The organism is Vreelandella lionensis (assembly GCF_002087295.1).
Lineage (GTDB): Bacteria > Pseudomonadota > Gammaproteobacteria > Pseudomonadales > Halomonadaceae > Vreelandella > Vreelandella lionensis.
Genome location: NZ_MWVI01000076.1, coordinates 57,672 through 105,235, shown reverse-complemented (window position 1 = coordinate 105,235; position 47,564 = coordinate 57,672). Strand labels below are relative to the sequence as shown.

General features: G+C 57.2%; 35 protein-coding genes, 1 tRNA gene and 13 pseudogenes (1 of these 49 only partly in view). 20 read left to right on the top strand and 29 right to left on the bottom strand.

All coding sequences use genetic code 11. From position 1 onward, the window contains the following. Nucleotides 1-213: 213 nt before the first annotated feature. The 3 genes and pseudogenes from B4967_RS11365 to gabT all read left to right on the top strand — a co-directional run bounded on the left by B4967_RS11365 (nt 214) and on the right by gabT (nt 3,280). Nucleotides 214-1,008 (top strand): EAL domain-containing protein, encoded by a 795-nt coding sequence (locus B4967_RS11365; RefSeq protein WP_083025275.1) that lies wholly within the window; start codon nt 214-216, stop codon nt 1,006-1,008. Then, nucleotides 1,009-1,947 (top strand): sensor domain-containing diguanylate cyclase, encoded by a 939-nt coding sequence (locus tag B4967_RS11360; protein ID WP_083025274.1) that lies wholly within the window; start codon nt 1,009-1,011, stop codon nt 1,945-1,947. Between the two features lie 56 nt (nt 1,948-2,003). Further along, nucleotides 2,004-3,280: pseudogene (gabT, locus tag B4967_RS11355) on the top strand (4-aminobutyrate--2-oxoglutarate transaminase). Nucleotides 3,281-3,346: 66 nt separating this feature from the next. On the opposite strand, the gene B4967_RS11350 reads toward gabT, so the two are convergent. Together B4967_RS11350 and ccoG are read right to left on the bottom strand one after the other, a co-directional pair. Beyond that, entirely contained in the window at nt 3,347-3,994 is a 648-nt protein-coding gene (locus B4967_RS11350) for a hypothetical protein (protein WP_083025273.1), read from the bottom strand. A 70-nt stretch (nt 3,995-4,064) separates the two neighbouring features. Next, on the bottom strand, nt 4,065-5,495 hold the full coding sequence (gene ccoG, locus B4967_RS11345) for a cytochrome c oxidase accessory protein CcoG (protein WP_083025272.1): 1,431 nt from the start codon (nt 5,493-5,495) through the stop codon (nt 4,065-4,067). Between the two features lie 206 nt (nt 5,496-5,701). On the opposite strand from ccoG, the gene mapR reads away from it, so the two are divergent. Next, on the top strand, nt 5,702-7,111 hold the full coding sequence (mapR, locus tag B4967_RS11340) for a GntR family transcriptional regulator MpaR (RefSeq protein WP_083025271.1): 1,410 nt from the start codon (nt 5,702-5,704) through the stop codon (nt 7,109-7,111). 35 nt (nt 7,112-7,146) lie between these two features. Here the strand turns inward: mapR and B4967_RS11335 are convergent, their stop codons facing one another. The 4 genes from B4967_RS11335 to B4967_RS11320 all read right to left on the bottom strand — a co-directional run bounded on the left by B4967_RS11335 (nt 7,147) and on the right by B4967_RS11320 (nt 10,938). Continuing rightward, nucleotides 7,147-7,410 carry a YkoF family thiamine/hydroxymethylpyrimidine-binding protein gene (locus B4967_RS11335; RefSeq protein WP_139794473.1) on the bottom strand — a complete coding sequence of 88 codons (264 nt, stop codon included), beginning with the start codon at nt 7,408-7,410 and terminating at the stop codon, nt 7,147-7,149. A 28-nt stretch (nt 7,411-7,438) separates the two neighbouring features. Next, nucleotides 7,439-8,245, bottom strand: a complete 807-nt coding sequence (locus tag B4967_RS11330) for an alpha/beta fold hydrolase (protein ID WP_083025270.1) — start codon at nt 8,243-8,245, stop codon at nt 7,439-7,441. A gap of 104 nt (nt 8,246-8,349) precedes the next feature. Beyond that, nucleotides 8,350-9,396: a DNA polymerase IV gene (dinB, locus tag B4967_RS11325; RefSeq protein WP_083025269.1), complete on the bottom strand. Its 1,047-nt coding sequence runs from the start codon at nt 9,394-9,396 to the stop codon at nt 8,350-8,352. Nucleotides 9,397-9,459: 63 nt separating this feature from the next. Continuing rightward, a complete protein-coding gene (locus B4967_RS11320; RefSeq protein WP_083025268.1) occupies nt 9,460-10,938 on the bottom strand; it encodes a protein adenylyltransferase SelO in 1,479 nt (492 codons plus the stop codon). Nucleotides 10,939-11,008: 70 nt separating this feature from the next. Here B4967_RS11320 and B4967_RS20390 point away from each other — a divergent pair, with 70 nt between their 5' ends. Both B4967_RS20390 and B4967_RS20385 read left to right on the top strand, forming a co-directional pair. Further along, complete coding sequence (locus tag B4967_RS20390; protein ID WP_279384698.1) at nt 11,009-11,425, top strand: DNA-3-methyladenine glycosylase; 417 nt, start codon at nt 11,009-11,011, stop codon at nt 11,423-11,425. Continuing rightward, nucleotides 11,388-11,663 carry a DNA-3-methyladenine glycosylase gene (locus B4967_RS20385; protein ID WP_340638752.1) on the top strand — a complete coding sequence of 92 codons (276 nt, stop codon included), beginning with the start codon at nt 11,388-11,390 and terminating at the stop codon, nt 11,661-11,663. The genes B4967_RS20390 and B4967_RS20385 overlap by 38 nt, the downstream gene beginning before the upstream one ends. Here the strand turns inward: B4967_RS20385 and B4967_RS11310 are convergent. Next, nucleotides 11,660-12,527: pseudogene (locus B4967_RS11310) on the bottom strand (NAD-dependent protein deacetylase). The gene B4967_RS20385 and the pseudogene B4967_RS11310 overlap by 4 nt on opposite strands. A 96-nt stretch (nt 12,528-12,623) precedes the next feature. On the opposite strand from B4967_RS11310, the pseudogene B4967_RS11305 reads away from it, so the two are divergent. Continuing rightward, nucleotides 12,624-13,795: pseudogene (locus tag B4967_RS11305) on the top strand (UbiH/UbiF/VisC/COQ6 family ubiquinone biosynthesis hydroxylase). Between the two features lie 163 nt (nt 13,796-13,958). Continuing rightward, nucleotides 13,959-14,600, top strand: coding sequence for a PD-(D/E)XK nuclease family protein (locus B4967_RS11300; RefSeq protein ID WP_083025267.1), 642 nt, complete (start codon nt 13,959-13,961; stop codon nt 14,598-14,600). 460 nt (nt 14,601-15,060) lie between these two features. Here B4967_RS11300 and B4967_RS11295 read toward each other — a convergent pair whose 3' ends face one another. After that, nucleotides 15,061-16,269 carry a PcfJ domain-containing protein gene (locus tag B4967_RS11295; RefSeq protein WP_083025266.1) on the bottom strand — a complete coding sequence of 403 codons (1,209 nt, stop codon included), beginning with the start codon at nt 16,267-16,269 and terminating at the stop codon, nt 15,061-15,063. Nucleotides 16,270-16,469: 200 nt separating this feature from the next. Here B4967_RS11295 and B4967_RS19490 point away from each other — a divergent pair, with 200 nt between their 5' ends. Next, a complete protein-coding gene (locus B4967_RS19490; protein ID WP_243470530.1) occupies nt 16,470-16,748 on the top strand; it encodes a hypothetical protein in 279 nt (92 codons plus the stop codon). Next, the gene (locus B4967_RS11290) at nt 16,717-17,667 is read left to right on the top strand and encodes an E22 family MetX-like putative esterase (protein WP_243470529.1); all 951 of its coding nucleotides are present in this window, start codon (nt 16,717-16,719) and stop codon (nt 17,665-17,667) included. Before B4967_RS19490 ends, B4967_RS11290 begins: the two co-directional genes overlap by 32 nt. 71 nt (nt 17,668-17,738) lie before the next feature. On the opposite strand, the pseudogene B4967_RS11285 reads toward B4967_RS11290, so the two are convergent. Then, nucleotides 17,739-18,426 (bottom strand): annotated as a pseudogene (locus B4967_RS11285) (aspartate/glutamate racemase family protein). A gap of 80 nt (nt 18,427-18,506) precedes the next feature. After that, entirely contained in the window at nt 18,507-19,160 is a 654-nt protein-coding gene (locus B4967_RS11280; protein ID WP_083025264.1) for a DsbA family oxidoreductase, read from the bottom strand. Between the two features lie 98 nt (nt 19,161-19,258). Between B4967_RS11280 and B4967_RS11275 the strand changes: the two genes are divergently transcribed. Beyond that, nucleotides 19,259-19,675: a hypothetical protein gene (locus B4967_RS11275; RefSeq protein WP_083025263.1), complete on the top strand. Its 417-nt coding sequence runs from the start codon at nt 19,259-19,261 to the stop codon at nt 19,673-19,675. A gap of 41 nt (nt 19,676-19,716) precedes the next feature. Here B4967_RS11275 and B4967_RS11270 read toward each other — a convergent pair. Both B4967_RS11270 and B4967_RS11265 read right to left on the bottom strand, forming a co-directional pair. Next, nucleotides 19,717-20,678, bottom strand: a pseudogene (locus tag B4967_RS11270) (ribonuclease Z). A 244-nt stretch (nt 20,679-20,922) separates the two neighbouring features. Beyond that, nucleotides 20,923-21,954, bottom strand: coding sequence for a restriction endonuclease (locus tag B4967_RS11265; RefSeq protein ID WP_083025261.1), 1,032 nt, complete (start codon nt 21,952-21,954; stop codon nt 20,923-20,925). A 34-nt stretch (nt 21,955-21,988) separates the two neighbouring features. Between B4967_RS11265 and B4967_RS18060 the strand changes: the two genes are divergently transcribed. Beyond that, on the top strand, nt 21,989-22,351 hold the full coding sequence (locus B4967_RS18060; protein WP_161491503.1) for a hypothetical protein: 363 nt from the start codon (nt 21,989-21,991) through the stop codon (nt 22,349-22,351). Between the two features lie 154 nt (nt 22,352-22,505). Here the strand turns inward: B4967_RS18060 and B4967_RS11260 are convergent, their stop codons facing one another. The 9 genes and pseudogenes from B4967_RS11260 to B4967_RS11225 all read right to left on the bottom strand — a co-directional run bounded on the left by B4967_RS11260 (nt 22,506) and on the right by B4967_RS11225 (nt 32,282). Then, entirely contained in the window at nt 22,506-23,018 is a 513-nt protein-coding gene (locus tag B4967_RS11260; RefSeq protein ID WP_207953619.1) for a hypothetical protein, read from the bottom strand. Between the two features lie 54 nt (nt 23,019-23,072). Then, nucleotides 23,073-23,741 carry a DUF5343 domain-containing protein gene (locus B4967_RS11255; RefSeq protein WP_207953618.1) on the bottom strand — a complete coding sequence of 223 codons (669 nt, stop codon included), beginning with the start codon at nt 23,739-23,741 and terminating at the stop codon, nt 23,073-23,075. A gap of 325 nt (nt 23,742-24,066) precedes the next feature. Beyond that, entirely contained in the window at nt 24,067-24,936 is an 870-nt protein-coding gene (locus tag B4967_RS11250; protein ID WP_083025260.1) for a DUF7281 domain-containing protein, read from the bottom strand. Beyond that, nucleotides 24,933-26,174: a hypothetical protein gene (locus B4967_RS11245; RefSeq protein ID WP_083025258.1), complete on the bottom strand. Its 1,242-nt coding sequence runs from the start codon at nt 26,172-26,174 to the stop codon at nt 24,933-24,935. Before B4967_RS11245 ends, B4967_RS11250 begins: the two co-directional genes overlap by 4 nt. Then, nucleotides 26,171-26,806 (bottom strand): condensin complex protein MksE, encoded by a 636-nt coding sequence (locus B4967_RS11240; RefSeq protein WP_083025256.1) that lies wholly within the window; start codon nt 26,804-26,806, stop codon nt 26,171-26,173. The genes B4967_RS11245 and B4967_RS11240 overlap by 4 nt, the downstream gene beginning before the upstream one ends. Further along, nucleotides 26,803-30,466: pseudogene (locus tag B4967_RS20930) on the bottom strand (ATP-binding protein). The gene B4967_RS11240 and the pseudogene B4967_RS20930 overlap by 4 nt, the downstream one beginning before the upstream one ends. A gap of 104 nt (nt 30,467-30,570) precedes the next feature. Beyond that, nucleotides 30,571-30,717, bottom strand: a complete 147-nt coding sequence (locus B4967_RS20925; protein ID WP_340638751.1) for a hypothetical protein — start codon at nt 30,715-30,717, stop codon at nt 30,571-30,573. Continuing rightward, on the bottom strand, nt 30,695-31,594 hold the full coding sequence (locus tag B4967_RS11230) for a histone deacetylase family protein (RefSeq protein WP_340638750.1): 900 nt from the start codon (nt 31,592-31,594) through the stop codon (nt 30,695-30,697). The genes B4967_RS20925 and B4967_RS11230 overlap by 23 nt, the downstream gene beginning before the upstream one ends. Then, nucleotides 31,572-32,282: a GntR family transcriptional regulator gene (locus B4967_RS11225; protein ID WP_083025254.1), complete on the bottom strand. Its 711-nt coding sequence runs from the start codon at nt 32,280-32,282 to the stop codon at nt 31,572-31,574. Before B4967_RS11225 ends, B4967_RS11230 begins: the two co-directional genes overlap by 23 nt. A 214-nt stretch (nt 32,283-32,496) precedes the next feature. On the opposite strand from B4967_RS11225, the pseudogene B4967_RS11220 reads away from it, so the two are divergent. The 6 genes and pseudogenes from B4967_RS11220 to B4967_RS11195 all read left to right on the top strand — a co-directional run bounded on the left by B4967_RS11220 (nt 32,497) and on the right by B4967_RS11195 (nt 40,185). Then, a pseudogene (locus B4967_RS11220) lies at nt 32,497-34,054 on the top strand (ABC transporter substrate-binding protein). Between the two features lie 76 nt (nt 34,055-34,130). Then, nucleotides 34,131-35,112: pseudogene (locus tag B4967_RS11215) on the top strand (ABC transporter permease). Next, a complete protein-coding gene (locus tag B4967_RS11210) occupies nt 35,109-35,942 on the top strand; it encodes an ABC transporter permease (protein WP_083025253.1) in 834 nt (277 codons plus the stop codon). The pseudogene B4967_RS11215 and the gene B4967_RS11210 overlap by 4 nt, the downstream one beginning before the upstream one ends. Nucleotides 35,943-35,969: 27 nt before the next feature. Then, nucleotides 35,970-37,601 (top strand): ABC transporter ATP-binding protein, encoded by a 1,632-nt coding sequence (locus tag B4967_RS11205; RefSeq protein WP_083025251.1) that lies wholly within the window; start codon nt 35,970-35,972, stop codon nt 37,599-37,601. Between the two features lie 49 nt (nt 37,602-37,650). After that, nucleotides 37,651-39,033, top strand: a complete 1,383-nt coding sequence (locus B4967_RS11200) for an FAD-binding oxidoreductase (RefSeq protein ID WP_083025249.1) — start codon at nt 37,651-37,653, stop codon at nt 39,031-39,033. Nucleotides 39,034-39,060: 27 nt separating this feature from the next. Continuing rightward, nucleotides 39,061-40,185 carry a pyridoxal phosphate-dependent aminotransferase gene (locus tag B4967_RS11195; RefSeq protein ID WP_083025247.1) on the top strand — a complete coding sequence of 375 codons (1,125 nt, stop codon included), beginning with the start codon at nt 39,061-39,063 and terminating at the stop codon, nt 40,183-40,185. A 63-nt stretch (nt 40,186-40,248) separates the two neighbouring features. On the opposite strand, the pseudogene B4967_RS11190 reads toward B4967_RS11195, so the two are convergent. From B4967_RS11190 to B4967_RS11155, 8 genes and pseudogenes are all read right to left on the bottom strand, one after another. Continuing rightward, nucleotides 40,249-41,205 (bottom strand): annotated as a pseudogene (locus tag B4967_RS11190) (branched-chain amino acid transaminase). Next, a pseudogene (locus B4967_RS11185) lies at nt 41,202-42,307 on the bottom strand (class II histone deacetylase). Before B4967_RS11185 ends, B4967_RS11190 begins: the two co-directional pseudogenes overlap by 4 nt. Beyond that, complete coding sequence (locus tag B4967_RS11180) at nt 42,304-43,335, bottom strand: histone deacetylase family protein (RefSeq protein WP_083025245.1); 1,032 nt, start codon at nt 43,333-43,335, stop codon at nt 42,304-42,306. The pseudogene B4967_RS11185 and the gene B4967_RS11180 overlap by 4 nt, the downstream one beginning before the upstream one ends. Nucleotides 43,336-43,356: 21 nt before the next feature. Beyond that, nucleotides 43,357-44,304, bottom strand: coding sequence for a bifunctional Delta(1)-pyrroline-2-carboxylate/Delta(1)-piperideine-2-carboxylate reductase (gene lhpI / locus B4967_RS11175; protein ID WP_083025243.1), 948 nt, complete (start codon nt 44,302-44,304; stop codon nt 43,357-43,359). Nucleotide 44,305: 1 nt separating this feature from the next. Continuing rightward, a pseudogene (locus B4967_RS11170) lies at nt 44,306-44,661 on the bottom strand (RidA family protein). A 116-nt stretch (nt 44,662-44,777) separates the two neighbouring features. Beyond that, a complete protein-coding gene (locus B4967_RS11165; RefSeq protein ID WP_083025242.1) occupies nt 44,778-45,545 on the bottom strand; it encodes a helix-turn-helix transcriptional regulator in 768 nt (255 codons plus the stop codon). Between the two features lie 114 nt (nt 45,546-45,659). Next, nucleotides 45,660-46,016, bottom strand: coding sequence for a RidA family protein (locus B4967_RS11160; RefSeq protein WP_054641705.1), 357 nt, complete (start codon nt 46,014-46,016; stop codon nt 45,660-45,662). A 209-nt stretch (nt 46,017-46,225) separates the two neighbouring features. Further along, nucleotides 46,226-46,312 (bottom strand) — tRNA-Leu (locus tag B4967_RS11155). A 114-nt stretch (nt 46,313-46,426) separates the two neighbouring features. Here B4967_RS11155 and queA point away from each other — a divergent pair. Together queA and tgt are read left to right on the top strand one after the other, a co-directional pair. Continuing rightward, nucleotides 46,427-47,390 (top strand): annotated as a pseudogene (queA, locus tag B4967_RS11150) (tRNA preQ1(34) S-adenosylmethionine ribosyltransferase-isomerase QueA); the annotation flags it as partial. Between the two features lie 103 nt (nt 47,391-47,493). Beyond that, nucleotides 47,494-47,564 (top strand): annotated as a pseudogene (gene tgt / locus B4967_RS11145) (tRNA guanosine(34) transglycosylase Tgt) (it continues 1,056 nt past the right edge of the window).

Genomic DNA, 47,564 nt, shown 5'->3' with positions numbered 1-47,564 from the left:
AGGCGACTCCCCTTCCTACTTGATGCTGCAAACAGCCTGCTTAAACAGCGCCCCATTTTGTACAAAACCTATACACAAATTCTCCAAAGCGCTAGACTACGACTACCTTCAAACGTGAAATTTGTTTAGAAAACACTAACGTACTCACACTTTTTCATTAAACAGTGCAATATAACTCCGCCAAACAAGCGAACGAACACTTCAGGAGACGTTATGGGTAACTGCGCACGGGTGAACGGGACGTGTAAACGCTGTGAAGGAGAGCTCCCCTTTGAGTTCACGATGGCGTTTCAACCCATTGTGGATGTCGCGCAGGCCCGCGTAGTCACCCATGAAGCGCTAGTGAGGGGAGTAAATGGCGAGTCTGCCTGGTGTGTGATTTCCCAAGTCACAGACGACCTGCTCTACCGTTTTGATCAAGCCTGCCGGGTTAAAGCGATTGAGCTTGCCAGCGAACTGGGCATGGAGAGTGATCTGTCGATCAACTTCCTGCCCAATGCGGTTTACGAGCCGGAAGCGTGCATTCAAGCGACGCTCGAAGTCTCTCAGCGGGTGGGCTGGCCGACGGACAAGCTTATTTTTGAGATTACCGAAACCGAGCGGGTTCGCGATCGACAGCACCTGTGCAATATCATCGACGCCTACCGTACCATGGGCTTTAAAACCGCCCTCGACGACTTTGGTAACGGCTACGCTAACCTGGATCTACTCACCGATCTCGCCCCCGATAAGTTGAAAATCGACCGAGAATTGGTCATGAACTGCGACCACGACACCCGCCGCCAAGCTCTGATAAATGCCATTATTCTGCTCGCCGCCGAACTCGACATGATGCTGATTGCCGAAGGGGTAGAAACTCGCGCCGAAGCCCTATGGCTTGCCCGTGCGGGCATTACCCGGCAGCAAGGCTTTTTCTACGCCAAGCCCGCCATTGGCGCATTGGGCACTGAATTAACGCCACTGTTGGAAGCATTACGCAAGGAAGCCCAACTAAGCTCGGAGAGCTGAATGACAGATATGAATACAGATCATCTTTACCAACTGGTAAACCGTTCCAAGCGCAATACAGAAAACGTGATCAAGACAGCGCCTTTGGGGATCTGTATTACCGACCCTCACGGGCATTTTGAGATGGTCAACCCTGCCTACTGCCAATTCTACGGCTATCAGGAAGAGGATCTGATTGGCCAACACTTTACCCTGGTAGTGCCAGAAGCGTATCGCCCCCAGATGCGCCAGCTGCATGATGAGTTTATCCAAGGTGATGAAACCCGGGAGCTGCGCCAAGAGTGGGAAGTGCGCTGTAAAAACGGCGAAACTCGCACCATTTTAGCCGAAGCGGCCCGCATTGAAGGTGACGACGGTGCCTCTCGCAAGGTCACCTTTATTGTTGATATCACTGACCGCAAACGGCTTGAAGAGCGCTTAAAGCAGGCCAACGAGCGCTTGGAGTATCTAGCCCACCACGATGAGCTGACTGGACTTCTCAACCGCCGCCAGGGGCTGGCCAAGCTGGATGAAGCGCTTGAGCGCTGCCGACGTTACGGTAACCAGCTCAGTATTGTGCTGTTTGATTTAGATGACTTTAAGGGCATCAACGATACCTACGGCCACAGCACTGGTGACAGCGTGCTACAAGAGCTGACGCGAGTGGTCAATCAACAGCTGCGGGAAACCGACTTCCAAGTGCGCTTGGGGGGCGAAGAATTTTTGATCATTATGCCGGAGGTAGATGCCGACTCGGCGCATACGGCCATGGAGCGCATCCGCCAAAAGGTCGAGCAAACGCCCTACACTCAGCATCAGCTAACCGTGACGCTTTCAGCAGGCATCGCGTGTTACATTGAAACGTCGAGTACTCGAATGCTTGATCGCGCGGATAAAGCGATGTATCAGGCGAAACAGGCAGGGCGCAATCGAATTGTCATCGCATCGTCATCAGTGTGATCAACGCTATTGCGCACTATGCTAGAGCTACACCCTATCCTTTAAGGAGCTGAGTCATGAGCAATGCCGAGCTAAACGAACTAAAGCAGAAATACGTCGCGGCGGGCGCTGCAAGCCCCGCCACCGCTTTTGCGGACCGCGCCGAAAACGCTGAGATCTGGGACGCCGACGGCAACCGCTTTATCGACTTCGCTGGCGGTATCTCGGCGTCTTGAACGTGGGGCATCGTCACCCCAAAGTCGTGGCCGCTGTGAAAGCCCAGTTGGATAAGGTGATGCACACCTGCCAAACGGTTATGCCCTACGAGGGCTACGTTAAAGTCGCCGAGAAGCTGAGCCACATCGTCCCTGTACGTGGTCACGCCAAAGTCATGCTGGCGAATTCCGGTGCTGAAGCGCTGGAAAACGCGGTGAAGATCGCCCGCGCCGCTACCGGTCGCTCTAACGTCATCTGTTTCGATGGCGGCTACCACGGCCGTACTTTCTACACCATGGCGATGAACGGCAAGGTTGCCCCTTACCAAACCGATTTCGGCCCGATGCCGGGCACCGTCTTCCGTGCGCCCTACCCCGTGCCTTACCACGGCGTCAGCGAAGACGAAGCGATTCGCGGCCTGAAAATGACGCTGAAAACTGACGCCAACCCGAAAGACACAGCGGCGATCATTCTTGAACCAGTATTGGGTGAAGGCGGTTTTTACCCGGCGCCGACCAGCTTCCTAAAGAAGATTCGCGAAATTTGCGATGAGCACGGCATGCTGATGATCATCGACGAAGTGCAGTCCGGCTTTGGCCGTACCGGCAAGATGTTTGCCATTGAGCACAGCGGCGTCGAGCCGGACATGATGACCATGGCCAAGAGTATGGCCGACGGCATGCCGATCTCTGCCATCGTGGGCACCGACAAAGTGATGGACGCCTCTGGCCCGAACTCCCTGGGCGGCACCTACACCGGTAGCCCCACCGCCTGCGCAGCCGCGCTGGCGGTGATGGAAGTCTTCGAAGAGGAAAATATCCTTGAGAAGAGCCAGGCGCTGGGCGACAAACTGGCCGCGCGCTTCAACGAGTGGCAAGGCAAGTTTGATTGCATCGACCACGTGCGCAACATGGGCGAAATGGCAGCATTTGAGCTGGTCAACAACAAAACCGACCGCACGCCGAACCCGGAATTGGCGGCAGCGCTGTGCAAGAAAGCCCGCGAAGAGGGCCTGATCCTGCTGTCCTGCGGTATGTACGGCAACACCATTCGCTTTTTGATGCCGGTCACCATCGAAGACGACGTGCTGAACGAAGGCCTGGATATCATCGAATCCTGCCTGGAATCGCTGATCTAAGCGCTCTGCACCACCCACAACGCCGCCCCATGGGGCGGCGTTGTCGTTTTTATGCATCATATTTTGTCAGTTGAATAGGGGCGTTCGCTGGTTCAACTGTCTGATCTGATAAAGATCATGCGTGTAAGCATCCCATCTAAATATCAGAGCATTCAGGATTACCACTCCCCAAATGGCCGATAGAATCATCAACGGCTGGTTAACCCACGCTAAGACCGACACGTCTACTGAGTAGTGAATGGTATACACACTCATCGCCGCCAGTAGCTGAACCAACCCACAGTTTGCGATCACCGCCAGGATGAACGCATTCCTGACGTTGATAGACGGCAAGCGCGTCTTGAACAACCGCAGATGACGCACGCGAACACCGCCCTCTCCTGCCTGATGCGACGAAGGACGAGTGAGTTTTCTCTGACGGCGCAGAAGCGGCAGCCCATAGGCCTCTCGCCCCTCCTGAGAGAACGCAATGCGAAGGGCGTCTATGTTAAATCCACGCCCAAAGATGCGCGTTGCTGCCTCTTCAAAGCGTGACGCATCGGCTTCATCCGACGACGTTTCCTGAGCAGCTGTGAGCGTATCCAGCTGCCTACTTTTATTACCCGAAAGCTTCGCAACGTTAGGCGTATTGATATTAAAGTGCATTTGGTAAATCTGGTACCAAGCGGCTGTTACGCCCACGAATATCATCAAGAAAATTAGCACGGTTATCATTTATCTATCCTCATTCCTACTTATCCTCACATCTACTTAGCCTCACACTCACACCCACTTAGCCTCCCTCTTACTGACGGGTCGATCCCAAAAACCGCGTTTCGATGTTAGAGGAGATCGAAGGCTCATCTAACGCAACAATGTGCAGCACCACCGGGTGGCTCGGCTGGGTCAGCGCTGACGCATCAGCATTGAGCGCCACGCGTAACTGCCTCGTTTCATTAGCGGCCAAGACGAATGTGTCAGCCCCTTGTAAACGCAGGCCGGGCAAGCCGGTGGCGGACAACGCGTACTGGTGCTCCTTCGTATCTTGATTGCGCAGCGTCACGGTGTAGTAGTTGATAATGCGCCCCTCGGCCGTGCTTTCAAACAGCGCCTGACGATCTCGGGCGACCTCTACATCAATAGGCACTCGGGCGTTCAAGAAAACGATCAACAAAACCACCATAGAAAGCAGTGCCGCCGTATAAGCCAACAGCTGAGGTCGCCAAAACCGCGTAGGTTTGCCCTCTAGCGCGCGCTCGGTGGTGTAGCGAATCAGGCCCAGCGGCTTATCGATACGCGCCATCACGCTATCGCAGGCATCGATACACGCCGCGCAGCCAATACACTCATACTGCAGGCCATCACGAATATCGATCCCCGTGGGGCACACCTGAACGCACAGTTCGCAATCAATACAGTCCCCAGCAGCCGCTTCCGCGACCTCTTTGCGATGACCACGACGGGGCTCACAACGGGCGGGATCGTAAGAAACAATCAGCGTATGGCTATCAAACATGGCCGACTGAAAGCGTGCATAGGGGCACATGTGCAGGCACACCTGATGGCGCAACCAGCCAGCGTTCAGGTAGGTAAACAGAGTAAAAAAACCGATCCAAAAAAGCGCCCAAGGGTGCGCCTCTAAGCTGAATAGATCCCTTACGAGCCCACCCACCGGCGTAAAATATCCCACGAAGGTGACGCCCGTTACCAACGCAATCAGTAGCCAAGCGGTATGTTTAGCGCCTTTTCGCCATAACGACCCCAGCGTGTTAGATGCGTTGTCGCGACGTATCCGCGGGTGCCTTGGCCCGTCCAGGCGGTGCTCAAACCAAATAAACAGAAACGTCCATACGCTTTGGGGGCAGCTATAGCCACACCACCCTCGCCCCGCCGCCACTGTGATCAAAAACAGACCAAACGCGCACAGCACCAAAATCCAGGTCAGTAGAATAAAGTCTTGGGGATAAAACGTCGCAGCAAAGAGATGAAACTCCTGGGCAGAGAGGTCAAACCACACCATGGGGCGGTCCCCCCACTGAAGCCATGGCAAGCCCACATAGAGCGCTATCAGCAGCCAGTTGGAATAACGCCTTATGCGCTGAAAAAAGCCCTGTATCTCTCGCACATAGATATGCCCAGACGTGGATGGCGAGCGACCCGTAGTTTTCGCCTGAGGCGAATGGTGTTCAACGGCTGCATCGCTGGTTAGGTCTTGCAGTGGAATGCGTTGCGTCATACCGATATCCAGAAAAGAGGGAGTGGCGATCTATACGGTCGAGGGGCGTCACCGAATGAACCGCTACTATGCTCACCCAGCCAACCACTAAAACAGATGCAGTTTTAGAGAAAAAAGCCGTATCAGTTTTGATATGCTTTTGATTGAGAGTATCGATTCTGTTGATCCCACTAAGCACCCGCGCCAAGCACCAGCGAGTTTATGCCATGAAACGCTATGAACAGTTTGCCGATGAAATAGCCACGCTGATTCGCCAAGGCGTACTGGGCCCAGGCGAGCGCATTCCGTCAGTGCGCCAAGCGAGCCGCCATCACGGCATTAGCCCCTCGACAGTGTTTCAGGCGTACTACTTACTGGAAAACCAGGGGCTTATCAGCGCTCGGGCGCGCTCGGGCTACTTTGTTCGTGAACACGCACGGCGCTTGATCAACGAACCCCGCGTCACGCTACAACCCGCCGACCCAGCGGAAGTGCAGGTCAGCGAGCTGGTGTTCTCGGTGCTGGACTCACTGCAGGATGATCAAACGGTGCCCTTTGGCTCGGCTTTCCCTAGCCCAGAGCTGTTTCCACTCTCTCGCTTGAGTATCAGCATGACACGTGGCTTGCGGGCGCTTTCGCCCCAACAGGTGGTGGCCGCTATGACCACCGGACATACCGACCTGTGTCGGCAGATTGCTCTGCGCTACATGCTGGGTGGCATTCAGTTGCCGATGGACGAACTGGTGATTACCAATGGCGCAATGGAGGCGCTCAATCTAGCCCTACAGTGCGTGACTCAGCCAGGGGATCTGGTCGCGGTTGAGTCACCTGCTTTTTATGCCAGCCTACAAGTGTTGGAGCGGCTCAAACTGCGCGCGGTGGAAATTCCGGTTCACCCGCGGGAAGGGGTTGACCTAGACGTGCTGGCAAAGCGATTAGCGACGCTGCCCATCAAAGCCTGCTGGTTTATGAGCCACCTGCAGAACCCCATCGGCGCCAGCCTAAGCAACGAGCGCAAACAGGTGCTTTACCAGTTATTAAAGCAGCACCAAGTGCCCATGCTAGAGGATGACGTGTATGCCGAGCTCTATTTTGGCAGAACGCCGCCCGCTCCCGTTAAGGCCTTTGATGATGAGGGCTTGGTGATTCACTGCAGCTCTTTCTCGAAGTGCTTGGCACCCGGCTATCGGGTGGGCTGGGTAGCGGGCGGCCGTTATGCCCAAGAGATCTCGCGGCTAAAACTAATGACCACCATTTCCCCCTCAATACCCGCCCAGGCCGCCATTGCTGACTACTTACAACACGGAGGCTACGACCGCCATTTGCGCAAGCTGCGCCATGCCTTAGAAGCCCAACAAACCAGTATGCTGGCGGCGGCAGATCGCTACTTCCCAGCGCATACGCGCATTACGCGCCCTGCGGGCGGTTATTTCCTTTGGGTGGAGTTTCCCGAACACGTGGATTCGCTGCAGCTATTTCGCACAGCGCTCGACCATGGCGTTAGCCTCGCGCCAGGCCCCATTTTCTCCGCGACCCAACAGTTTCGCCACTGCATTCGCTTAAGCTATGGCCACCCCTGGACCCAGCGCAGCGAACGGGGGATGGAAACGCTGGGCACATTATTGAGCCTTTTTTAGCGCGATAAAGCACATCACACGCGCGATGGCGTTATTTACCGAGGCCGCCGGTCACCTTCTAAAAAGTTAGCCGTAAACACGGCTTTGCCGTGGGTTTCGAACGACCACTTCATCACCTCGCTCAGTGCCGCCATCACCTCATCGAACTCGCCAAATACCTGGGTGCTCATTCGCTTGGGGTGAACTTCCAGCCCGGTGGCCTCTAAACGTTTGACCACCTCTTTGACTACTGGCTTGAAATCATCGGCCAGCGGGTAGTAGCTCAGCTTGGACGGAAAGGTACATATCGTCTCCTTCATCGCCTCTATGGCTGCATCGCCTCTAAGGCTACGCTGTTTGAAACTGCTGCCACGCGGCCAGTATCGCCGTGCGCGTCTCTTCCGGGTGCTCCATCGGGAACATGTGTGTGCCGGGCACCATACTCACCGGCAGCCCGCGACGAGCGATGCGCTTGAGCCGTGAAGGCGTCATCAAGTGCGACTGCTGCCCCGCCACCAGTTGAATGGGTACGCCTACGCGCTGCGGCAAGTTGGAAAGGTGATCCGGCAGGTGGCGGAAAATCTCCAGCGCGATGCGCGGGTCAAAGGTCAGCTCGGCGCTACCGTCATCTAAAAGCCGCGTGCCTGCTTCAATGTAGTCGTTGAGCGCCTCAGGGGTAAAGCCACGAAACAAACCACGCCGCCGTAACGAGTTCGCCATCGCCTCCCGACTGGGCCACACGCTGCGCCGCCCTTTGGTTTTACCCGCCGGCGTAATGCGATCCATCAGCCCAAAACGCTTGGCCGCTTTCATGGCCCAGGCATCTGGCCCCAGCATCAGCGGCGGGTCTAGCATAATCACGCCACAAAAACGCTCCGGCTGCTTATCCGCAGCCATGGCCATCAGCGTGCCGCCCAGCGAATGCCCCACGCCCAGCAACGGCGCGTCAGTATCGGGGAGGTAGCTAAGCAGCTCCTCTACCAAGTTGCCCCAGTTGTGATTCACCGGGTAATCCGGGTGGTGGCCTAGCCTATCTAGCGGGTGTAAATCAAACGAATCTGCCAGCGGGTCTAACAGGCTGCGGTAGCTCAAACCGGGAAAGCCGTTGGCATGGGCAAACACTAAGCGGGGGCGTTGGGTGGCATCGGCAGGCATGGCAGGCTCGCAGTTAGGCTAACGGGAAGAAGCGCTATCTATCATACGTCTGTTTTAACGCGAGCACTGAAACCCGTCAATCCACCCAAGGGTTAACAGGCTAATTAAAACAGCGAGAGCTGCTGGGCAGCGGTCTCTTCCGCCAAGCGGTAGCCCACCCCCAACAGACGCACGGGGCGCTCGCCCCTTGCCCACCCCACGTTCAGCAAGGTTTCGAACTGTTCCAAGTTGGGTGCGGGGTCGGCGTGTTCGACGGTGGTTTGTGTGAAGTCGTTGAATTTGATCTTCACCATTACTCCGCGCACGGCGGGTGCCGGGTCTAGGCGGGCGTAGCGGCGCTCTAAATCGCTAATCAGCTCGGGGAGCTGGCGGCGGCAGGCTTCCAGGGTGGGTAGGTCTTGGGAGTAGGTTAGCTCGGTGCTGATCGACTTGCGCTCGCGGTGGGTTTTAACCGGGCGCTCATCGCGCCCGTGGCTGAGTTCATGCAGCCGATGGCCAAAGCGGCCAAAGCGCTCTACCAGCTCGGTAAGCGGCCGGGCGCGCAGGTCCGCGCCGGTCTGAATGCCCAACTCCGCCAGCTTTTCGGCGGTGCGCGGCCCTACCCCGTGGATTTTTTTCACCGGAAGCTGCTGCACAAAGGCGTCGATATCGTCTGGCGTAATGACAAACAGCCCATCGGGCTTGCGCCAGTCACTAGCAATCTTGGCGAGAAACTTGTTGCGTGCCACGCCCGCCGAGACGGTAATGCCCACTTCCTGCTTCACCCGATGGCGGATGGCTTCGGCCATACGGGTGGCGCTGCCGTGGTGGAGCGTGACCTCCGAGACATCCAGAAATGCTTCATCCAGCGAGAGCGGCTCGATCAGTTCGGTGACATCCCCGTAGATAGCAAATACTTTGCGGGCAACATCTTTGTACTTCGCCATATCGCCACGAATCACCGTGAGGTGGGGGCAGCGTTTGAGCGCCTGAGCCATGGGCATGGCGGAGTGGATGCCGAACTTACGCGCCGGATAGTTGCATGTGGCGCCCACCCCGCGCTGCTCCACACAGCCGCCAATGGCAATGGGGTTATCGGTTAACGCGGGGTTATCGCGCATCTCTACCGCCGCATAGAAGCAGTCACAGTCGCAGTGGATAATTTTGCGCACAGGCCGACCTTGCCTCCACCCTTACCTGTAAAAAAGCACAGTTTATCACAGGGTGTGCAGCATTCACGTACCACAAAAGGTGCGCAACACCTGCTCGCTTTCCGTGGCCGGGGCGGCCAAGCGGCGCGCTTCTTCGGATTCATCAAAGGGCTGTGTGACCGCCGCGAGCAGCGTGTGGAAGGGCTCGACATCGCCTTCTACCGCCGCATCGATGACCTCTTGGATGCGGTGGTTGCGGGGAATCACCACCGGGTTGGCGCGGCGCATGGCCTCCAGGCGCTCACGCTGCTGGCTCGCTTGCTGGGCGTTTTCCCACTCAGCCAGCCAAGCGGTCAGGCCATCGGGCTGAGTGGTCAGCGCTAGCAGCGCCTCTTTTTGGGAATGGGCTGACGAGTTCTTTCTCAGCGCTTGCGCATAGTGCGTTAGCGCGTCGAACGTCGCGGTCATATCCATGCGGCCTTGATGCATCTGGATTTCCAGCGCTTCCATCAGCGGCGCGGCGTGATCGCTTTCTGGAGCGAGGCCTAGCTTATTAGCGTGCAGGCGGCGCTGTTCGGCGCTAAAGCGCTGGGTAAAGCCGCGCAGCACCTCGGGGGCTTGCTCTACCACGGCATCGCCCTCTTCCCGCATGAGCGGCAGCAAGGTTTCGGCAAAGCGGGCCAGGTTCCATTGAGCAATGCCCGGCTGATTGTTGAAAGCATAGCGCCTGCCCTGGTCAATGGAGCTGTACACCTTCTGCGGGTCGAACTGTTCCATAAACGCGCAGGGACCGTAATCGATGGTTTCACCGGCAATGCTGCAGTTGTCGGTGTTCATCACGCCGTGAATAAAGCCCAAGCTCATCCAACGCGCCACCAGCGCCGCTTGGCGGGCGGTAACGGCTTCTAACAGCGCAAGGTACGGGTCTTCAGCGTTGGCCGCTTCTGGGTAGTGGCGGGTAATCACATGGTCGGCCAGCGCTTTTAGCGCGCTTTCATCGCGGCGAACGGCGGCAAACTGGAACGTGCCCACGCGAATATGGCTGCTGGCCACGCGGGTCGGCACGGCCCCCGGCTCGGCCATTTGACGCACCACGCGCTCACCGGTGGCAACGGCAGCCAAGGCGCGAGTGGTGGGCACGCCCACGGCGGCCATAAATTCACTCACCAGATATTCCCGCAGCACCCGGCCCAGAGGAGAGCGGCCATCGCCACCGCGAGAGAACGGCGTGCGGCCGCTGCCTTTTAGCTGCACATCACGGCGTATTCCTTGCTGATCCACCACTTCGCCTAACAGCAGCGCGCGGCCATCGCCTAGCTGCGGCACGAAGTTGCCGAACTGGTGCCCGGCGTAGCCCAGCGCTTTAGGCTCGGCACCCGGCGGCAGCTGGTTACCGCTGAACCACTGGGCCAGCGTGGCGTCGTCGGGCCGGGTTTGCATACCTAGCTGCGCGGCCAGGGCATCGTTAAACGCGATCAGGCTGGGCTGTGCCACGGGCGTAGGCTGGCAGGCCACCCATAGGGGCTCTGGCAGCGTGGCAAACTGGTGTTCAAAGGTCAGCACGGGCAACTCCGCTTTTCAATTAAAGGCCTGCAGAATACCCTAGCAGCTTACTCAAGTAATTGGCGATAGCATGCCGCAGAGAGACACGTTAACCCCTGTTAAGTTACCGATAGAGCAAGAGGCGCTCACGCCCCTGCCCCAGGCCTTCTACAACCGCGATACGTTGGAAGTCGCCCGAGACCTGCTGGGCTGCTGGCTAGTGCGCCAGCTCGATGGTGAGCTAATGGCCGCGCGCATTGTGGAAACCGAGGCCTACCGAGGCTCAGAGGATTCCGCCTGCCATGCCCACCGGCGCAGAACGCCACGCACCGAGGCGATGTTTGGCCCGCCCGGCCACGCCTACGTCTATTTGGTGTACGGCATGCACTGGCTGCTGAACGTGGTGACCCAGCCGGAAGGCAACCCCTGCGCGGTATTGATTCGAGCGGTAGAGCCGGTGATCGGCGAGCCTGCCATGCGCGCATGGGCGCAGCGTTGCGGGGCGTAATCTAAGCAACGGCCCCGGCAAACTTACCCGTGCGCTACGTATCGATAACGCCCTCTACGGCCACGATATGACGCAGAACGGCGATCAAGCGAACGGGCTGTGGATTACCTCTGGCGAGCCGCCCAGCGCGATTGCCAGCGGCCCACGGGTAGGCATCGATTACGCCCAACCCGCCGACCGCGACGCCCCCTGGCGGTTATGGAGCGAGGGCAACCCGGGGGTGTCGAAAGCGCGTTAAGCGCTCTTCAAGCACGCCACCGCCTGTTCCAGTACCGGCGTTAGCGGCGCGCGCCATTGGTGAGTCAAAAACTCATCGGCGCGAGTCACACCCAGCGAGAGCGATGCCACGGGCAGGCCCATAGCGTGGGCATCGCGGCAGAAGCGGTAGCCGGAATAGACCATCAACGACGTCCCCACTGCCAGCACCGCATCAGCTTGCTGCAGCGCCGCTTGGGCCGCCAACCGACGCGCCGGGGGCACCACATCGCCGTAGTAGACCACCTGCGGTTTGAGGATGCCTCGGCAGCGGGGGCAGTCCAATACTTTAAAGGTGGAGAAATCGGTTTCCAGATCCGCATCGCCATCCGGCGCGTGGCGGGCATCCAGCGCGGCAAAGGCAGGGTTCATGCGCGCCATTTCACTGTGCATGGCGTGGCGCATCATTTGATAGCCGCACGCCATACAGGCCACCACGTCCCGCCCTGCCGTGAAGATCAATCACCTTTTTTGAGCCCGCCCGCTGGTGCAAGCGATCCACGTTTTGCGTGACCAGCAACTCCACATGCCCCATGGCCTCAAGCTCTGCCAGCACCCGATGCGCCCCGCTCACCTGGGCTTCGCGCATGGCTTTAAAGCCCACCAGCGCCCGCGCCCAGTAGCGCTGGCGTACGGCGAAGGAGCTCATAAAATCACCGTGCTGCACCGGCGGCGGGCGCTTCCACTGGCCATCGGCATCGCGGTAATCGGGAATCCCGCTGTCGGTACTCACCCCCGCCCCGGTAATCACCCAGAGTTTGGGGTGGCGTTTGATGAAAGCGGCCAGCGCTTCCCCGGCCACCTGGCTGCTCTCGCGTTTTTCTGTACTTTCCACGGCCTGCGTCAATGGATCACCCTAGGCAATACTGCGACAAGTCAACGATACTGTATGACAATATAAGCACATGCAATGTGCCCTCGATAGCGGAGTAAGGAGCCTCTCATGCAGTGGGATCACGAGATTATTATTGTCGGTGGCGGCATGGTGGGCGCGGCCCTGGCGGCAAGGCTCGGCCAGGCGGGCATTTCCGTGGGGCTCGTCGAGCGCGGCAGCGCCCCGAAACCCGCCAGCGGCGACTACGACCTGCGTATTTCATCGCTCAACGCCCGGTCACTCGCGTTTGTGAAAGCCAGCGGCGCGATACTGCCCGGCGAGCGCTGCTGCCCGTTCCGGCATATTGATGTGGCGAATCAGGATGGCACCGGCCACTCCGTGTTCTCCGCCGAAGAGAGCGGCATGAACGACTTCGGTATTTTTATCGAAAACCGCGCTTTGCAGTACGCCCTGTGGCAACGCCTGGAAGAGCTGCCCAGCGTGACCTGCTACACCCAGTGTGCCCCGCTGAGCACCATGGCGGCCACCACCGCCCGCATGCTAGAGCTGGATAACGGCAAAACCCTAAGTGCCCGGCTGATTGTGGGGGCCGACGGCGCGCGCTCTACGCTGCGCGAGCTGGCGGGCATTGGCGTGACCAGCCACGACTACCACCAGCGGGCGATGATCATTAACGTCGAGACCGAGCTGCCCCAGCAGGACGTTAGCTGGCAGTGTTTTACCCCTAAAGGGCCGATTGCCATGCTGCCGCTGCCCGGCCAGCGCGCCTCGCTGGTGTGGTACGACAGCAATGAAGCCACCAAAGCCCGCGAACAGCTCTCCGACAACGCGCTCCAGCACGCCATCGAAACCACCTTCCCCCAACGCCTGGGCAAGCTCACCCGTATTGTGGCGAGGGCCAGCTTCCCCATTAAGCGCCAGCACGCCAAGCGCTACATCGGCAAACGCCTCGCGCTGATTGGCGATGCGCCCACGTAGTGCACCCGCTGGCCGGGCAAGGGTTGAACATCGGCCTACACGACGCCGACACCCTGGCCGAGCTGATCATCAAAGGCCGCGACCCCGGCGACCACATCAGCCTGCACCGCTTCGAATGCCAGCGCCGCCTCGCCAACCAAGCGATGATCGCGGCCACCGACAGCTTCCACCACCTGTTCACCGGCGCAAAACCGCTGCGCCAACTGGGCGATCTCAGCCTGCATTTGGCCGAGCGAGTGCCGTTTGCCAAGCGTATGATGATGCAGCAGGCCAATGGGTTGAATCCGTTCAGAATGTTTTAGGGGTACTTGATGTCTTCAGAATCAGCTAATTTGGCAGCGTTGGAGCGGTTTTTCGAGAAGTTGGCACTACTGCCCAAGCCGGAACCCCCTACCCCCAATTTGTTCTCCGTTGCAGGCCCTGGTCAGCATGAAAACCGTTTATCAGACTTAATGGCCTTTCTTCATGGGCGGCTACCCCGGTGCGCCCCGCTGGTTAGCCAAGGCGTTGCTACACGCACTCGTGCGTAAAGGCCACTTCGATGACGAACACCTACAGCAAGTCGACTGGGAAGCAGTTACCACTGAGCGAGAAGCAGGGAGTTGGAGCGCCGAAAGCGCATCGACGAAGCGCTTGGATCTAGTGGTGTCGGGAAACGACTTCGTCGTGGGTATCGAGCATAAAGTATGGGCTTCAGCAGAGCATAACCCGTTTGATGCCTACGACAGCTTGCTGAACAGCTATGCGGTTAAAGCTTACCGATGCGTTTTATGCCCGGATGACTCCAAGGAAAGCGTTTGGGTTCCCGCTAAAGAGGCAGGCTGGCCGACGCTATCCTACTCAGAACTATTAGCTTCGGCTTATGCGCTGTATGGGCAAGATGTAGCGCCCTCTGATCAGACGAAATGGCAAATCTTTTATCAGGAATTGCTGCAGCACATCACCTCTATTGCCCAGCCCACGGAAGAGAAGACCATGACGAAAAAGGAACTAGAGTTTTCGTTAAAGCATTTTCATGACTTATACGAAGCATCTCAGCGCCTGGAACAACTCGACCAAGAGTTGATGCGGAAGGAAAAAGCCACATCGCTGCTGCGTTACAGATAGCGGTCACCGATATCAACACCAAGAATAAACCGGATATTTGGAATGAGCAGACGAGAGTATGGCGTTTTTTTCCAAGCGCTTGGAGTAAGGCTGGTGCCTCTCAAATATGCCTTGTTTATTACCCTTCATCGGAATCGGAAGGCGATGAAAGTATCGGTTTCGAGATTCGAGCATATCTGGAAAATCAGAAAAGCAGTGGCCCTTGGCTGCAAGAAATTGAACAGTCATTTCTGAGAGTAACGCCTATCACCAAACAACCGGACTGCACTTGGTACAGAGATGGTGGATACAAAGATGGCAATGGTCATGATACTTGGTACGAAGCCAAGGGCCGCTGGTTAGTGTTAAGTGCCTGGCCCTATGAATACACCAAGGCAGGTGCTATGAAGGCACTGGGTGATTTGGCGGCATGGGTGGATGAACACGCTTTTCAGACAGCAACGCTTCCCGCAGAGCAAGCCTAAGAGCCAGCTGACAACCATCGCTGTATTGCCTCTAATGACGCTTCGCTAGGCAGCGCATTGCAATAACCACGTGCTTCTTGCAGCCCCCATTTACCGCCTTGCGGGGCAAGCGCAATGGTTAGTACCTCAGGCGATTGCATGTGGTAAACGAATACTTGGCGGGCAGCGATTTGTGCCGCATAACTGCCTATACAGTGATGCATTTGGGTGCCTTCAGCCAGCAGGGCATCCCAACTCTCCAGCGCAACGATATCGGTATGGCTGGGTATGGGCGCTTCAGGGTAATCCCCATACTTCAGAGTCAGCACAGCAGCACGCTTCCCTCGGCTTAAGGCATTAAAACGCTCCACTAAAGCATCATGCAGTTGCTGCAACGCCTGGATATCGCTTACACGGTAGAGCTGGGTGCCGTTAGGCGCGAGGCGTTGGATGTCTTCCACCATGCGCTGTAGCCAGACGATTGTATGCAACGATGCATTCTGCTCAATCATCTCCAGCAGCTTTGGCCAAGAAGCGGGGAAGCGGTTCAGGAACCACACATGGTTAAGGTTAGGATGGGTGAGATGCCGCAGTAGCCCCAGGGCGTCGGGCTGTTGCAAGCATTTCCGCAAAGCGTCCAACTGCCAGCTTGCGATTGACGTTAATGGAATACGGCGTAACAGCCTAGCAAGAGAAGCAGAACCCGGTAAGCCAATTATTTCCAACAGCCTAGCACGCTTGTCGGACAGCCAAACTGCCAATTCAGCTTGTTCAATATTTAACCTCTGTGCCCAATCAAGCGTGAGAACCAGCAGCAACGGGGAGTCTTCGGCTAATTGTTTGGCAGAAGGTAAGCAGGCACAGGCTTGGTAGACAGCATAACGCATAAAAGGGGCGTGATCGCCCAACGCTACAAGCTCGGAAGGGGCCCCCTGCTCAAGGGTATTATTCTGAGTGCATAAAATATCCAAAGGAAGACCAGGCGACTGGAGAAAGCGGCTTTCCGCAACAACAGCGCCGTCGCTAACGCTTCTCCAAGAAAAGGGCTGGCTGCCATACCAGCCTTGAATCTCAAGCACTAGCGGATACCCAAGTTGCCCAGAAAGATCTAATGACCACCAGCCAGAACTCTCACCGCCGTGTTTAGTTTGTAGGGAAGCACTCTTATTATTTTGACGCTTGGCTCGAGCAAATAGCTGCTTCATCAGGGCGGCGCAAAGCTGCATATGACAGTGTCTCCGGCGGTAAGCATTATTACCCACTAGTTCTTCTTAAGAATTGAAATGCTAACCGTTGCTACCTACTAATGCAGCAGGCCAATGGGCTAAATCCGTTCAAAATCCTCTAACGCTGTCTATGCTGAGGGAGTGGCTGCCATCAACAGCCCTAAAAACAATCACAATAACCCCTCAAAAAAGGAAAGCGCATGCGACGCAAGCAACCATTCGCGCTAGTGACGGTCGCCTCGTTCACCAGCCTTGGCCTGCTGTTGGCCACGCCCTTATGGGCTTGGGATGGCGTGGTCGAGAAGCAGACGTTCGAGATGGAGAGTTTTACCACTCAGGGCGGCGAGACAATCCCTAACGTGACGGTAGGCTGGGAAGCCTACGGCGAGCTTAACGAAGCCCGCGATAACGCTATTTTGATTACCCACTTCTTCTCCGGCACTAGCCATGCGGCCAGGCCGCTACAACGCCGATGGTGAGCCCACTGGCTATTGGGATGCCATTATTGGCCCCGGCAAGCCGCTGGATACGGATGAGTACTACATCATCTCCTCCGATACGCTGGTCAACCTAGGGGCGAATGACCCTAACGTCACTACTACCGGCCCCGCTACCATCAACCCCGATACCGGCGAGCCCTGGGGCATGGATTTCCCCGTCGTGACCATCCGTGATTTTGTCGAGGTGCAGCGTGCTCTGCTGGAGAGCCAGGGCATTGAATCGCTGCATGCGGTGATGGGCGCTTCCATGGGAGCCCTGCAAGCCATTGAGTGGGCCAGCGCTTACCCTGAACGCGTTGAGCGGTTGATTCCCGTGATTGGTGGCGGTGTGGCCGACCCATGGCTGCTCGCCACGCTCAGCGCCTGGGCAGCGCCGATTCGCCTGGATGCTAACTGGAACGAAGGCGACTACTACGACGGAGAGCCGCCCACCGAGGGGCTAAAAGAGGCGCTGAAACTGGTCACGCTCAATGCCAACCACTGGCAGTGGGCCAACGAAGCCTTCAACCGCGACTGGGCCGATGAAACCCGCGACCCCGCCCAGGATATCAACGCCCGCTACGCCATCGAGCAAACCCTGGATGACATCGCCGGCGCACGGGCGAAGCTCTCCGATGCCAACCACCTGCTCTACCTAGTGCGCGCCAATCAAGCCTTTATGGCAGGCCACGGCGACTCCTTAGAAGCAGGCCTAGCCGCCATCGAAGCCCCCACGCTGATGCTGTATAGCGAGAACGACCTGGTCTTCGCCCCCGAAGGCGTGCGCCGCACCGCCGAGCTGATTGAAGCAGACGGCACCGAGGTAACCTTGGAAACGCTGGAAGGCAACCGAGGCCACCTGGATGGCGTCGTTTCCATCGAGCAAGCCAGCGAAACGTTGCGGGAATTTTTACAGTAAGGGAGAAAGCGCTGGCTGCTTTGGGAGCCAGCGCTTGGCAATCGCGTTACGGACTAGTCTGACTAACCACGTCACAACGCCCGCTGAACCGCCTGCTCCGCGTGGATCTCAGTGGTATCGAACAGCGGCACGCTCGTATCCGCTTGCTGAATCAACAGGCCAATCTCAGTACAGCCTAAAATCACGCCCTGCGCGCCGCGCTCAGCCAGCGAAGCAACGATATTTAGGTAGTCAGCTTTGGCATCTGCTTTTACCACGCCCAAGCACAGCTCTTGGTAAATCACCGAGTGCACGCGCTCGCGCTGTGGCTCAGTGGGCACCACCACCTCGATGCCATGGCTCTGAAGGCGCTCGATATAAAACCGCCTGCTCCATGGTAAACCGCGTACCTAGCAAACTCACGCAGGTAATGCCCTGCTGTTGCAGCACCTGGGCCGAGGCATCGGCGATATGAAGCAGCGGAATGGAGACCGCCGCTTCCAGCGGCTCGGCCACCTTGTGCATGGTGTTGGTACACAGCACCAGAAAATCGGCCCCTGCCGCCTCGACCGCTTTGCCCGCTGCTGCCAGTATCTCAGCGGTGGCCTGCCAGTTGCCCTGGTGCTGCAGCGTCTCTATCTCGGCAAAATCGACGCGGTACAGCACCACCTTGGCCGAATGCAGCCCGCCCAACGCCGTACGCACATGCTGGTTGATGAGGCGATAGTAGGTCTGCGTGGATTCCCAGCCCATACCGCCGATTAAGCCGATGGTTTTCATAGAGTCGCGTTCACAAGTTGGTGCTTGGAAAAGGATATGCTGAGAGTGCTACCCCACCTTCAGGCAGGGCTTCTCACACATTAGCTATTAGCGTTCTCTTCGGCCACCTGACGCAGCGCATCCACCAGCACGTCGGCGGGCTGAGCACCGGAAATCAGGTAGCGACCATCCAGAATAAATGCCGGAACGGCGTTTACTCCCGCATCCATAAAGCGCTGCTCGGCTTCACGTACTTCCTCCGTGTACTGATCGGAGCGGGCGATGGCCTCGGCGGTGTCGCCGTCCAGCCCAACCTCAATGGCCTTCTCACGCAGCACCGCTGGGTCGGCGGGGTTTTTCCCTTCCCCAAAATAGGCCTCGAACAAGGCCAACTGAAGCGCCGTCTCTTGATGTTGGGTTCCAGCCCACGCCAGCACGCGGTGGGCAGCGAAGGTATTGTTCGCCCGGCGCTCCAGCGCGCCACGGAAATTCAGCCCAAGCTCTTCAGCGGCGGCCATAATCTCGCGCTGGGACTGCTCCATGGTGGCCGCGTCTTTGCCGTACTTGCGGCGCAAGTGCTCCAGAATCGGCTCGCCTTCAGGCGGCATATCGCGGTTTAGCTCAAAAGGCTGCCAGACCAACTCAACGTCGATCTCGCCCTTGAGTGTCTCTAACGCTTGCTCCAAGCGCCGGTAGCCGATGGCGCACCACGGGCAGGCCACATCAGATACTAGGTCGATTCTTACCTTTTGCATTTCGCTTACCTCTTCGACATATACCAAAATTCGATCAAACTAAAAAAGCATGGTACGTGTATATAGTGAGTAACGGCAGTACTGATAAGGAGATCGCCATGGATAAAGCAGCGATAGCACTCATCACCGTGTTGCTAATAAGCGGGTGCAGCAGCAACACCGCTTCATCTAGCGCGCCTGCTCCGGATACGGCAACCGAGCAACTCCAGCCCCACCATCAGCTAGCCGACCAATGGATTGGCCGATGGACAGGCGTAGAAGGATTATTTCTGGACATCAGCAAAAACGAACCTGCAGGCCCCGGCCACTATCTACTTGAAATGCAGTATGGCCTGGATGCTGATCAACGCGGCACCTTCGAAGGCCAAGCAACCGTCGAGGGCATCCGCTTCAACCGCGAGGACGGCCAACACTTGCTCCGAGCTGGCGATGGCGACGCCACCGGTATGACATGGCTATTGGAAAAGGAAGACTGCCTAATAGTTAAAACAGGTGAAGGCTATTGCCGCGACTGATCTACCCGTTGGGCTATCAAGAAGTGGCACGGTGACATCGGCTATTCGTACGACAGTTCAGTCAACTGGCCCGGCTTATCCAAGCTGTATTCGCTAAAATCCCGCGCCAAGTAGAGCGCGCCTGAATAGACGCTTTGCGCCTCTTTACGGATATCCTCAATGGAGGGAGAAGTATGGGAGATAAGCGGATAACGAGGGCTGAAGTGGGTTAGCACTAGATTGGGCAGCGTGACCCGCTCGGCAAACGCCGCCACCTGCTTGCCGTAGCTATGCCCTACCTCACCGGCCTTCTCTGCCATCTCTTCGGTGTAGGTGGCTTCGTGCACCAACACCTGCGCCCCGGCGCACGCCTGCGCCAACAGCTCAGGCTGGTCGTTGTCGCCGGCAATCACCACTTTTCTAGGGGCGTGTTTGAATAGCAGATAATCCCGGCTGCGCAGCGGCTTGCCTTCAAACGCCACATCCCTACCCTGCTTCAGCTGCCCCCACAACGGCCCTCTGGGAATGCCTTGCTGATCCATTTGTCCACATCCAGAGCAGCATCCACATTGCGCTCGGTGAACGCATAGGCATAGCACGGCACGCGATGGGAAAGCGCAAACGTCTCCACCGCCATGTTCTCAAACTCAACGCTGGGCAGTTCGTCCGAGCAGATGAATTCCAGCGCGAAAGGCAAGCTGAGCTGCGTCACCTCACACGTCGCTTCCAACCAAGTTTGGATACCGGCAGGGGCCACAATGGTCAGCGGCGTTTTCCGGCCGCCCATTCCCGCACTCGCCAGTATGCCCGGCAGCCCATAACAGTGGTCGCCGTGCACGTGGGTAATCAAGATGGCTTTCAGTGAATGGAACGACAGTTTCGTATGCAAAACCTGATGCTGGGTGCCCTCACCGCAATCGATTAGGTACCAGCCCTTTCCCTTGCTCTCGCGTAAAGCGACGCCGGAGACATTTCTGCTTTTTGTTGGTACTCCGGCGGAGGTTCCAAGAAACAATAAGTTCATAGATTGATCATGATCTCGCTTATTCACTCGCTTTAGGACTAAGGCACCGGATTGTAAGTTATTTAAACTTAAACAGTAGTGCTTTTACAATGAACATCCGGCGTACATTAATGCAATTGAAGATTATGTGCATACTGCAAGCTTGGCGGATGCAGCTTACGATTATAACGTTTAGCACTTAACCCATAATGCCCCAAGATGCGGCTCGAAACGTCCGACAGTCTTGGTTTGTTATGTACGATGTTCATCGGGGTAATGACATTAAAAATGAGTCGACCTTTTCAAACATATAGTCATTGGGATCATCTCCCTTCTCTTTCATGTCGAGCATATTACATAGATCTTCATCTGTCAGATTAATTATTAATTTACCATGCTCTCTCATAGCGCCTTGAGAAAACTTCAATGCATTATCGCTAATCCCTTTTCTTGAAATTATAAAAGCTACTGATCGAAGGGCCCTTTTATGTAGATATTTTTCAGTAGTTAATACCTGTCCCTGGCTTATCTTGAGCTTATAATTCTTGAACTCAAACACCACGTATCTACTGTCCAACTCATTGCATATAAACATCCAAAAATCTGAAACTGTTCTTATTCTAGTAACAAGGTCAAATCTATTAATCCCATCATCAGTGCGTTGCTGATTTTGCCAGCCGGTTAGATCCAAATCGAATAGGTATTTTAATATTTCGGTGCATTTCTTCTCATAATCTGACCACCCTTTCTTGCCACCGGGTATACTTTTTAATTCTGTGCATAAACATAGCTTACTCGAAACAAAACCAATAAACCCCTCTGATTTTGGCCTATCAATCGGTTCTGAGGACTTAATTTTGTTCAGCTTATTTTCTTTCGAAGAAGACTCGCCATCATCTTCAAGTAAGGATGATAGCTTTTCAGATAGTTCTATTGACCCTAACGCCATATTAAACAAATCAGATCTGGAGATAACTACAATCCCCAACTTCTCTAACTCTTCAATATACTCAGGTCTAACATTGCTAGAGACAACCAATATTCCATTAGGTATATCAATTATATCCATTAACCTGAGAAGTTGTTTGGTTGATTTTTTGAGAAGAGATGTGTTTTGAGAGCTTTGACGATAAAACTTAACTTCTACCACATACCTTTTGTTTTGAAGGATTGCTGAGAAATCTAATTCCTCCATACCTCTATCAGTTCGGTACATCCTATTCTCATCATCAATTTTAAATCCCTGATGACGGAAAATATCTTTTACCAAAGCTTCAAACTCAAAAAACTCTCTCATTCTCTATGTATCCTTAACACATGACGACCGCAGCATGCGCGGCTTTGAAATGGATGCGAAACCGCAGCGTAAAAGACGTCGCCATGCCTGCGGTTGTTATGTTTTCTTACGCTTCATTTTTATTCCGTCGATTCCGATTTCGACATACTCCCAGTCGGAGAACAGGCTAATAGCAATCGATCCCCCACCCGCCACTATCAAAGCCACGATTGTTGATGTTGCTACACCAGCCGACGGTGCAAATGCTGCGACTGCTCCCGCGCCAACTGGGCCAGATGTAACCACCAGAGGAATTGCGGCGATAATCCCTCCTACCGCTGCAGGCCCCCAGGATTTTGCCAGCTTTACAGCCTTTAGCTTTTTAACCAGAGCATCGTTATGTGTGACTATCTCGTGAGCATCAGACGGTCATTGCCGCTTTTAATTCACTGATACTGGAAAGCTTCTTTGATCATCTTCTTGACTCTCCGATAGAAACATAGTGCCCGCAACAGAGGAAAATTACTCGCTGACGCTCCCAATTTTCCCGGCTACTTTTCTTTTTAGGCTTTTCACTTTAACCCCGCTAAATAGACTAACTCTTGAACCACAACTCTGATTTCTGGATTTATTTTATCAATGTCGTTTCTGACCGCATTGAATCTTCGACTATGCGCTGATTTATCACCAATATCTTTTAATTTTGGAAGTGCCTGCCGCGCATTCCGACTTAGGTTCCATGACGACTCAGATAGCGTTTTAGAAATTAGGTCAGAGAGATAAAAAAAATCACCGGCTTGATTCTTGATATTCTGAGCTATATTTTTATATTCAAATGATTCAATAATTAGTGTTTCTACTAGTCTTCTTATCATCACTGCACAAGAGTCGTACCAACCATTTGTGTATGTTCCATTTATTTGGTGAGTAATACGCTCCAAGTACCCTCGGGTTCCTCTGATAAGTGTGAATGGTATGACTGGCTGACCTATAGCCTCCAACCCTCCCTCTGGGGGTAATAATGTATCTTCACAGTCTTTTTCGATAGCTGTGATTAGACTTTTGATATCATTGGATGAAATCATAGTATTACTTATTAAAATCCTTTAAATGCTTCGCCATACTTTCAAATATTTTGTCTATCTGCTCTGCGGATGACTCGGGCGATATGTAAGATGTACGTTAATATGATGTTCTGGAGTATTGTTCAGAACTGTTGGAACAGTTTGATTTTGAGTATGAGCTGGAACCGTAGGAGGTTGGGTGGCAGGATTTTCTTCGACAAACTCAAGTTCCGGCTTTTCGGTCACTTTTGCTTGTTTTTTATTATCTTTCGGTGATGACTTTTTTGTGCCTTCTTTCTTCGCTACAGCCACATCGGCTTCTTTTGGGTCAGCCTTCAATAACAGGATGTAGAAACGGGCAAACATTTTTGCTGCTGGCTCACCACATCGTGCATGACTCATAAACCAATTTGTCACCTGTTGCAGGTCTGAATCAGCTGAATGAAATAAGTCCTTTAATTCCTGTGGATAATATTCTTCTATCAGGGCTTCACATACGGTCTTGTATTTATGATCATCTCTCCAGTCGTATGCCCGATCGGTAGGCTTACCATCTTCATCAATTATTCCAATTTTCTTAAAGGGCCCAATCAGGTTTGATCTCGCCGACGCTTCTCCCATGGAGAGAGCCGTTGCCAAATAAGTAGGAGTGACTATAGCTGGCACTTTCCTTTTGAACAGATCTCTAAGTTTCCACCAGCTACTACCAGCTATCTTTGGAAACGATGCATCTCCATTTGCCATATTATTTTTCTCCTAGTTATTAAAATATATCTGAACTGAGCCTAACAGTGATTATACGAAAAGCTATATATCCTCAATAAATGTGTCCGCTCATTCATTGAGGTTATGTAGCCAGATCATTTGACTTTATCCACTGATTCGCCAGTAAGCAAAGAAAAAATAGGTGGCATATCCCAAAGTCGTGTGTGGCTCGCTTTGCACTGCATAATAATGCCGCATAGAAAACCACTACTCTGCGGCCTTTGAAGCTGATCAGGCCTCTAGCGGCCAACCAAGGCAAAGCGCGAACTAGCGATTTTGAGTGGCAACCCAACCAAGACTGCTCCTAACTGAGTGCAATGCAAACCATCTCCCTACCAAACCACTGCTGCTTAAGCCCCCGCTGCTTTTCCAACAGCAATGTGAGGTAGTCGCGCAACGGATGGACAGATGACAGCGCAGCAAGGTGCTTACGAAGCCGCCGTTGGTAAGGAAACTGCTCGGCAGGCACATGCAACGGCGTGGCGTTTTGAGTAAGCCATTCAATGCCGGGCAGGAGTATATGCGTGGCGTTGCTGTCGAGCGCTAGCGTGACGCCTTTAACATCGAAGTCCCCGGCGTAGATGTGTGTTCGGCGGGTTTTGTGCCAAGCATCAACCAGTAACGCAAAGCCACCACCGTAGTGGCTGTCACCGCGGTAGACGATCAGCGGGTTTATGTAGCCGCTTAGTGATGGTATTTCTGGTGAGAACTCATAGAAGCTGTCGAGGTTTTCGACCTGAATCAAGGCGCTAAACGCGCTCAGCTTTAGGCCGAGTACATCCACATCGCGAATAGCCCGTGGCTCGTTGGCAAGCCCCGCTATTGGCTGCGGCGGAAAGCTGACGAGTACCCTTCTTGCACGGGGGCTTTCGCGGGTGGCTTTGTCTTCCTCTACGCCTTCTTTTGCCTGGGCGCTGCTGGTCAGGCCGCTGAGTGAGCGGCCTAGCGGCGCTATGCGGGCGCTTTCTAACACGTCATTGATCTGCGCCAGCAAGGCGGTGTCAAAGCGCAGCGCTTTACTGTTAATTCGCGTGGCCAGGTCAATGTCGTGCTGGTGGCACCAGGCCACTACGTCGTCTACCCACTGGCGGCGCGGCTTCTCCACCGCGGGTTGGCGGAGAAGTTCGCGGGCGACGCCGTTTAGGCCATTGCGTGCACGGCTGGGTAGGTTCATACGGCCAGCTGCAGTTCTACATCGTGGATGAGGCGCAGGTGATTGAATTGGCTGGCCTGGCTCTCCTGCTGTTTGAGTCGAAACGCCTTCTGGTCGCTGCGTGGCAGGCCCTGGTATTCGGAAATCACCTGGAAGAGCCATATCTCATCCGGCCATTCCAGCGGGCTTGCGTGCAGGTAATCAAGGGCGCTGACCGGCTTCGCCTGGGGCTGGTCGATCACACTTAAATAGAAGTGTTCCACATCCTGCTTGAGCGCCTGCTGGCGGGCAGCGGCGAGGCTGCTTTCTTGCGCTTGGGCAGGGGCCGCCGCTTCTACGGTTTGCGTGGTGTGGCGCGGCTGGGGTAGCCGGTGCAGGAGGTCGGCGAGCAACCGGCACTCCAGGTTGCGATCCAGCGCCGGGGCGGCAGCAGCGCTTAGCGGGGCGGCCTGATTGACCAGCCCTGGCACCTCGCTGCGCCGGGCGTAGTTACCCGGCACAAAGCCGGGGTGTTCGCGCATAAAGGCGACCATGCCGCTGATCAGGCGGCTGCGCGCCTGTTGCTTGCGAAAGCGCGCCATCAGTTCAATCAAGCGCCGCTGCACTTCGCGCAGGCTGGTGTAGTGGTGGCTTAGCTGCTGTTGTAGCTGGCTGATCAATAGTTTGCGCAGGCCGCCGTCGCTGCCCACAAGTTCGATCAGCTCGTCGAAGTCGATCAGCGCCAGGCCGTCCAGCAGCCTCGCGATCTGCTTCTGGGCGCGGTCGTTTTCGCGGATCTTGTCGTTGAGCTGGCTGACAAAGCCGAAATCGCTATTCAGCCGCTGCCATAAGCTGTCGATGGCATCGGCAAAGCGCCCGTTCAGGTCATCGACCTCCTGGCGCAGGCGCATCAACTGCTGCTCCAGCCGCCCGTGTTCGCCGCGGCTGCGCGCCTCCCGGTAGCTGTGTACCAAGGCGCGAATCAGCTCCAGGGTTTCCGCTACATCGGCGTTCACATGACGGCGGGTCTCGTCGGCGAGCATCTCGGCGATCAGTTCACGCACCTTGGGCGCCAGCTTCACGCCGCTCTGCTCATCCGGTCGCCATAGAATGCGCGCCGCCAGCAGCTTGCGCAGCGCGCTGTCGCTAAGAGATTCCAGCGGCACTTCATCGCGGGTGTAGGCCTGCATCAGCACATCGGCGTGTTTGCCGAGCAGCGCCAGCCGTTCACTGCCGGTTTTGAGCAGCCGGCTTTCGAGTGCATGCTCACCGCCACTCACAGAAGGGCCTCCTGAGCGCCAGAGCCCTCCTCGCTACCCTCTTCGATGGGCAGGTTCTCTTCATCGCGAATAAAGCGCACCATATCCACCAGGTAGTCGATCTTGCCGGTGACCACAAACACCTGCCGCTCTGAATGGGGCTGGAGCAGGTAGCCATGCTCTTTCAGGCGCTTGAAGACCTGCTTTACCTGGGCGTCGAGCTGATCACTTTGCGAGCCAAAAAAGCTGTCGGTGGCCAGGCGTTCCAGGCGCTCGCGTAGGCTTTGGTTGTCTTCGCACTTGGCGCTGAACTCGGCGGGTTTGAGTACGTCGCCGGGGGCGGCCAGGGTATCCCGGCCCAGCGCCTCTTGAACCAGTTGCAGCCACTCCAGCAGCGGCAGCAGGCTATTGAGGGTATCGCCGAGCTGACGGGAGAGCTGATCCCGTGCGCTGTCGTTAAGCTGACGCCAAGCCAGAAAATAGACGCTGCCGTCTTCGTTGCTGGCCAGCCGCCGGTTAAGCGGCCGCAGGTAGGTATCGATCTCTTCGCGGGTCTCTTCATTGGTGAGATGACGATAGCCGCTCTCATCGCTGATCGGGCAGACAAACTCACCGGCCAGCAGGCGCTCTAGCAGTGGGCCATGTTCGATCATACCGTCACCTCCTGCTGACGTTCCTGGAGCCGCTCGGCCAGGCGGCTTAGCCGTGGCTCGATGCGTTTTAACACCCGCTTGTTGGGGTTGTCCTCATCGCGGTCGATCAGATAGCGGTTGGCGAACAGCAGCAGCACATCGGACTCAGGGTTGGGGAAGGCGCCGACGATATGAATGCGGTTGCTGTCGCAGGCGTCGAACAGTTTTTCGACGTTGTGGTACGCCAGGGTGCCGATCTCATCGATGGGCCAGTGGATGGCGATCTCCGCATCGCCGCGCAGCAGGCGGGTAAAGGCGAGCAGGAACTTGCACAGAATCAGGTACGCCATGCCGTGGCTAGAGGACTCCAGCAGCTGGCGGTCGTTTTTGATCACCAGATCGGTGCCGCCTTCGTTCAGGTGCAGCTCCAGGCGCAGCAGGCTTTCAAAGCTGTACTGCTGGTCGCTGCGCAGCAAATCGACCACGTCCGCCAGGGCGTTGAGGTAGTCGTCGCTCGGCAGCGTCTGGCCGGATTCCCGCCACTCTTTATAGCGCTGGGCGAACAGCTTCAGCGGCTCCCAGAAGGCCAGTTCATCGATGGTGGACTGGATGCGCACTTCGGCCTTGGTGATGCCTTCCAAACGCAGGTCATCGGCGACCTCTTCAGAGAGTCGGCGGCTTTGGGCGCTAATGCGACGGTTCAAATCGCGGAATACGGTGAAGAACTTATCCAGGTCGTCGCTTAGGTTGCGCCCTTCCTGAATCAGCTGCTGCTGTTGATCTTCGAGCAGTTTGAGCATGTCGCGCAGTAGCGGCAGCTGTAGGCGCGGATTGTCGCTCTGCAGTTTGCTGCGCTCGCTCTCCAGCGCTTCGGCGAAGCCGCTGCTGGCGTCCTTGATCAGTTGGCTTTCTACTTCCAGGCAGCCACGGCGCAGCTGCTCGATAAGCTGGTGGCGATTGCCCAGTGCCTGGCGGGCGCGCTCAATGCGCTCGTCCACATCGCCCAGTGGCGCGCTGGGCGCTTGGCCGTCGGGTTCAATGGCAAGGCTTTCCAGCTGGGTGAGCAGCGGCTTCAAGGCTTCCAGGCAGGCGTACTCACTCTCCCGCTGGGTTTTCAGCGTGCTGACCGTGCTTTGGTGGGCTTTGCGCGCCGCCTGAAAGTCGTTTTTTAGACGCTCTTTATCACGCTGAAGCTGCTGTTCGGCCTGCTCCAATTCGGCTTCTTGCGCGACCAGCTGCGGCTTGTGCTGGCCCCACTCGACGCGCATAAAGCGGGTGTACTCGGTGAGTTCATCCTGACGAGCGGCGGTGACGCGAATGCGTTCCTCCTGGCTGGCCAGCCGCTCCTTGGTATCTTTTAGCTTGGCGGGGTCGACGCCCTGGTCGGCCAGTTCCTGGCTAAAGGCCTCTTCAAGTTCCCCACGCTGGCGCTGGTGCTCGGTGTTGGCGTCGCTCAACTGCTGCTTATACTGGCGCAGTTGGGCATCCAGGCTATCCACCTGGCTTTGGCCGTCGGCTTTTAGCTCTAATAACTGGCTTTGATGGGTCTCGCTAAGGGCCGCAAGCGCCTGTTGCTTCTCTTCGCGCAGCTCCTTTTGCGCCTGCTCTTGGCGGGCTAACGCGGTTTGATGGGCGGCGCGGCGCTCCTGCTGGCGCTTGGAGTGGCGCTCGTGCTGCTGGCGGCGGGCCTCTATCGCAAACTCGACTTCCTGCTCGGCGCGCTTGGGGGCCATGCGGCCCTGATCCTGGGCTTCATCGGCCTGCTGCACTCGCTCGTTATGCTGTTTGAGCGATTTTTCGGCGGCTTGGCTCTCGGTCTGCACCCGGCGCTTGGCGGTGTCCGCTTCTTCGATGGCGGCCAGCAGGCTGGCTTCATCCTGGGCGTAATCTGGCAGGGCAATGGCGGAAAGATCCAGCGCCAGCCCGAACAGATCAACGCTCGCGCCTTCTGCCAGTTGCGGGGCGAGGGCACGCCGCTCCAGCAGCCCGGCGCAATCACCTTGCCTAACTGCTGCTCCCAGCCGGGGCGATGGTAGCGCAGGAAGTGTCGCAGGCTGCCCTGCTCCGGGTCGCGCTGCTGATAGAGCGCAAAGCAGCGCTGCTCGGCGCGCTCTAACTGCTGTCGAAGTTGCACCAACTGCTGTTCGGCGCTGTCCCGCTCGCGTTTGCGGCTTTCAAACTCCCGGCGCAGGCCATCCAGAGTAGCGGCCGAGGCGTTGCGCTCCTGCTGGGCCTGATCCAGGCGCGCCTGGGCAAGCTCCGCCTCGGAAGCCTCTTCGGCGGTCTGGGTCGAGAGCGAGAGGTGCGCTTTCAGTTCGGCGAGTTGCTCAACGCCGAGTTCCAACTGCGCCTGATACTCGCCTTCCAGGCGTTGGCGCTCCTGCTGGTAGCGTTCGTTGAGCTGCTGTTCGGATTCCCACTGCTGCTCCCGGCGCAAGGCTTTCTCTTCGACCAGGGCGTCGATCAGTTCCTGGGATTCACGGGTCTGGCGGGCCAGCGCCTCAGACAATTCGCGCAGCCGACCATCCAGGCGAGCTTGGCTCTCTTTTACCGCGTCCTGCATCACGTTTGGGTGGGTGCGCAGCTGGTCACGCTGTTCCCGCCACTGGGGCAGCGCGTTGATGTCGCGCTCCAGGGCGGGCATATCCGCCTCGGCGTATTGCTCGTACTGGGTTTGTAGATCATTCAGGCGGCGCTGGGTCTGCTGCAAATCGCTGACCACTTCGCTGTGGCGGTCGTTTAGCGCGTCCCGCGCCTCATTATAGTCGCTCTCCCGCTGCTGGAGCTCGCGGTGATGGCGGGCAAGCTCGGCATTTACATCGGCCATTTGCCGCTCTGCTTTCCGGCGGTCTTCTTCTAGCTGGGGCTTCAGTTGCCACAGCGTGGCATCCAGGTCGGCGCGTTCAGGATCAATACCGGCGGCCGGGCGAGAGAGGCCTGCAGCGGTTCCAGACGCATGGATTGGCGCATCTGGGCGATCCACTCCCGCGCCTTGGTGTTGCGAATTCGAGTTACCGGCAGCTCGACGCCATCCTCTTCGAAATTCGCCGCCAGCATGGTTTTGAGGGTGTCCATCTTGCCCTCTTTGGCATGCACCGCCGGAGACCAGCTTTTCGATATGGCGGATGCGCCACTCGGGCTTCACTAGGCTGAACTGCGACGCGATCTGACGCAGCTTGAGGCCGTCGCGGCTGTTGCCGTGCCGTTGGGTAAAGTCGTTTTTGATCACCGAGCGAAATTCAGAGGTAGCGCCCAGTTTGGGCGACACCGGCGTGCCGTTGCGTCGCAGGCCGCTGGCCCCTGGGTGTAGTCCAGCGCCGCTCCGCCCGCCTCGCTCTCTACCAGATAGTCTTCCGGCTGATAGGGCGCGCCAACGAATCGGTACTCCACCCCGCCTTCTGCTTTGCGGGTCAGCACCGCCTGGCAGATATTGCCCGCTTCGCGGCGGTATTCGTACACCAGGTAGCTGTTGCGGTTGGGCAGGTAGAACGCATCGAACTTCATGCGCGTTTTGGGCACGACCTTGTTAGGTAATTCGCCGTAAAACACCGGCACCAGCCGCTGCAGCGTGGTTTTACCGGAGGCGTTGGTGCCGCAAATATTGGTGTGGCCATCCACACTGAGTTCGACCACCCCGTTTAAGTGGCCGTGAATCATCACGATGCGTAGCAGGTGGGCCATGCCGTGTCCTTGATCGTTTAACGTCCGAAAACGCTATCTTGCCAGACACCTCCAGCGCTTGTCTTACTCTTCTCGGTGCAGCAGTGGGAATCACACGACCACGATCATTCGCGCATGAGTAGCCCCTCAAAGAAGCTCACCGCATTGGCTTCCAGCCCTTCCAGGTAGTAGCCGCCTTCCTGTACTACCAGCGTGGGTACGTTCAGGCCCGCTACCCGGCGGCCAAGTTCAGCAAACCCTGGCGTCGACACGGCGACCTTGGCTTGGGGGTTCGCGCTCGTAAATATAGAAACCCAGTGCCAGAACAATGGCATCCGGCTCGAACAGGCGAATAGCTTGGCAAGCCTCCTCCAAGCGGTCAAAGAACCCTGCTTCTTCTGAACCGTGGGGCATCGGTAGGTTGAGGTTGTAGCCCAGCCCCGCGCCTTGCCCACGCTCCTCTTCAAAGCCGGATACTGCCGGGTAGAAGTTGGTGGTATCGCCGTGAATCGAGATATACAGCACATCATCGCGCTGGTAGAAGATTTCTTGAATGCCTTGGCCGTGGTGCATATCCGGGTCGAGCACGACGATACGCGGGGAGCGCGAGGTGAGATGCTGTGCAGCAATGGCAGCATTGTTGAGAAAGCAGAAGCCACCGGCAGAATCGATGCCCGCGTGATGGCCCGGCGGGCGCGATAACGCGTAGGAAAGCCGTTCCCCAGCCAGCAACGCCTCTGCCCCAGCCACGGCACTCTGCGCCAGCCAATAAGCCGACTGCCAGGTCTGCTGCCCCACTGGTGCCCTGCCATCCGCTAAGTAGCGCCCGGCTTCCGCCAATATCCCGCGCAGGGCGTTGGGTGAGCGCACAAAGATATTAGAGATTACCTCTTCACCCCAATCTTCGCCCAGGGCATGCCAGCGCCGGTGGGCACTTTCCAGAAACCGGAGATAGGCCAGCGAATGCACCGCCCTTAGCGGCCCCACGCCATGATCAACAGGTGCCTGGAGCTCAAACCCAAGCCTTTTGGCGGCGGCTAGCAGGTGCATGGCGCGTTCGGGCACTTCCTGAGGCGTGCGCATTTTGCCGCGGGAGAAGTAGGTTTGCGGCTGATGAAGCGCCAGGTCAGCGTGGAAGAACGTCTTCATGGGTATGGTCTCCAGTGTCCCCCACTCCCTTCACCACAAAATCGCGGGCCACCCCGATATGGTAATCAATCGCCTCACGGCAAGCGTCTGGGCGGCCACTGCCGAGCGCGTCCAACAGCTTGTAATGGCTGGTCGCGATGGTGTCGGGGGCTTCATGGGTCTTGGTGATAAGTGTGATACACAGGCGCAGCTCGTGGGTCAGGTTGTCGAAGGCACGCAGCAGCCGCTCGTTGCCCGCGTAGTGCAGCATCAGGCGGTGAAACTGTAAGTCTTCCCCAATGCGGCTCGTGCCATCGTTGCTGGCCGCTGCCTCACACAGTACCTCTACCTGCTGCTTTAGGGCACGCTCAACCTCAGCACTGTAATGCTCGGATAAACGCTGAATCGCGTGCCGCTCCAAACATAAACGCAGGTCAAAGACGTCCTCTAATTCAACGGCATTCAACGCCCGAACGAAAAACCCTCGCCGGGGTTTTGAGATCAACAAACCTCTGCTTTCCAGCAAGCGCGCCGCCTCACGAACCGGTGCCCGGCTGACTCCTAGCTCACGGGAGAGCTGTACTTCAGAAAGCCGTTCGCCGGGTAAAAAGTGTTGCTGAATAATCGCTTGGGTTAAGTAGTCGGCCACCTGTTCAACGAGATTATGTTGCTGAATAAAGGCGCTTGGCGCCGCTAACGGTGGTGCCATAATTTACACTCATATTAAGTATTACGTACTTTTAGTATGACGCAAAAACTATCTTTGTCGACGGCCGACTGACGACTGTCGACAGTTTTATAAACCACTGCTATGGTCAAAACAGGTCCCTAATAAACATCACAATCGGGCCTGAACCGTCACGCCTCGCTAGCCTAACGACTACGTAAGCCTATTACGTGCTAATAACTGAGGAGCAGGAAACATGAAGACCCCATTGGCTTTGGCCATTTCCGCTGCAGCACTCGCCGTTTCAACCACCACCCTGGCAGAAGACCCCAAACAGGGCGGTACCGTAAATACGATTATTCAGCCAGAGCCACCGGGCCTAGTGCTGGGTATGATTCAGAACGCGCCCACCCGCACCGTCGCGGGCAATATTTATGAGGGCTTACTCCGTTACACCACCGACCTAGAGCCCATGCCGCAATTGGCGGAGTCGTGTGAGGTCAGCGACGATGGTAGCACCTACACCTTCCACCTGAGAGAGAACGTTACCTGGCACGATGGAGAGCCCTTCAACGCTGAAGATGTGGTGTTCTCCGCCGATGTTTTCCACCGTGAGTTGAACCCCAGCGCCCGCGCCGTGCTGCAGCACGTGGAGAGTATCGAAGCCACCGACGATCACACCGTCGTATTTACGCTGAAGCAGCCCTTCGGCCCGTTCCTGATCTCCTTCGAAGCAGGCACCTTTACCATGGTGCCTGAGCATCTTTATGCAGGTACCGATTTCCGTAATAACGAGCACAACGATCACCCCATCGGCACCGGCCCGTTCCAAGTTCTCCAACTGGGAGCTCGGCACGGTGATTGAATTGGTCAAGAACGATGAGTATTACGAAGAGGGGCTGCCCTACCTGGATGGCGTGAACTGGCACATCATTCCTGACGGTGCTTCCCGTGCGGTGGCGTTTGAGAACGAGACCATTGACGTGCTGCCCAGCGGCACTGTCGAGAACTTCGACATTCCTCGCCTAGCCGAGATGGATAACGTCTGCATGACCGAAGAGGGCCACGAATATTTCAGCCCCTTTGCCATGCTGTGGATGAACAACCGCGAAGGTCCCACCGCTGACAAGCGCTTCCGTCAAGCAGTGATGTACGCCATGGATCGCGAGTTCGCCAAAGATGTTCTGTGGAACGGTCTGGGCAATGTGCCGCTCTCCGCCTTTGGCTCCAATGCGCGCTTCCAGAATGATGACCTAGAACCCTACGACTACAATCCAGACCGCGCCCGTGAGCTGCTGGATGAAATGGGTTATGACGGTGAAGAGATCACCATCCTGCCGCTGCCCTACGGCGAAACCTGGACCCGCTGGGCAGAAGCCGTGCAGCAGAACCTGCGCGAAGTGGGCATTAACGTTGAAACCCAGGCCACCGACGTGGGCGGCTGGAACCAGCGCCTGGGCGATTGGGATTACGACCTAGCATTTACCTACCTCTACCAGTACGGCGACCCGGCGCTGGGTATTTCACGCACCTACCTTTCCGACAACATTGCCAAAGGCTCGCCTTGGAATAACGTAGAGGGCTACGAAAACGAGCGTGTCGACGAACTCTCCAACGAGGCCGCCACGGCATTCCCCGACGAAGAGCGCGAAAAACTTTACCGCGAAGTACAGGAAATCCTCCATGAAGACGTGCCCGTTGGCTGGCTGATGGAGCTAGGCTTCCCGACCCTTTACCGCTGTGATGTGAAAAACCTGGTCACCTCCGGCGTGGGTGTTAACGACGGCTTTAAAGATGCTTGGCTAGATCGCTAAACCCAAGCCACCCAGGTAGCGCCTGCTACCTGGGTTTTCTAGCCACGCCTTGAAGGTATTCGTCAGGAAACGACTTATGGTTTACGCGCGCCTCATCCTAATGCGGCTTCTCAAGGCCGTGATTGTGCTGTTTTTAATCGTTATTTTTAACTTCCTGCTAATTCAGCTGGCCTCCGGTGACCCGGCCGCCATTCTGGCCGGCGAAGCAGGTGCCGCGGATCAGGAGTTTCTCGATCAGTTGCGCGAGCGCTTTGGGCTCGACCAGCCGATGTATGTACAGCTGTGGCATTACGTGTCGGGTATCGCCATGCTCGATTTCGGCTACTCCTACCGACTGGGCGTGCCGGGGTTTGATCTGCTTATGGAACGCCTGCCCGCCACCCTACTGCTCACCGGCACTGCCTTTGTGCTCTCGCTGGTACTGGGCATTGTGGCAGGCTCCATGGCCGCCGCGCGGGTCAAGAAGCCCTCTGGCTCACTGATCATGGCGCTGGCGCTGGTGTTCTACGCCACGCCGCTGTTCTGGGTCGCACTGATGTCGGTGGTGGTCTTTTCCGTTTACCTGTGCTGGCTGCCCGCCTATGGGCTTTACACCGTGGGGGCGGGCCATACGGGGTTGGCGCTGGTGCTCGATGTGGCCAAGCACTTGGTATTGCCCGCCACCACGCTGGCGCTGTTCTTTATGGCGATTTACACCCGCATGACGCGCACGTCGATGCTGGAAGCCGCTCAGCAGGATTACGTCAAAACCGCCCGCGCCAAGGGCTTGAAGCCCAGCATTATTCAGCGCCGTCATGTGTTGCGTAATGCCCTGCTACCGATAATCACGTTAGCAGGCCTGCAGGCGGGGCAGATGGTCGGCGGGGCGATCCTGACCGACACCGGGTTTGCCCGGCCCGGCATCGGGCCGCTTAATGTTCGAAGCCCTTGGGCAGCGCGGCTACAACCTACTGGTGGGCATTTTCTTCTTCTCGGCGGCGCTGGTGATTGTCTTCAACATCATTACCGATTTGGTGTACAGCCTGGCTGATCCACGCATCAAGAAGGGGGCCGCATGAGCTTTTTCGCACGCTTCGCGCAGAACCGTGGCGCCCTCATCGGGCTGATCATCCTGCTGCTGATTATCGCCATGGCCATACTGGCGCCGCTGCTGTTTCCCGAATCGCCCTGGCGCATGGTGCAGCGACCCTTTTTGCCGCCGCTCTCGCAAGATGGCTTTCCCCTAGGCACCGACACCATGGGCCGCAATGTGGCCTCTGGCTTAATGCACGGCGCCTGGGTGTCGCTGTTGATTGGGCTGGTATCCACCAGCGTGGCGCTGCTGATTGGCGTTCCCTTGGGGGCCATTGCAGGCTACTACGGTGGCATCATTGACGACATATTGATGCGCTTTACCGAGTTCTTCCAGACCATCCCCAACTTCGCGCTGGCGATAGTGCTGGTGGCGATTATGCAGCCCAGCATTACCTCCATCGTGCTGGCGATTGCGATTGTCAGTTGGCCGCCGGTGGCCCGCTTCGTGCGCGCCGAGTTTATGTCGCTGCGCCACCGCGAGTATGTCGAAGCCGCTCGTTTGGTCGGTCAGTCCAACACCACGATTATCCTGCGCCAGATTCTGCCCAATACGCTGTCGCCGATTATCGTGCTGGCATCACTCATGGTCGCCACCGCGATTTTGCTGGAGTCGGCGCTGTCGTTTCTCGGCCTGGGCGATCCTAACGTGATGTCCTGGGGCTATATGATCGGCGCGGCGCGCACGGTGATTCGCCAGGCGTGGTGGCTAAGCTTCTTCCCGGGGGTGGCGATTCTGCTCACCGTACTGGCGTTAAACCTGGTGGGTGAAGGGTTAGACGACGCACTGAACCACAAACTATCACGCGAGCGCTAGGCGTTTGTTATGGCTGGAGTGCCTGTTATGAATGAAGCATCGACAGAAACCGTCCTCAGCATTCGCGACCTCAATATTGCGCTCCCCAAAGGGGCGGATCGTGCCCTAGCTGTGGAGGACGTGAGCTACGAGGTGAAGCGCGGCGAAATCATGTGCGTGGTGGGCGAGTCCGGTTCCGGTAAATCGATGGCCGCCAATGCCGTAATGGGGCTACTGCCCAAGGGCGTACACGCCACCCAGGGCGAGATACTCTTTGAAGGGCAGGATCTACTTGCCCTGTCAGAAAAGCAGCACCGCGCCCTGCGCGGGCTAAAAATCGGCATGATCTTCCAGGAGCCAATGACCGCCCTGAATCCGCTGATGCGGGTAGGCGCGCAAATTGCCGAGGTGTTCGAGGCTCACGGCCAGCTCACTCCTAAAGAGCGCCAGGCCCGCGCGCTGGAGCTGTTAATCGAAGTGGGAATCCCCCAGCCGGAGAAAGCCATTCGCGCCTACCCGTTTGAGCTTTCCGGCGGTCAGCGCCAGCGGGTGATGATCGCCATGGCGCTGGCGTTGGAGCCCGTTTTGCTGATTGCCGATGAGCCCACTACGGCGCTAGATGTCACTACCCAGGCGCAGATTCTGGAACTGATCCGCGACTTGCAGCAGCGGCGCGGTATGGCCGTGATGTTTATTACCCACGATTTTGGCGTGGTGGCTGAAATCGCCAATCGCGTTTGCGTCATGCGCCACGGCAAGATTGTCGAACTAGGCGACGCCAAACCGGTACTCGAAAATCCTCAGAACGCCTACACCCAAGCGTTGATTGCCGCGATTCCCAGCAATGCGGTGCCGCCCCACCGGGAGACTAGCCAAGTCGCCCCGCTGCTGGAGATCAAGCAGCTGAGCAAAGTGTTTCGTTCTCGGGGCGGTTGGCTCAAGCCCTCCCGTGAAGTGCATGCCCTTGATGATGTTTCGCTCACTCTGGCCCGGGGTGAAACGGTAGGTATTGTCGGTGAGTCCGGCTCTGGAAAATCCACTCTCGGGCGCTGCGTGGTGCGTTTAGAGCACCCCGATAGCGGCGAGCTGCTGCTCGATGGGGTAAATCTCTCCCAGCTCAAAGGCGATGCGCTGCGCCGGGAGCGCCACCGGGTGCAGATGATCTTCCAAGACCCTTACGCCTCGCTCAACCCACGCACCAAAGTGGGTATGGCAATTGCCCAGGGGCCGATTGCCAACGGCACGCCCAAAGCCACGGCGCTCAAGCAGGCGGGCGAACTGCTCGACATGGTCGGCTTGGGTGCCAGCGCCGTGGAGCGCTTTCCTCACGAGTTTTCCGGCGGCCAGCGCCAGCGGATCGGCATTGCCCGAGCACTAGCGCTCAACCCCGAGCTGATCGTCGCAGACGAAGCCGTCTCGGCGTTGGATGTGTCGATTCAGGCCCAGGTACTGGAGCTACTGGAGGAATTAAAACAGCGCCTTTCGCTTTCGCTGCTGTTTATCACTCACGATCTACGCGTCGCCGCGCATATCTGTGACCGCATCGTGGTCATGCAGCACGGCCGCATTGTTGAGCAAGGCAGCGCCGAGCAGATTTTCCTCGCTCCACAAGAGGCTTACACCCAGGATCTGCTCAAGGCCATTCCCGGCCGCGAAGCCCCCGTAGCGGCGACAGCGTAATTTACCGAATGGGCAAGACAAAATGAGAAAGACAAGCTAAGGAAAATACATGCAAATAACCCTGGAGGCGCTGCGCGCTATTGTTGGCCCGGCCCATGTATTGACTGGCGACGATGTGCACAGCCGTCGCGTGGATTGGATGACGGGCGCGCCCTGCCAAGCTGGGGCGATTGTTCGCCCGGCGAATACTGAGCAGCTTTCTGCGGTGATGCGTGCCTGCTACGAGTTGCTGCAGCCAGTAGTCACCCACGGCGGCTTAACGGGCTTGGTACATGGAGCGGAGGCTAGCCCCGATGAGCTAGTGATCTCGCTTGAGCGCATGACCGCCATTGAAGAAATAGACCACGTGGGCGGGACGCTCACCGTGCAGGCGGGGGCACCGCTGCAGAGGGTTCAAGAGGCGGCAAAAGAGGTCGGCCTGCAGTTTCCGCTGGATCTGGGCGCTCGGGGCAGCTGCACGATTGGTGGCAATATCGCCACCAACGCCGGCGGCGTTAGGGTGATTCGCTACGGCATGATGCGCCAGCAGGTGTTGGGGTTAGAAGCGGTCATGGCCGATGGCCGCGTGGTCAGCTCCATGAATCGCATGCTGAAAAACAACGCCGGTTTCGATTTGAAGCAGCTGTTTATCGGTAGCGAAGGCACCCTGGGGATTGTGACCCGCGCAGTGCTGCGCCTGCAGCCACCGACCCCCAGCGAACAAACGGCAATGGTGGCCTGCCCCTCATTTGAGGCGCTCACCGGGCTACTCAGCCATATGGGCAAAGCACTGGGAGGAAACCTCGGCGCCTTCGAGGTCATGTGGCAAAACCACTACCGACTGCTCACCGAAACGCTGGGCCGCCACAACCCGCCGATTGCTACCGAGCACCCTTTCTATGTCATTATCGAATCTTTGGGCAGTGATGCCGAACGCAATGCTACCCAATTTCGTGAAGCGCTAGAGAGCGCCTTAGCGCAGGAACTCATTGTCGATGCGGTGATTGCACAATCCAGTACCCAGCGCGATGGTTTATGGGCCATTCGTGAGGATATTGAGGGGCTCATCCAAGGGCTGGCGCCGTTATTCACCTTCGATGTTAGTCTGCCGATTGCCGAAATGCAGCGCTACACCGATGAGCTGGAGGCCCAGCTGACCCAGCGCTGGTCCGATGCGCGGCTGGTCGTGTTTGGCCACCTAGGCGATGGCAACCTGCATATTTCCGTCAGCGCCGGGAGTGCCGAGGTGTCGGTACGTCGCGAGGTGGAAGCCATGGTCTATCAACCGCTGGCAACGTTAGGCGGCTCGATCTCGGCCGAACACGGTATTGGCTTGGAGAAGCGACCCTGGCTGAGCCCCTGCCGTTCAGCGGCTGAAATGGAATTGATGCAAACGTTAAAGCATGCGCTTGACCCGCATCGACTGCTGAATCGCGGTAAAATTTTAAGCTAAACACTTTTTATATTTTAGGATTCGCCCATGTCCTCTCATAGCAAGCCCCGCTACCCCGAGCATCTCACAGGTGAAGGCCCCGTAAACCCTTTTCCAGGGATCAAAGTATTGGAGCGTAAACTGGGCCGAGAGATTCCCCATCGGCTGGGCTCTAATGAGGGGCTGGATATGCCCCACCGTGCCCTGCGGGAACACTTTGGCGATGCGGTGGCGCAGCACGTTTACTGCTATGGCGATGCCGAGGCGTTAGGGGTACGCCAACGCTTGAGCGCGCAACAGAACATTCCTTTGGAGCATCTGCTGGTGGATGCCGGTGCCGATAGCCTGATCGCCCTTGCACTGCGCACTACCTGCACGGCGGGAGACGTTGTGGTGAGCACTGCAGGCACCTACCCTACCTTCGGTTACTTTGAGTTAGGCCAGGGCTGCCGCTTGGTTGAGCCAAGCTACCATGAAGCCCCCGGCGTACTCGCCCCGGATTTAGAAGCGCTAGCGGCAGCAGCCCATCAAGAAGAGGCGCGGTTGGTGTACTTAGCGAACGCAGATAACCCCAGCGGCCACCTGCATAGCGATAGTGCGATTCTTAAGCTGCGCGAGGCGCTGCCGGAGGCGTGCTGGCTGCTGCTGGATGAAGCCTACGGGGATTTTCGTGATGACGCGGGAAGCGAGTTTCTCGGCCAGGCGCTTCCGGGCGTGATTCGCCTACGCACGCTCTCCAAAGCTCACGGCCTCGCCGGAATGCGGATTGGCTACGCGATTGCCGAGCCTGATGTGCTGGCGATAATGATGAAGGTGCGTATTCACTACGCAGTGTCTTCATTCACCCAGGCCGCCGCCGAAGTTGTGCTCGACCACCCCGAAGAAGTTCACCAGCACATCGAGGCGGTCAAAGCCCGTCGCGAGCAGCTGGCGCTGCACTTTATCGGCCTGGGTGCCGACGTGCTGCCCAGCGCGACGAACTTTATCGGCATTCGACTTCCCAGCGCGGAATTGGCCGCTGCAGTACACCAGGAGCTACTGGCCGAGGGCGTGCTGGTTGCCCGCCTCGCCCACCCTGAGCTAGCCAACGTGATCCGTATTACGGCAGTGGAAGAAGCGCTGGAGTCCGGCAGGTTGGCCGCACTGGAAAAGGCCCTACAGCAGCACGGCTAGCGCCGCTTGCCCCGGTGCTATTCCAAGAACTATGCCAAGAACTATGCCAGGGCTATTACAAGGTTATGCCGGAGTTAGACAGTGCTGGTAAGCCTCTAGCTCGCCGCGCACCGCTTGTGCGATAAAGGTGCTGCAGTTGAGCCGTCACGCTATTAGCCGCAATCGGCTCGCTGGGCGGCGGTGCCCCAGCACGGCTGCCAACTCTGCGCCCATCCAGCTCCCTCAGCGGCAGAATTTCGGCGGCGGTGCCAGTTAAAAAGGCTTCATCAGCGGTGTAAAGCTCATCGCGGGCAATACGCCGCTCTTTCACCTCGATGCCTAACACATCGCGGGCCAGTTGAATGACGCTATCGCGGGTGATGCCCTGCAGGCAGGAGGTTACTTCCGGGGTGTGCAGCACGCCATCGCGCAGCAAAAAGACGTTCGCCGCCGAAGCCTCGGCCACATAGCCCTCTGGGTCGAGCATGATGGTTTCGTCAAACCGGCTTTTACCGCCGTATTGAGCGCCAGCATCGAGTTCACGTAATGGCCGCTGGTTTTAGCGCGACACAGGCTGATATTGACGTGATGGCGCGCCAAGGAAGAGGTTAAAGCACGCAGGCCGTGGGACGCCGCGTGAGGGGAAATGTAGGGTCCTAAATCCCAGGCAGCAATCATCACATGGGTGGTCAGCCCTTGGGCCCGCAGCCCCAGGCCTTCCGCGCCTAGAAAAACGGTGGGCTTTAAATAAGCGCTGCTTAAACCGTTTTTAGTCAGGCTTTCGCGCTGGGCATCAATTAGCTCGGCTTCGCTAAACGGCAGTGGAATATCCAGCGCATGGGCACTTTCCACTAGCCTGCGAGTATGCTCGGCCACTCGAAACAGTTGGGGGCCTTGCGCTCCTGCATAGGAACGCACCCCCTCAAAGCAGCCCATGCCGTAGTGCAGCGTATGAGTGAACACATGCACTTTGGCGTCCCGCCAAGCGAGCCATTGACCATCCAGCCAAATCCAGCCGTCACGATCATAGAGTGGTGTCATCGGGTTGTTTGCTCCCACTGTTGGTGCCAGCCATCAATTAACGCCTGCTGGTGTGGCTGCAGCGATTGATAGCCCCAGGCGGCAATTTCTTCGTTTTGTGGATCGAACACGGCGGTCTTACTGCCCGCAAGGGTTTGGATTACCGCCTGACCGCAGAGCGGCACGTAGCCTTCGGAGTAGCCGCCTTCATGCACCACCACCAGCTTGCCGCTGCAGCAGCGCTCTGCCCCGGCCTTGACTTGAGCGGGCATAGTGGCGAAAGCCTGGCTGTTGAGCAGCATCTTGCCTAGCGGGTCTTTGGCGCAGGCGTCATAGCCACAGGCCACCACGATTAGGTCAGGCTTGAATGCCTCCAAAGCGGGCAGCACCAATGTTTCCATGGCATACGCGTAGGCCCCCAGGCCACAGCCTGGGGGTAGCGGCAGGTTAAGGTTAGCGCCCAACCCGGCCCCTTCGCCCTGCTCGTCGAAACCACCGGTTTCCAGCGGGTAGTTGGCCGCTTGGTGCATGGAAACGGTGAAGACATCGGGGTCGTGATAAAACGCCGCCTGCTGGCCGTTGCCGTGGTGAACGTCCCAATCGAGTATCGCCACGCGCTTGGCTTGACCTAGGGCGCGGGCACGCATTACCGCAACGGGGATATTGCCTAACAGGCAGAATCCTCGGCCCTGGTCGGCTTCGGCATGGTGGCCCGGCGGGCGGCATAGCGCATAGGCGTTATCCAAGTCGCCCAGTGCCACGGCCTCAATGGCAGCAATAGCTAGCCCCGCTGAGTGGGTTGCCGCCGCCCAGCTGCCCGGCATATAGGGCGCGCAGTCTCCGCCATTGCCACCCCGTGCTTTATCCCCTGCTTGCAGTTCATCCAAATAACGCGGGGTATGAAAACGCAGTAGGTCAGAGAGCGTTGCAGCAGGCGGTTTCACCACGTAAAGCTCGTCAATCAGCCCGCTGACTTCCAGAATATTCTTCAGCCGCCGCTTGCTCTCAGGGCTTTCCGAGGCGGCCTGGGGCTGCAAGAACTCCCCGGCGCGGAGAACACGCCGATGGCCCCCTGGTCATGCCAAAAGCAGCGTTCGTGCCAGTAAAATGCGGTTTTACTCATGCGGTAACCCCCTGCATAAAGGCCGCTAGGTTGGCGCTTAAATGCTCGGTGGGGTAGCCGCCTTCCTGCACAATCACCATGGGTAGCGAGAGCGCTTTTAAGCGTTTGCCCACCTCGATAAACGCCTCGGTTTCCACATTAAGGCCCGCTAACGGGTCATCTTTATGGGCATCCAGCCCGAGTGCCACCACTACCGCATCCGGCTCATAGCGCTGCAGATGGTCGATCAGGATCGCCAGCGCATCTAAATAGACCTCGCCATCGCTGCCCACCGGCAGGGGGAGATTCACGTTGCAACCCACGCCTTCATCGCTACCCTCTTCATCGGCACCGCCCCAGAAAAACGGATAAAAATCGCTGGGGTCGGCGTGTAGCGAGCCAGTCCATACATCATTTCTGGCGTAGAAAATATCCTGGGTGCCGTTACCGTGGTGCAGGTCCACATCAATAATCGCTACCTTGGCAAAGCGTTCGCGCAGCACGGTAGCCGCCAGCGCAGAGTTGTTCAGCAGGCAAAAGCCGCCTGCGCGCTCCGGCCCAGCATGGTGGCCTGGCGGGCGGCACAGCGCATAGGCCACCGGTTCTCCGTCTAGCACCGCTTCTGCTGCCGCCTCAGCAGTGGCGGCCGAGGCCAGCGCACCTTGAAAACTGGTCGCGCTGAGCGGGCAGGCCATATCGTGCAGGTGCCAGCCCGCTTGCCCAAGCGGGTGGCGCGGGTAGTGGTGGCCTCCTCCGCAGGGGTGAATGTTGGGTGCCACGAACTCGGCGGCATTGGGCAGCGCCTGCCAGCGGGCATATATTGTTTCCAAGAACGTCAGGTAACGCGGCGTATGAATTTGCTCTAAGCGCTTACGCAGCTTGGGGGAGTCTGACTCAACTGGCGCAGTGAGCACTAAGCCAGCCTTTGCTAACCCCTGCGTCAGTAGCTCGGCACGCACCGGGCCTTCCGGCGATGCGACGGGCTGGCCACGTAGCAGGTAGGTAGGCGGCGCATGCATCGCCTGATCAGGATGATAAAAGCACTTCATGGGTCGCAGTCCTTAGCGAAACTATGAAACAGCAGATTCAGGCAGTGACTCCCATATTTCAATAGCAGCGGCTAAATCTTCCAGCGAAGAGCCCACCGATTTAAATAGCGTGATGGCGTCTTTATCCGAGCGCCCAGGTTTGGTGCCTGTCAGCACTTCGGCAAGCTCGGCTTGGATGTCATCAAATTGGAAAGCGCCTTCATCTATGGCCTGCAGAATATCTCCCGCTTCGCCTTTTGCCCCGGCGTAGGTATCCACAAATACTTGTGAGCGGCGTAAGCACTCTGCGTCGGTTTCCCGCATTTGCGGCCGAAACGCGCCAATTAGATCCAGGTGTGTTCCTGGCGTCAGCCATTCGCCTTTAATGATCGGCTGGGTAGAGAGCGTCACGCAACTGACAATATCCGCTTCCGCCACGGCGGCGGGTAATGCTTCTACTACTTGGGTATCAAAACGGCTTGCGTACTCCTCAGCAATCGCCGTTGCCTTGCTGGGGTTACGTCCCCAGATCAGTACCCGCTTGATCGGCCGCACGCTAGCGTGGGCTTCAATTACCATGGGTGCCAGCTTTCCTGTCCCCACGACCAATAGCGTATCAGCCTCTTCGTTGGCTAATGCTTGAGCAGCCAGAGCAGAGGCTGCCGCAGTACGGCGGCGGGTTAATTCACTGCCATCGATACAGGCCAGCGGCTGGCCGTGCTTGCCTTCGCTTAGCAGGTAAAGCCCGGAAATAGCGGGAATACCGTGCTCGGCGTTTTGCGGAAACACGTTGACCATTTTCACACCGATATAGCCAGCGGCTTCCCAGGCGGGCATCAGCAGCATGGTGACTTCACCATCTGGACGGTGCCTAGCATGGTGATGACGCGGCGGAGATTCCACGCCGTTCACAAAGGTATGCCGTAAGCGTTCGATCAACCCTTGCCAAGCAAGATACTTTGCTACTTCCACTGCTGAGACGACCTGCATATCATGCCTCCGGAACTGCGGCGATGACCATGATTTCGACTTTCCACTCAGGCTTAGCCAGCTTGGCTTCAAGCGCGGCGCGCACTGGCGGGCGGCCCGGCACTACCCAGGCATCCCAAGCTTGGTTCATTTGATCGAACTCCGCCATGCTGGTGACCCACACTTGGGAGAAATTAGGTGCTCTTTGGATGTCCCCGCTTGCACCAGCAGTTGGTCGATACGTGCAAGCACTTGCTCGGTTTGCCCACGCATATCGGCGGTGGTATCCGTTGGCACTTGGCCTGCGAGATACACCGTGCCGTTATGAATCGCCACTTTGCTCATGCGAGTATTGCTGTCTTGGTAGGTCACGCCCATGGGGTCTCTCCAAGGAAGGGGGGGATCCTCTTGAGACTACGACGATGCAAAAGGGTGTGCTGACCCGAAACTCTGGCAAATTTGCCCGCAAGTCAGGCAGGCAGCGTGTTCAGGCGTTATCTATCAGAAGAGGGGGAAATCTCAAAGTAACGACGATAGGCGCGGGAGAAGCTGCCTTGGTCGCGAAAGCCCACCAGCATGGCAATGTGGCCAAGACTCAGCGCGCTATGGCGAACCATCGTGCGCGCATGCTCTAACCGCCTGCGCTGTACATAAGCCAGCGGCGTCACGCCAGTTAACTCGCGAAAGCAGCTATGAAAGTGCCCAGGGCTTAACGCACACAGCGCGGCTAACTGCTCCACCCGTATTTCATCCGCCAAATGCTGATCTAGCCAAGCATCCAAACGTTCTAGATCGAGCCGTTCGCTGATACACCGAACTCCGAGCTGGTCGGCCGTCTGTTTTGGCGCATCGTTTAGGTACATATAGAGCGCCCGCAGCAGCAGCACGGCGATTTCATTTTGCAGTGCTGGGCACTGATCAAGCTGATGAGCGAGCGCATGGGTAAGCTGATTTAAGGCAGGCGGAACGGTAAAGAAACGCGGCTTATCGAATAAGCGCTCAATCTCACTGCCCTTTTCCAGCGTGGCTAAGTGCTGCACGGGGATATCCAGCACCAGCGTACGGTTGCTGCCATCGCCCTGATACTCGTGATGGCGCGACGAAGGGATCAAACAGCCACGGCGAGCGGTGACCCGCTCCCCCTGGCCTTCCATGGCAAGCTCGGTAACGCCACACGTCGCCAGGATTAGCTGGTGGAAATTGTGGGAGTGCGCCACCTGCTCTGGGGCCAAATTGCGGCTATGCAGCTCAAACTGGGCCATGAACTTACCATTGGGTTGATTCTCAACAAGGGCCTTCACTATACGGCGATGCCCCGCTTAAAATCGAGGGTGCGTTAACGTTGCATTAACGCACCCTACAACAGGCCACTACCCTTATGCGTCAGGCAGGGCTGCGATCACCATAATTTCCACTTTCCACTCGGGCTTGGCCAGCTTGGCTTCCAGCGCCGCGCGTACCGGCGGACGACCCGGCACCACCCAGGCTTCCCACACTTCGTTCATTTCCGCAAACTCGGCCATATCGGTCACCCACACCTGAGCAGAGATCAGGTGCTCTTTAGAGGTGCCCGCCTGCGCCAGCAGCTCATCGATGCGCGCCAACACCTGCTCGGTTTGGCCACGCATGCCCACCGTGGCATCTGCCGGTACTTGGCCCGCGAGGTAGACCGTTCCGTTATGAACAGCCACTTGGCTCATACGTGCATTGCTTTCGTGATAGGTCACGCCCATGGGATATCTCCAGCGAAGGTAGGTTTTTTCTTTCGTTTATAACAACCCCGCATATTTACCATAAAAAGCGTTTAGCACTAGGCCCTAATGGGCTGAAATTTGGAATTTTTGACTCACTGACATCTTCACTAAAACGTTTTATTAGCGTGAATCATCAAACAACGGGCACAAAAAAAGGGCCTAGCGATAAAACGCTAAGCCCCTGAATTTGGTGCCGGTGGCCAGACTCGAACTGGCACACCCGTAAAGGCGGCGGATTTTGAATCCGCTGCGTCTACCAATTCCGCCACACCGGCAATGGATGCGCATTATACGGAGATAACCCCCCAGGTCAATCTCATCGACTGACTTTATCCACCTAAAGCGCTATCCTAGGCGGCTTGTTTGACCACTGAAAAGAGCTTCTTCACATGCAGCGTGCGGACTTCCATTTCGAGCTACCCGATGAGCTAATTGCCCGCTATCCGTCCGAGCAGCGCAGTGATTGCCGTTTACTGTGTGTGGATGGTCAAAGCGGCGCGCTGGCTCATCGCCGCTTTCCTGACCTGCTGGACCTACTTGAGCCGGGCGACCTGTTGGTGTTTAACGATACCCGCGTGATTCCCGCCCGCCTGCATGGCCATAAGGCCAGCGGCGGCAAGGTGGAAATGCTGCTGGAGCGCCCGCTGGATAGCCACCGGGGGCTGGCGCATATCCGCTCAAGCAAATCGCCCAAGCCGGGCACCGAGCTGATTTTCGAGGGCGATATCCACGCCGTGGTCGAAGGCCGCCGTGATGCACTGTTCGAGCTGCACTTTTTAGGCGATACGCCAATGATCGCGCTGCTGGAAAAGCACGGCCATATGCCGCTGCCGCCCTATATCACCCGGGAAGACGAGTTGAGCGACCGCGAGCGCTATCAAACCGTCTATGCCCGCCGCGATGGTGCCGTTGCGGCACCTACCGCTGGCCTTCACTTCGATCAACCGCTGCTGGATGCCCTGGCCGAAAAAGGCATCAACAGTGCCTTTGTGACACTTCATGTTGGCGCGGGTACTTTTCAGCCAGTGCGAGTGGACAACATCCTTGAGCACCATATGCACAGCGAATGGATTGAGGTGAGCGAAGCTACCTGCCAACAGGTTCGCGACACCCAGGCCGCTGGCAAACGAGTGATTGCCGTGGGTACCACCAGCGTCCGTTGCCTGGAGAGCGCCTGCATGAAGAGCAGCGACGGCAAGATTGCCCCATTCAGCGGCGACACGGATATTTTCAATCTACCCAGGCTACGAGTGGCGCTGCGTGGATGCCCTGATTACCAACTTCCACCTGCCCGAATCTACTCTGCTGATGCTGGTGTCAGCGTTCGCAGGCTATGAACACATGATGCAGGCTTACCGTACGGCGGTAGAAGAGCGGTACGCCTTTTTTAGTTATGGCGACGCCATGCTGCTTACCCGCTAATTAACGAGTTATTGTGATGCGAAACGAATGCTTTATGCGCTTTGAGCGCCTAGCCGAAGACGGCCGCGCGCGCCGAGGCCGCCTGCACTTTCCCCGCGGCACGGT

Bases quoted from the DNA above. Each gene is read 5' to 3' on its own strand.
- B4967_RS11365 (WP_083025275.1), top strand. From the start codon at position 214: ATGGGTAACTGCGCACGGGTGAACGGGACGTGTAAACGCTGTGAAGGA.
- B4967_RS11360 (WP_083025274.1), top strand. From the start codon at position 1,009: ATGACAGATATGAATACAGATCATCTTTACCAACTGGTAAACCGTTCC.
- B4967_RS11350 (WP_083025273.1), bottom strand. From the start codon at position 3,994: ATGATAACCGTGCTAATTTTCTTGATGATATTCGTGGGCGTAACAGCC.
- ccoG (WP_083025272.1), bottom strand. From the start codon at position 5,495: ATGACGCAACGCATTCCACTGCAAGACCTAACCAGCGATGCAGCCGTT.
- mapR (WP_083025271.1), top strand. From the start codon at position 5,702: ATGAAACGCTATGAACAGTTTGCCGATGAAATAGCCACGCTGATTCGC.
- B4967_RS11335 (WP_139794473.1), bottom strand. From the start codon at position 7,410: ATGAAGGAGACGATATGTACCTTTCCGTCCAAGCTGAGCTACTACCCG.
- B4967_RS11330 (WP_083025270.1), bottom strand. From the start codon at position 8,245: ATGCCTGCCGATGCCACCCAACGCCCCCGCTTAGTGTTTGCCCATGCC.
- B4967_RS20390 (WP_279384698.1), top strand. From the start codon at position 11,009: ATGCCGCAGAGAGACACGTTAACCCCTGTTAAGTTACCGATAGAGCAA.
- B4967_RS11300 (WP_083025267.1), top strand. From the start codon at position 13,959: ATGGGCGGCTACCCCGGTGCGCCCCGCTGGTTAGCCAAGGCGTTGCTA.
- B4967_RS11295 (WP_083025266.1), bottom strand. From the start codon at position 16,269: ATGCAGCTTTGCGCCGCCCTGATGAAGCAGCTATTTGCTCGAGCCAAG.
- B4967_RS19490 (WP_243470530.1), top strand. From the start codon at position 16,470: ATGCGACGCAAGCAACCATTCGCGCTAGTGACGGTCGCCTCGTTCACC.
- B4967_RS11290 (WP_243470529.1), top strand. From the start codon at position 16,717: ATGCGGCCAGGCCGCTACAACGCCGATGGTGAGCCCACTGGCTATTGG.
- B4967_RS11280 (WP_083025264.1), bottom strand. From the start codon at position 19,160: ATGCAAAAGGTAAGAATCGACCTAGTATCTGATGTGGCCTGCCCGTGG.
- B4967_RS11275 (WP_083025263.1), top strand. From the start codon at position 19,259: ATGGATAAAGCAGCGATAGCACTCATCACCGTGTTGCTAATAAGCGGG.
- B4967_RS11265 (WP_083025261.1), bottom strand. From the start codon at position 21,954: ATGAGAGAGTTTTTTGAGTTTGAAGCTTTGGTAAAAGATATTTTCCGT.
- B4967_RS18060 (WP_161491503.1), top strand. From the start codon at position 21,989: ATGCGCGGCTTTGAAATGGATGCGAAACCGCAGCGTAAAAGACGTCGC.
- B4967_RS11260 (WP_207953619.1), bottom strand. From the start codon at position 23,018: ATGATTTCATCCAATGATATCAAAAGTCTAATCACAGCTATCGAAAAA.
- B4967_RS11255 (WP_207953618.1), bottom strand. From the start codon at position 23,741: ATGGCAAATGGAGATGCATCGTTTCCAAAGATAGCTGGTAGTAGCTGG.
- B4967_RS11250 (WP_083025260.1), bottom strand. From the start codon at position 24,936: ATGAACCTACCCAGCCGTGCACGCAATGGCCTAAACGGCGTCGCCCGC.
- B4967_RS11240 (WP_083025256.1), bottom strand. From the start codon at position 26,806: ATGATCGAACATGGCCCACTGCTAGAGCGCCTGCTGGCCGGTGAGTTT.
- B4967_RS11230 (WP_340638750.1), bottom strand. From the start codon at position 31,594: ATGAAGACGTTCTTCCACGCTGACCTGGCGCTTCATCAGCCGCAAACC.
- B4967_RS11225 (WP_083025254.1), bottom strand. From the start codon at position 32,282: ATGGCACCACCGTTAGCGGCGCCAAGCGCCTTTATTCAGCAACATAAT.
- B4967_RS11210 (WP_083025253.1), top strand. From the start codon at position 35,109: ATGAGCTTTTTCGCACGCTTCGCGCAGAACCGTGGCGCCCTCATCGGG.
- B4967_RS11205 (WP_083025251.1), top strand. From the start codon at position 35,970: ATGAATGAAGCATCGACAGAAACCGTCCTCAGCATTCGCGACCTCAAT.
- B4967_RS11200 (WP_083025249.1), top strand. From the start codon at position 37,651: ATGCAAATAACCCTGGAGGCGCTGCGCGCTATTGTTGGCCCGGCCCAT.
- B4967_RS11195 (WP_083025247.1), top strand. From the start codon at position 39,061: ATGTCCTCTCATAGCAAGCCCCGCTACCCCGAGCATCTCACAGGTGAA.
- B4967_RS11180 (WP_083025245.1), bottom strand. From the start codon at position 43,335: ATGAAGTGCTTTTATCATCCTGATCAGGCGATGCATGCGCCGCCTACC.
- lhpI (WP_083025243.1), bottom strand. From the start codon at position 44,304: ATGCAGGTCGTCTCAGCAGTGGAAGTAGCAAAGTATCTTGCTTGGCAA.
- B4967_RS11165 (WP_083025242.1), bottom strand. From the start codon at position 45,545: ATGGCCCAGTTTGAGCTGCATAGCCGCAATTTGGCCCCAGAGCAGGTG.
- B4967_RS11160 (WP_054641705.1), bottom strand. From the start codon at position 46,016: ATGGGCGTGACCTATCACGAAAGCAATGCACGTATGAGCCAAGTGGCT.